Origin of the sequence: Methylobacterium sp. J-077 (genome assembly GCF_022829365.1) — a bacterium.
Classification (GTDB): Bacteria; Pseudomonadota; Alphaproteobacteria; order Rhizobiales; family Beijerinckiaceae; genus Methylobacterium.
Map to the genome: position 1 here is coordinate 1 of NZ_JAKSYJ010000210.1, position 51832 is coordinate 51832.

General features: G+C 70.2%; 55 protein-coding genes. 27 read left to right on the top strand and 28 right to left on the bottom strand.

The window, feature by feature from the left end; genetic code table 11:
- From MKL11_RS25085 to MKL11_RS25135, 11 genes are all read right to left on the bottom strand, one after another.
- Positions 1–195 (bottom strand): 1-deoxy-D-xylulose-5-phosphate synthase N-terminal domain-containing protein (locus tag MKL11_RS25085; RefSeq protein ID WP_243948259.1); only part of this gene is annotated, 195 nt, incomplete at its 3' end.
- A 43-nt stretch (positions 196–238) separates the two neighbouring features.
- Positions 239–499 carry an exodeoxyribonuclease VII small subunit gene (locus MKL11_RS25090; RefSeq protein WP_058193261.1) on the bottom strand — a complete coding sequence of 87 codons (261 nt, stop codon included), beginning with the start codon at positions 497–499 and terminating at the stop codon, positions 239–241.
- Positions 500–701: 202 nt separating this feature from the next.
- A complete protein-coding gene (locus tag MKL11_RS25095) occupies positions 702–1214 on the bottom strand; it encodes a tyrosine phosphatase family protein (protein ID WP_243948347.1) in 513 nt (170 codons plus the stop codon).
- A gap of 53 nt (positions 1215–1267) precedes the next feature.
- Positions 1268–1867: an HD family hydrolase gene (locus MKL11_RS25100; protein WP_243948261.1), complete on the bottom strand. Its 600-nt coding sequence runs from the start codon at positions 1865–1867 to the stop codon at positions 1268–1270.
- Entirely contained in the window at positions 1864–2478 is a 615-nt protein-coding gene (locus tag MKL11_RS25105) for a DNA-3-methyladenine glycosylase I (protein ID WP_243948263.1), read from the bottom strand. Before MKL11_RS25105 ends, MKL11_RS25100 begins: the two co-directional genes overlap by 4 nt.
- Before the next feature lie 60 nt (positions 2479–2538).
- Entirely contained in the window at positions 2539–3393 is an 855-nt protein-coding gene (locus MKL11_RS25110) for a YgfZ/GcvT domain-containing protein (RefSeq protein WP_243948265.1), read from the bottom strand.
- Between the two features lie 104 nt (positions 3394–3497).
- Entirely contained in the window at positions 3498–3758 is a 261-nt protein-coding gene (locus tag MKL11_RS25115; protein WP_147856766.1) for a hypothetical protein, read from the bottom strand.
- Positions 3759–3917: 159 nt separating this feature from the next.
- The gene (locus tag MKL11_RS25120; RefSeq protein WP_243948267.1) at positions 3918–4355 is read right to left on the bottom strand and encodes a TIGR02301 family protein; all 438 of its coding nucleotides are present in this window, start codon (positions 4353–4355) and stop codon (positions 3918–3920) included.
- Positions 4352–4822: an NUDIX hydrolase gene (locus MKL11_RS25125; protein ID WP_243948269.1), complete on the bottom strand. Its 471-nt coding sequence runs from the start codon at positions 4820–4822 to the stop codon at positions 4352–4354. Before MKL11_RS25125 ends, MKL11_RS25120 begins: the two co-directional genes overlap by 4 nt.
- Complete coding sequence (locus MKL11_RS25130; RefSeq protein WP_243948271.1) at positions 4819–5922, bottom strand: hypothetical protein; 1104 nt, start codon at positions 5920–5922, stop codon at positions 4819–4821. The genes MKL11_RS25125 and MKL11_RS25130 overlap by 4 nt, the downstream gene beginning before the upstream one ends.
- Positions 5923–6323: 401 nt before the next feature.
- A complete protein-coding gene (locus tag MKL11_RS25135) occupies positions 6324–7046 on the bottom strand; it encodes an SDR family NAD(P)-dependent oxidoreductase (RefSeq protein ID WP_243948273.1) in 723 nt (240 codons plus the stop codon).
- 175 nt (positions 7047–7221) lie between these two features.
- Between MKL11_RS25135 and MKL11_RS25140 the strand changes: the two genes are divergently transcribed.
- From MKL11_RS25140 to thiL, 4 genes are all read left to right on the top strand, one after another.
- The gene (locus tag MKL11_RS25140; RefSeq protein ID WP_243948275.1) at positions 7222–7791 is read left to right on the top strand and encodes a carboxymuconolactone decarboxylase family protein; all 570 of its coding nucleotides are present in this window, start codon (positions 7222–7224) and stop codon (positions 7789–7791) included.
- Positions 7792–7900: 109 nt separating this feature from the next.
- Positions 7901–8389, top strand: coding sequence for a 6,7-dimethyl-8-ribityllumazine synthase (gene ribH / locus MKL11_RS25145; protein ID WP_243948277.1), 489 nt, complete (start codon positions 7901–7903; stop codon positions 8387–8389).
- Positions 8390–8400: 11 nt separating this feature from the next.
- Positions 8401–8985 (top strand): transcription antitermination factor NusB, encoded by a 585-nt coding sequence (nusB, locus tag MKL11_RS25150; protein ID WP_279600706.1) that lies wholly within the window; start codon positions 8401–8403, stop codon positions 8983–8985.
- A 3-nt stretch (positions 8986–8988) separates the two neighbouring features.
- Positions 8989–9984, top strand: coding sequence for a thiamine-phosphate kinase (gene thiL / locus MKL11_RS25155; protein WP_243948280.1), 996 nt, complete (start codon positions 8989–8991; stop codon positions 9982–9984).
- Here thiL and MKL11_RS25160 read toward each other — a convergent pair.
- Positions 9904–10305, bottom strand: coding sequence for a hypothetical protein (locus MKL11_RS25160; protein ID WP_243948282.1), 402 nt, complete (start codon positions 10303–10305; stop codon positions 9904–9906). The two genes, thiL and MKL11_RS25160, sit on opposite strands and share 81 nt — an antisense overlap.
- A gap of 488 nt (positions 10306–10793) precedes the next feature.
- On the opposite strand from MKL11_RS25160, the gene MKL11_RS25165 reads away from it, so the two are divergent.
- Positions 10794–12938 (top strand): sodium-translocating pyrophosphatase, encoded by a 2145-nt coding sequence (locus tag MKL11_RS25165; RefSeq protein ID WP_243948284.1) that lies wholly within the window; start codon positions 10794–10796, stop codon positions 12936–12938.
- Positions 12939–14207: 1269 nt separating this feature from the next.
- On the opposite strand, the gene MKL11_RS25170 is transcribed toward MKL11_RS25165, so the two are convergent.
- Positions 14208–15320 carry an FAD-binding domain-containing protein gene (locus MKL11_RS25170; RefSeq protein ID WP_243948286.1) on the bottom strand — a complete coding sequence of 371 codons (1113 nt, stop codon included), beginning with the start codon at positions 15318–15320 and terminating at the stop codon, positions 14208–14210.
- A 304-nt stretch (positions 15321–15624) separates the two neighbouring features.
- Here MKL11_RS25170 and MKL11_RS25175 point away from each other — a divergent pair, with 304 nt between their 5' ends.
- The 3 genes from MKL11_RS25175 (at position 15625) to MKL11_RS25185 (ending at position 19505) form a co-directional block, all read left to right on the top strand.
- Positions 15625–16716, top strand: coding sequence for an alkene reductase (locus MKL11_RS25175; RefSeq protein ID WP_243948287.1), 1092 nt, complete (start codon positions 15625–15627; stop codon positions 16714–16716).
- 210 nt (positions 16717–16926) lie between these two features.
- Entirely contained in the window at positions 16927–18840 is a 1914-nt protein-coding gene (locus MKL11_RS25180) for a PAS domain S-box protein (RefSeq protein ID WP_243948288.1), read from the top strand.
- A 2-nt stretch (positions 18841–18842) separates the two neighbouring features.
- On the top strand, positions 18843–19505 hold the full coding sequence (locus tag MKL11_RS25185) for an HAD hydrolase-like protein (protein WP_243948289.1): 663 nt from the start codon (positions 18843–18845) through the stop codon (positions 19503–19505).
- Positions 19506–19629: 124 nt separating this feature from the next.
- Here the strand turns inward: MKL11_RS25185 and MKL11_RS25190 are convergent, their stop codons facing one another.
- On the bottom strand, positions 19630–20127 hold the full coding sequence (locus MKL11_RS25190; protein WP_243948290.1) for an outer membrane protein assembly factor BamE: 498 nt from the start codon (positions 20125–20127) through the stop codon (positions 19630–19632).
- 383 nt (positions 20128–20510) lie between these two features.
- Between MKL11_RS25190 and MKL11_RS25195 the strand changes: the two genes are divergently transcribed.
- The 12 genes from MKL11_RS25195 to MKL11_RS25250 all read left to right on the top strand — a co-directional run bounded on the left by MKL11_RS25195 (position 20511) and on the right by MKL11_RS25250 (position 32691).
- On the top strand, positions 20511–21068 hold the full coding sequence (locus MKL11_RS25195) for a ubiquinol-cytochrome C chaperone family protein (RefSeq protein ID WP_243948291.1): 558 nt from the start codon (positions 20511–20513) through the stop codon (positions 21066–21068).
- Positions 21065–21580, top strand: coding sequence for a YceD family protein (locus MKL11_RS25200; RefSeq protein WP_243948292.1), 516 nt, complete (start codon positions 21065–21067; stop codon positions 21578–21580). Before MKL11_RS25195 ends, MKL11_RS25200 begins: the two co-directional genes overlap by 4 nt.
- Before the next feature lie 399 nt (positions 21581–21979).
- A complete protein-coding gene (plsX, locus tag MKL11_RS25205; protein WP_243948294.1) occupies positions 21980–23014 on the top strand; it encodes a phosphate acyltransferase PlsX in 1035 nt (344 codons plus the stop codon).
- A gap of 317 nt (positions 23015–23331) precedes the next feature.
- Complete coding sequence (locus MKL11_RS25210) at positions 23332–24324, top strand: beta-ketoacyl-ACP synthase III (protein WP_243948296.1); 993 nt, start codon at positions 23332–23334, stop codon at positions 24322–24324.
- 155 nt (positions 24325–24479) lie between these two features.
- Positions 24480–24809 carry an integration host factor subunit alpha gene (locus MKL11_RS25215; protein ID WP_058193245.1) on the top strand — a complete coding sequence of 110 codons (330 nt, stop codon included), beginning with the start codon at positions 24480–24482 and terminating at the stop codon, positions 24807–24809.
- 131 nt (positions 24810–24940) lie between these two features.
- The gene (locus MKL11_RS25220; protein ID WP_243948298.1) at positions 24941–25420 is read left to right on the top strand and encodes a MerR family transcriptional regulator; all 480 of its coding nucleotides are present in this window, start codon (positions 24941–24943) and stop codon (positions 25418–25420) included.
- A gap of 95 nt (positions 25421–25515) precedes the next feature.
- Positions 25516–25935: a hypothetical protein gene (locus MKL11_RS25225; protein WP_243948300.1), complete on the top strand. Its 420-nt coding sequence runs from the start codon at positions 25516–25518 to the stop codon at positions 25933–25935.
- A 160-nt stretch (positions 25936–26095) separates the two neighbouring features.
- Complete coding sequence (locus MKL11_RS25230; RefSeq protein WP_243948302.1) at positions 26096–26551, top strand: Ig-like domain-containing protein; 456 nt, start codon at positions 26096–26098, stop codon at positions 26549–26551.
- 228 nt (positions 26552–26779) lie between these two features.
- Entirely contained in the window at positions 26780–28732 is a 1953-nt protein-coding gene (locus MKL11_RS25235) for a PrkA family serine protein kinase (RefSeq protein ID WP_243948305.1), read from the top strand.
- 255 nt (positions 28733–28987) lie between these two features.
- Positions 28988–30289 carry a YeaH/YhbH family protein gene (locus MKL11_RS25240; protein WP_243948307.1) on the top strand — a complete coding sequence of 434 codons (1302 nt, stop codon included), beginning with the start codon at positions 28988–28990 and terminating at the stop codon, positions 30287–30289.
- A gap of 267 nt (positions 30290–30556) precedes the next feature.
- On the top strand, positions 30557–32128 hold the full coding sequence (locus tag MKL11_RS25245; RefSeq protein WP_243948309.1) for a SpoVR family protein: 1572 nt from the start codon (positions 30557–30559) through the stop codon (positions 32126–32128).
- Positions 32129–32253: 125 nt separating this feature from the next.
- Positions 32254–32691 carry a PaaI family thioesterase gene (locus MKL11_RS25250; RefSeq protein WP_243948311.1) on the top strand — a complete coding sequence of 146 codons (438 nt, stop codon included), beginning with the start codon at positions 32254–32256 and terminating at the stop codon, positions 32689–32691.
- Here the strand turns inward: MKL11_RS25250 and MKL11_RS25255 are convergent.
- The 5 genes from MKL11_RS25255 to glyA form a co-directional block, all read right to left on the bottom strand.
- Positions 32688–33314, bottom strand: a complete 627-nt coding sequence (locus MKL11_RS25255) for a riboflavin synthase (protein WP_243948313.1) — start codon at positions 33312–33314, stop codon at positions 32688–32690. The two genes, MKL11_RS25250 and MKL11_RS25255, sit on opposite strands and share 4 nt — an antisense overlap.
- 4 nt (positions 33315–33318) lie before the next feature.
- Entirely contained in the window at positions 33319–34425 is a 1107-nt protein-coding gene (gene ribD, locus MKL11_RS25260; RefSeq protein ID WP_243948315.1) for a bifunctional diaminohydroxyphosphoribosylaminopyrimidine deaminase/5-amino-6-(5-phosphoribosylamino)uracil reductase RibD, read from the bottom strand.
- Entirely contained in the window at positions 34422–34958 is a 537-nt protein-coding gene (gene nrdR, locus MKL11_RS25265) for a transcriptional regulator NrdR (RefSeq protein WP_243948317.1), read from the bottom strand. Before nrdR ends, ribD begins: the two co-directional genes overlap by 4 nt.
- A 100-nt stretch (positions 34959–35058) precedes the next feature.
- The gene (locus tag MKL11_RS25270; RefSeq protein ID WP_243948319.1) at positions 35059–35754 is read right to left on the bottom strand and encodes an aspartate/glutamate racemase family protein; all 696 of its coding nucleotides are present in this window, start codon (positions 35752–35754) and stop codon (positions 35059–35061) included.
- A gap of 117 nt (positions 35755–35871) precedes the next feature.
- Positions 35872–37176, bottom strand: coding sequence for a serine hydroxymethyltransferase (gene glyA / locus MKL11_RS25275; RefSeq protein ID WP_243948321.1), 1305 nt, complete (start codon positions 37174–37176; stop codon positions 35872–35874).
- A gap of 285 nt (positions 37177–37461) precedes the next feature.
- On the opposite strand from glyA, the gene MKL11_RS25280 reads away from it, so the two are divergent.
- Both MKL11_RS25280 and MKL11_RS25285 read left to right on the top strand, forming a co-directional pair.
- Positions 37462–38070: a hypothetical protein gene (locus MKL11_RS25280; protein ID WP_243948324.1), complete on the top strand. Its 609-nt coding sequence runs from the start codon at positions 37462–37464 to the stop codon at positions 38068–38070.
- Positions 38067–38516 (top strand): hypothetical protein, encoded by a 450-nt coding sequence (locus tag MKL11_RS25285; protein WP_243948326.1) that lies wholly within the window; start codon positions 38067–38069, stop codon positions 38514–38516. The genes MKL11_RS25280 and MKL11_RS25285 overlap by 4 nt, the downstream gene beginning before the upstream one ends.
- A 28-nt stretch (positions 38517–38544) precedes the next feature.
- On the opposite strand, the gene MKL11_RS25290 is transcribed toward MKL11_RS25285, so the two are convergent.
- The 4 genes from MKL11_RS25290 to MKL11_RS25305 form a co-directional block, all read right to left on the bottom strand.
- Positions 38545–38856 (bottom strand): cupin domain-containing protein, encoded by a 312-nt coding sequence (locus MKL11_RS25290; protein WP_243948328.1) that lies wholly within the window; start codon positions 38854–38856, stop codon positions 38545–38547.
- 75 nt (positions 38857–38931) lie between these two features.
- The gene (locus tag MKL11_RS25295; RefSeq protein WP_243948330.1) at positions 38932–39675 is read right to left on the bottom strand and encodes a DUF937 domain-containing protein; all 744 of its coding nucleotides are present in this window, start codon (positions 39673–39675) and stop codon (positions 38932–38934) included.
- A gap of 145 nt (positions 39676–39820) precedes the next feature.
- The gene (locus MKL11_RS25300; protein WP_243948332.1) at positions 39821–41257 is read right to left on the bottom strand and encodes an MATE family efflux transporter; all 1437 of its coding nucleotides are present in this window, start codon (positions 41255–41257) and stop codon (positions 39821–39823) included.
- An 8-nt stretch (positions 41258–41265) separates the two neighbouring features.
- Positions 41266–43242: a monovalent cation:proton antiporter-2 (CPA2) family protein gene (locus tag MKL11_RS25305; RefSeq protein ID WP_243948335.1), complete on the bottom strand. Its 1977-nt coding sequence runs from the start codon at positions 43240–43242 to the stop codon at positions 41266–41268.
- A gap of 243 nt (positions 43243–43485) precedes the next feature.
- Here MKL11_RS25305 and MKL11_RS25310 point away from each other — a divergent pair, with 243 nt between their 5' ends.
- The 3 genes from MKL11_RS25310 to MKL11_RS25320 all read left to right on the top strand — a co-directional run bounded on the left by MKL11_RS25310 (position 43486) and on the right by MKL11_RS25320 (position 44773).
- Positions 43486–43731 carry a type II toxin-antitoxin system ParD family antitoxin gene (locus tag MKL11_RS25310; RefSeq protein ID WP_243948337.1) on the top strand — a complete coding sequence of 82 codons (246 nt, stop codon included), beginning with the start codon at positions 43486–43488 and terminating at the stop codon, positions 43729–43731.
- 440 nt (positions 43732–44171) lie between these two features.
- The gene (locus MKL11_RS25315) at positions 44172–44387 is read left to right on the top strand and encodes a DUF6516 family protein (protein ID WP_313900785.1); all 216 of its coding nucleotides are present in this window, start codon (positions 44172–44174) and stop codon (positions 44385–44387) included.
- Positions 44384–44773, top strand: a complete 390-nt coding sequence (locus MKL11_RS25320) for a hypothetical protein (RefSeq protein WP_243948339.1) — start codon at positions 44384–44386, stop codon at positions 44771–44773. The genes MKL11_RS25315 and MKL11_RS25320 overlap by 4 nt, the downstream gene beginning before the upstream one ends.
- A gap of 51 nt (positions 44774–44824) precedes the next feature.
- On the opposite strand, the gene MKL11_RS25325 is transcribed toward MKL11_RS25320, so the two are convergent.
- Positions 44825–46432 carry a formyl transferase gene (locus MKL11_RS25325; protein WP_243948349.1) on the bottom strand — a complete coding sequence of 536 codons (1608 nt, stop codon included), beginning with the start codon at positions 46430–46432 and terminating at the stop codon, positions 44825–44827.
- A 361-nt stretch (positions 46433–46793) separates the two neighbouring features.
- Here MKL11_RS25325 and MKL11_RS25330 point away from each other — a divergent pair, with 361 nt between their 5' ends.
- Positions 46794–47090: a hypothetical protein gene (locus tag MKL11_RS25330; RefSeq protein ID WP_243948341.1), complete on the top strand. Its 297-nt coding sequence runs from the start codon at positions 46794–46796 to the stop codon at positions 47088–47090.
- 48 nt (positions 47091–47138) lie between these two features.
- On the opposite strand, the gene MKL11_RS25335 is transcribed toward MKL11_RS25330, so the two are convergent.
- Positions 47139–47627 (bottom strand): RT0821/Lpp0805 family surface protein, encoded by a 489-nt coding sequence (locus MKL11_RS25335; protein WP_409565912.1) that lies wholly within the window; start codon positions 47625–47627, stop codon positions 47139–47141.
- A gap of 93 nt (positions 47628–47720) precedes the next feature.
- Between MKL11_RS25335 and pdxH the strand changes: the two genes are divergently transcribed.
- Positions 47721–48350, top strand: coding sequence for a pyridoxamine 5'-phosphate oxidase (pdxH, locus tag MKL11_RS25340; RefSeq protein WP_243948343.1), 630 nt, complete (start codon positions 47721–47723; stop codon positions 48348–48350).
- 195 nt (positions 48351–48545) lie between these two features.
- On the opposite strand, the gene MKL11_RS25345 is transcribed toward pdxH, so the two are convergent.
- The 3 genes from MKL11_RS25345 to MKL11_RS25355 form a co-directional block, all read right to left on the bottom strand.
- The gene (locus MKL11_RS25345; RefSeq protein ID WP_243948344.1) at positions 48546–49235 is read right to left on the bottom strand and encodes a 50S ribosomal protein L25/general stress protein Ctc; all 690 of its coding nucleotides are present in this window, start codon (positions 49233–49235) and stop codon (positions 48546–48548) included.
- 461 nt (positions 49236–49696) lie between these two features.
- Positions 49697–50590, bottom strand: a complete 894-nt coding sequence (locus MKL11_RS25350) for an ABC transporter permease (protein WP_243948345.1) — start codon at positions 50588–50590, stop codon at positions 49697–49699.
- A gap of 1 nt (position 50591) precedes the next feature.
- On the bottom strand, positions 50592–51524 hold the full coding sequence (locus MKL11_RS25355) for an ABC transporter permease (RefSeq protein WP_243948346.1): 933 nt from the start codon (positions 51522–51524) through the stop codon (positions 50592–50594).
- Positions 51525–51832 lie beyond the last annotated feature (308 nt).

A 51832-nucleotide genomic window follows, 5' to 3' on the forward strand; every position in this document is an offset into this window, starting at 1 on the left:
GTGGTGCAGGGCGACGGTGAGCTCGACCACGCCGAGCCCCGAGCCGAGATGGCCGCCGGTGATCGACACGGCGTCGATCATCTCGGCCCGCACCGCGTCCGCCACCGCCTGCAGCTCGGATTCGGGAAGCTGCCGAAGCGCGGCCGGCTCCGGGACACGGTCGAGAAGCGCGCTCAGCTCGGGGGAAATCGCCACGGCATCAACCTCTATCGGACGGGATCGGTCGGACCGCCGAGCCTCAGGATATATCGAGCGGCGCCACGCCCTCGGGCCGCCCGTCGGCACCGAGGGTGATCCGCTGGATCCGCGCCTCGGCCCGCTTCAGCAGCGCCTCGCAGTGCTTCTTCAGCACCTCGCCGCGCTCGTAGATCGCCACGGACTCGTCCAGCGGGACATCGCCCCGCTCGAGCCTGCGCACGATCTCCTCGAGTTGCTCCAGCGCCTTCTCGAAGGGCAGGTCGCCGGCGGCCGGGGCCACCTCGGGTCTGCTCGCGTTCATCCCACACACATCCTTTGGGTCGGTTCTAAGGCGGCAGCCGGTGCGGCCACAACCCAGGCGAGGGTGGGCCCGGGCCGATCCGCAGCGTTTTGGTGCGGCGCGGCGGCGTTTGCGCCACACTCGCTACCCTCTGCGGAATGACCCTCGAACGGTCGCGCGCAGAGGTACAGGCGTTGGCAACTGAAAGTTTTGTGGCGGGCCGTCACGTCAGCGTGAGGCAGAACGGCGTCCCCTCGAACGCCTCGGCGCCGCGGCCGATCCGCGCGATCGCCGCGACCATGCGGCCGTCCCGGCCGAGCATCCGGTCGGCGATCGCCACGAACAGGGGGTTGGGGGTCGCGGACGGGGAGGCGGCCCGCAGGGCGTCGGCGATGGCACCCTCGTCGCGCTCGGGCGCCAGGGCGCAGGCCGCGATATAGGCCGCCGCGGTGGAGCGGCTGATCCCGGCATAGCAGTGGATCACCAGCGGCTTGTCCCGGGGCCAGGCCCGCGTGAAGGTCAGGATCCCGGCCACGTGTTCGTCAGCCGGCAAAACGTGTCCGTCCCGGGGCTCGGCGATGTCGCTGACCCCGATGACCGTATGGTTCTCGGGCGTGATTAGCGCCGGCCGCTCCAGGGGCGTGCCGACATTGACCAGCGTGAGCACGTGGCTCGCGCCGGTGGCGGCGACGGTCTCGGGCAGGCGCGAGAGCGGACAGACGTGAAGGGTCGGCATGCGGCGGCCCATGGCGCGGGATCGTGACGGATCGAGGGCGGCGGTATCGGAACTCAAGCCCGGTACAGGGCCTGGAAGCGGTCGAGGAACCGCGCCTCGGCCTGGGCGGTCGGCCACGGCTCGGCCAAAGCCAGGACGGTCTCGGGCAGATCGGGGGCCGCGCCGAAATAGAGGCCCGCTTCGTCGGACGCGAAGCCCGCGAGCTCCACCGCCTCGATATGGGCGGCGATCCGGTCGGCGCGCTTGACCAAGCGGCCGAGGGCGGGGTCGGGATCGCCCAGGCCGAAGCGGCGGCGCACGGCGGCGAGCAGGCGCAGCTCGACCCCGCGATAGGCGTCGCCGATCGCAGCCTTGAGCGGCGAGATGATGTCGCCGACGACGTATTCCGGGGCGTCGTGCAGCAGCAGCTCCAGCCCGTCCGGATCGGTGCACGGGGTGATCTGGCGCCCGACCGCCTCCACCAGCAGGCTGTGCTGGGCCACCGAGAAGACGTGCGGCCCCCGGGTCTGGCCGTTCCAGCGGGCGACCCGGGCGAGGCCGTGGGCGATGTCGGCGATCTCGATGTCCCGGGGCGCGGGGTCGAGGAGATCGAGGCGGCGGCCGGACAGCATCCGCTGCCAAGCCCGGGGCGCCGGGTCGCGCGCCTCGCTCATGCCGGCCGCCCGAGTGCGGCGCAGGGCCCGTGCCGGTGGCAGCCGACGAGGTGGTCGTTGACCATCCCGACCGCCTGCATGAAGGCGTGCACGATGGTCGGGCCGCAGAAGGAGAATCCTTGCGCCTTCAGGGCCTTGCCGATCGCCTGGGAGACCGGCGTCTCGGTCTGGATCTCGGCCCGGCTCCGGGCGCCCCCCTGGATCGGCCGCCCGTCCACGAAATTCCACAGGAACGGCGCGAAGCCGGGGCCGCTCTCCTCGATCCGCAGCCAGGCCCGGGCGCCGGCGATCGTGCCCAGGATCTTGGCGCGGTTGCGGATGATGCGGGCGTCCGCCATCAGCCGCGCGACGTCGGCCTCGTCGTAGCGGGCGATGGCTTCCGGATCGAAGCCGGAGAACGCGTCCCGAAAGCCGTCGCGGCGGCGCAGGATCGTGATCCAAGACAGGCCGGCCTGGAAGCCGTCGAGGATCAGCTTCTCGTAGAGCGCCCGGCCGCCGCGCTCGGGCACGCCCCATTCGGTGTCGTGATAGGCGACGTAGAGCGGGTCGTGGCCGGCCCACCAGCAGCGGGGGCAGCCATCGGGATGGTCGATCAGGCCGGTCTCGGACATCCCGCCGGTTTAGCGAGAACAGGAGCGGAACGCCATCGCGGCCCGCGCCCCGATCCGTGCTCAGGCCACCGACGATCCGGCCGCTTCCGGCATCGCGAACGTCGCGTAGGCCGGCTTCTCGAAGGTCACCGGAGTGTCGCCGGCCAGAGGCGTCACACCGGCCCCGAGGGCATCGGCTAGGCGGTCGAGCCGGACCAGCGCCAGGCCATGCTCGCCGGCGGCGCTGCCGGTGGTGCCCAATCCCTTGCCGCCGGCGGTGATCTCGGTGCCGGGGGGAGGGGCCTCGCCCGAATAATGTGCCGCCAGGATCCGGGTGCGGGCGGTGCCGCGGTGCTGCATGCGCGAGACCACCTCTTGGCCCACGTAGCAGCCCTTCTTGAAGTCGACGCCGCCGAGCTGATCCATCATCGCCTCATGGGGGAACGCGTCCCCGTAGGCGTAGTCGCGCCCGCCCTCGGGCACGGCGAGCTCGATGCGGTGCCTGTGGTAATCCGCTTCCGCGGCAACGGCGGAAAAGGCGCCCTCGGCGGCGTAGAGCCGGGCGCCGAGATCGACGTGGCGGGTATCGGCGACCGTGCCGGTCTCCACCGCCGGGGAGGCGCCGGCCCAGGAGGCCGCCACCGCCACGGTCGGGTCGACCGCGATCGCGACCTGCGCGCGCAGCCGGTAGAGCGTCAGCCGCTTGGCGAGGTCCGCGGCCCGGTCGATCGCCGTGTCGAGGCGGAACCCGTCCGGGATCCGCGAGATCAGGAAGTCGAACAGGATCTTGCCCTGCGGCGCCAGGAGCGCGCCGAGGCGGGCCTCGGCCTCCTGCAGGGTCTCGACGTTGCAGGTCAACACGCCCTGGAGCAGCGCGGCGGCATCCGGCCCGGTAACGGTGACGAGGGCGCGGTCCGGCAGCAGGGCGACGGGCATGGCGAGCAGATCCTCACGCGACGGTGGCGATCCGGCATTCCGGATCGCATGGCCGGGAGGTAGGTGCTGCGCGTGCCTGCCTCAACCGCCCGCCGCCAGACTCCTCAATGCTGGAGGGTCGTCGTGAAGGCGCCGCCGCGGATGCGCTCCGGAAAGCCCTCGGCGTAGCGGGCCGTGGCCTCCTCGCCGTAGGTCATCACCAGTTCCTGGAACGCCGCGAACAGGGCGGCCTGGGCCATGCAGTCGCCGTCGAGCCCGTCGAGACAGCCTTCCGCGAACGCTTCCGAGACGTAGCTCAGCGCGACGCGCTTCTCCTCGACGTCGACCTCAACCTCGATGGGGGCGGTCTGAGAGATGTGCTGCATGGGCCCGATACTTCCGTTGCGCCGGGCACGAGACCCGGCGGACCAACGGATGATAGGTGGCTCCCCGCGGCTCGGCCAGCCGAGAATTTCAGATCGGTTAACGCGGCCGCTCGAAGTTGATGCTTTCGGGGGATGCGTGGCGGGTGTGTTGCCTCTGCATCACCCGCCGAAGCGACCCGCCAGAGCATGCGACAGCCTGTCGCCCTCGGAGACGTAGCGGGCGGCCGCCTCGTGCGCCGCCGGGGTGCAGACCCGGTAGGTCAGCGCGTAGCCGCGATAGCCGCGATTGTAAGCGCCGGCCAGCCGGTCGCGACGGGCCGGGGTCACGCCCTCGGATTCGATCAGCGCTTTCATGCGGGCCGGCCACTCCGCGGCGTCGGGCGCCGCGCACAGGCCGCGCAGGAAGGCCAGCGCGCCGATGATCTCGGACATCCGCAGCAGGTCGCGGTCGTAGGGGGCGGGCACGTCCGCGGGCGGCGTCACCTCTTTGGGCGCCTCCTTGGCCGGGGCGGGCACGGCGCGGGTGCCGCGCTGCTGCTGCGCCAGGGCCGGCCCGGTCAGCGCCGCGGCCAGGCACAGGATGACCGGAAGCCTCACGCGCTCGCCTCCTTGCCGCGCACCCGGGCAAACGCCTCGTGCAGGGTCTCGATCAGGCCCGGGGTCGTCGTGAGGCCGGCGACCTCGTCCAGCGTCGCCCAGCGGACCCCGAGGGCCTCCGGGCCGGCCGCGGGCTCGCCGCCGCACCACAGGGCGGCGTGCGGGTGGACGACGTAATGGTGGCGGGCGCGGCCGGCCTCGTCCCGGACGATGATCTCGGTGGGAGAGAGCACGCCGATCACCTCGGCCGCGAGGCCGACTTCCTCGGACAATTCGCGCAACGCCGCCGCGGCCAAGCTCTCGCCGGCCTCGACCAGGCCGCCCGGCAGGGTCCAGACGCCGCGCATCGGCTCGTTGGCCCGGGCCGCCAGCAGGACGCGCGCGCCGCGGATCACCGCGATGGATGCGCCCACATAGGGCCGGGTCGGGAACAAGCGGCTGCCGTCATCGGCTGTGCCCTCGGTCACGGCTTGCCTCCGTCCGGGGCGATGACGGCGACCCGCCCGTCGGCGAGGCCGACCAGCAGCCGCGCCGCCGCGCCCTCGCCCAGCACCACGGTGCCGGTGGCGGCCGGCGCGGGCAGCGGGACGCGCAGGCGCTCGTGCAGCGATCCCTTGGCCTGGACGAGGGCGATCTCGGCGCGGCCCGCCACAGGCAGCGCGAGTTCGGCGGGACCGGCGGCCGGGACCGTGACGGCGAGATCGGCATCGCCCTCGCCCGCCGCGTAGCCCGGCGCCTCGCCGGCCGGCTCGATGTTTTCCGGGGTCAACGTCCAGAGCTGGAGCAGGCCCCGGGCGCTGATCGTTGCGGCCTGCATGCCGCCGGAGCCGGAAAAGTCCGCGATGCCGGCGATCTTCAGGGGCGGGCCGGGCTGCGGCGGCGTGCGGGCCGTGACGCTCCAGGCCGCCTGACCGTCCGGGCGCCCGATCAGAACGAGCCCGCCCGAATCCGCTCCCGCGAGGGTCGTGGCCAGGAGCGCCGGACGGCCGGCGAGGCGCAGCAGGCGCGGCCGCAGCGGCGCGAACAACGCGTCGCCCCCCGCCGGCACCGTGACGGTGGCGACCGGGACCGGCTTCGGATCGGTGCTGACCGCCATCGGCTGGCGTTCGCGGATGGTCAGGACGGCGGCGGCCTCGCTGCCGTCGGGAGCCCGGGTGCGGCCGGTGAGGTAGGCGCTCAGGGCCCCGGCCAGGACCCGGCGCGAGCCCGGCAGGGCGCCCCGCGGCGTCTCGGCAGCGGTCAGCCCCACGACCGCGTCCCGGCCGATCGGCCGGACCGTGACGGTACCGTCCGTCAAGCCGAGCACGGCGCCGCCCTCGTCGCCCCAGACCACGGCGATCGGGGCGCTCTCTTCGTCGCCGGCCGACGGGCCGGATCTCGCACCGGCGATCGGCAGCAGGCCGGAGGTCGCCACCGAGACGGCTACCTCGCTGCGCGGCCCGCGCAGCGCCCGCACCTTGAAGGGCAGGTCGAGGATCCGGACGGCCAGCGCCTCGGCGCGGGCGCCGGCGAGCGGCGTGCACAGACTCAGGCCGAGGAGGATCGCGAAGCTTCGGCGGTTTGGCACGGGGCGACAGTTGATCCGGTTTTCGAATCGTCCGCGTCTCGACAGGAAGTCCGTTCCCGCATTGGAACGCGCGCTCCCTCCCCCCTCTGCGGGCTGCGGACGAAACAGGTTTGAGGCGCAGGCGCTTTTGTCGGCCGCGACACGCCCCCTCTCCCGTTCGGGAGAGGGTTGGGGTGAGGGACCAGGTTTGTCTGGATAGGTCGCACCCCGCACCCTGTCCCTCTCCCGCACGGGAGAGGGGACCCGCGCCTCGGCCGGACCCGTGGAAATCCGATCGCCCACAGAGAGGGGAGGGCGAGGCGCATGTCTCCGACCGTTGCCTTCATCGGCCGCCGATATGCGAACGTCGTAACCCGGCCGAGAGAGGCCGCGCATCGCGACCGGCAGTCCCCATCGCCGGGTCAAACGTGCTGGCCGCCGTTGATGTGCAGCTCGGCCCCGTTCACGTAGGACGAGGCGTCGGTGCACAGGAAGTAGATCGCCTTGGCGACCTCGTCCGGGGTGCCGAGCCGGCGCTGCGGGATCTGCTCGACGAGCTTTTCCGTGCCGGGGGACAGGATCGAGGTGTCGATCTCGCCCGGCGAGATCGCGTTCACCCGCACCCCGAGGGGCCCGAAATCGGCGGCCATCTCGCGGGTCAGGCCGGCGAGCGCCGCCTTGGAGGTGCCGTAGGCCGCGCCCGCGAACGGGTGGACCCGGGATCCCGCGATCGAGGTGACGTTGACGATCGAGCCCCGGGCGTGGGCGAGCTCGTCGCGCAGGCCGCGGGCCAGCAGGATCGTGGCGAAGACGTTGACCTGGAACACCCGCTGCCAGCCGTCGAACTCCGTGGCCAGCGCGCCCAAGCGCTCGCCCGCGGGACCTTTCGGCGAGATGCCGGCATTGTTGACCAGCGCGTGCAGCACGCCGCCCTCGGCGTCGAGCCGGCCCCGGACCTCCTCGATGGCGCGCATCGTGTCCTGCGCGTCCGCGAGATCGACCTGGAGGTGGTCCTCGGGACCCATCTCCCAGGGGCAATTCTCGGGAAACGCGTGGCGTGAGCAGGTGATGACCCGCCAGCCGGCCGCCGAGAAGCGCTTGACCGTGGCGTGGCCGATGCCCCGGCTCGCGCCCGTGAGCAGCATGATGCGCCGGCGTTCGTTGACGGGGAGGGCCAAAGCCGTAAGCCTCGCTGGCGGGGTTTCGGAGCGCGTCCGGATCGGGCGCGGGGCGTCCCGGTGAGCCTGAACGGTCTAGGCGCACGAGGGCCGGAAATCCAGAGTGCGTCGCACGCGTACGGTACGGGAGCACGGGCAAGCCATGATGGGTACGGACCGCCTGCCGGAAATCCCGGCGGAAACCCTCACCGACGCGCAGGCCAAGGCCGCTGAGGCGTTCATGGCCGAGCGCGGGGTCCCGGTCTTCGGGCCGTTCGTGCCGCTGCTGCGCAGCCCCGAGCTGATGCTATGCGCCAGCCGCATGGGGCTGTACCTGCGCTACGGCAGCGCCCTGCCGCTGCGCGTCAGCGAGTTCGTGATCCTGTTCGTCGCCCGGCTGTGGAATCAGCAGGTCGAGTGGCAGATCCACCACCCGATCGCCCTCAAGGCCGGCGTCGCCGCCGAGACCGCACAGGCCTTGGCCGAGGGGCGGCGGCCCGACACGATGAGCGACGAGGAGGCACTGGCCTACGCGTTCTCGACCGAGCTGCAGCACAACCGCGTGGTGAGCGATGCCACCTACGCCGCTCTGGTGGCGCGCTTCGGCGAGCAGGGGGCGATCGATCTCACCGGCATCAACGGCTATTACGCGCTGCTCGCCATGACCATGAATGTCGGCCGCACGGCGTTGCCCGAAGACGGGCCGCCGCCGCTGCCGCCGCTGGTGCGCTAGGTCCTGCGCCGCTTGTAGCGCCGGCCGCTTCGGTCTAACCGTCCCACTCGCCTGTGGGCACCCGCTGCCGGCGCCCCGCCAACCCCCGAAAAACCAACCGGACCAAGCCATGGTCGCCCAGACCCGCGCCGCCACGGCGCCGAAGCCCGCCGATCCGGCGCTCGCCGGCGCCCGCATCCTCGTCGTCGAGGCGCGCTACTACGACGCCCTCGCGGACGAATTGCTGGCCGGCGCGCTGGCGGCGATCGAGGCGGCGGGCGCGCAGGCCATCGTGGTGACGGTGCCCGGCGCGCTGGAGATCCCCGCCGCGGTGGCGATCCTGGCGGACGGCTACGACGCCGTGGTGGCGCTCGGCTGCGTGATCCGCGGCGAGACCGGGCATTACGACATCGTGGCCGGCGAGAGCGCCCGCGCCCTGATGGACCTCTCGGTCCAGCGCCGGCTGCCGCTCGGCAACGGCATCCTCACCGTCGAGACCGAGGCGCAGGCTCTGGAACGCGCCCGGGTCGCCGAGATGAACAAGGGCGGCGGCGCGGCCGAGGCGGCGCTCGGGGTGCTCGCCCTCAAGCGTGCGGCCGAGGCGGCGCGCCCGCGATAACGAGAACCGACATGACCGGGATCACCGAAACCAGGCCGGACGGCACCGTCCAGGATGCCCCCGAGGAGGCCGCCCGGGCGATCAGCCCGCGCAGCGGCGCCCGCCTCGCCGTGGTGCAGGCGCTCTACGAGATGGACATCTCCGGCAAGGGCGTGCTCGACGCGCTCGCCGAGTTCGAGGCGTTCTGGATCGGCCAGGAGGTCGACGGGATCCTGCATCCCAAGGCCGAGACCGCCTTCTTCCGCGACCTGCTGCGCGGCACGGTCGAGGAGCAGCGGGCGATCGACCAGAAGCTCGACCAGGCGCTGGCCCAGGGCTGGCCGCTCCGGCGCATCGAGATCGTGCTGCGGGCGATCCTGCGGGCGGGCGCCTACGAGCTGCTGTTCCGGCCCGACGTGCCGGCGCCCGCGGCGATCTCCGAATATGTCGACGTGGCCCACAGCTTCTACACCGCCGACGAGCCGGGCCTCGTCAACGCCGTGCTCGACCGGGTTGCCCGGGAGGTCCGGCCGGGCGAGATGAGCGCGCCCAAGAGTGCCGGCAACAAGGGTGGCGGCAAGCCGGGCTCCGGGAAGCCGCCTGCCAAGAAGGCTTGAGCCGTGGCCGGGTCGGGTCGCGCCTCCGAGGAGGGGCTGATCGCCCGCTACTTCGCCCCGCTGGCGGGGCCGGGGGCGGACGGGCTCCGGGACGATGCCGCGACCCTGACCCCGACCCCCGGGCACGATCTCGTCGTCACCGCCGACGCTCTGGTGGCCGGGATCCATTACTTCCCCGACGATCCCCCGGCCTCGATCGCCCGCAAGGCGCTGGGGGTGAACCTGTCCGACATCGCCGCCAAGGGCGCGGTGCCCCGCGGCTTCCTGCTGACCCTGGCGCTCCCCGACGACTGGACGGAGGCATGGCTCGCCGGCTTCTCCGAGGGGCTCGGCGCGGCGGCGGCGGAGGCGGGCTGCCCGCTGCTCGGCGGCGACACGGTGCGCTCCGGTGGCCCGGCCCTGATCGGGATCACGGCGTTCGGCGAGGTGCCGGGCGGCGGCATCGTCCGGCGCGGCACCGCGCGGGTCGGCGACCGGATCTGCGTCAGCGGCACGATCGGCGACGCGGCGCTCGGCCTCCGGCTGCGCTTGGAACCGGAGGTAGCCTGGGCGGCGTCCCTCGATCCGGCGCAGCGGGCGGTGCTGGCCGACCGCTACCTGCATCCGCGCCCGCGCCTCGCCCTGGCGGCTGCGATCCGCCGCCACGCCTCGGCGGCGATGGACGTGTCGGACGGGCTCGCCGGCGATCTCGCCAAGATGCTGGGCGGGGGCCGCAGCGCCCGGATCGCGGTCGAAGCCGTGCCGCTTTCGGAGGCCGCCGCCCGGGCGCGCGAGGCGGAACCCGGCCTGATCGAGCCGATCCTAACCGGCGGCGACGATTACGAAATTCTCTGCACGGTGGCCCCGGAGCAGCTCGACGCGCTCCGCGCCGAGGCGGTGCAAGCCGGCATCCCGCTCACCGCCATCGGCACCGTCACCTCAGGCGACGGCCCGCCCGGCTTCGAAATGGGCGATGGCGCTGCGCGCGTGTTCGCGGCTGGGGCGTTCAGCCACTTCTGAGGCGGGGCCCGGGCTGGTCCGTCCGAGGACGATGTGGGTCACCCCCTCGGGCTGGCGGCCGATCTGGCGGCGGACCTCGTCCATCATGCCGGCGGCCACGATCGGCATCCACAGGGCCAGGTCGCTGTTGGTCAGCGCGGCGCGGCCGGTGAGCGATTCCTCCGGGCGGGGCGGGGTCGAGAACGCCCGCTGCAGGATGTGCAGGAGGTCGCCCTGCACCGCCTCCGGCTGGGCCGAGACCCGCTCGGCGAGCAGGAAATGCACCGCTCCGGTCAACACCTCGATCGTCGCCGCCAGCTTGGCGACCTGGTCGCTGCTCATGTCCAGCCCCATTCGGTTATACAACCGAAAGTAGAAGTCCGGATGGTTAACCGCGGGTTAAGGCCGACGGCGCCGCGAAGAGTTCGCTCCCGCCGGGCCTCCGCGTCGGCTCAGGACGCGAAGAATTGCCGCCGCCGAACCCACTTTGCTGCGAAGAGCCCGCGCAGCAAAACACGCGTCCTGCGATGACGCAGTGCAGCATTCACGGATCGCACCGCCAGCAACGCCGAACACGGCGTTTGCGCTCACCGGCGAAGTTTGGCAACTAAGGTCGGCCCGAACACGCCATGCTCGGGCCGACTCTAATCCTTTGCTGAGACGGCTCATCGTCGCCGGAAAAATCCTCCGTCGGCGGCGGTCGCGCCGAGACTGACCTTTGGGAAGGAATGCCCTGATTCGAGCGCACGTCCCGTGGCCGTCCTCCGGCGGCCAAGCTCGACGATAAGCACAAGCCCCGCCAGGCCCGATAAGAACAAGGACGGTAGAGCATGATCCCCTTGGCTTTGATCATCGTGGGCGGGCTCTGCGCCGTCGCCTACGGCATCGTCACGATCCTCGACGTGATGCGACGGGACGCCGGCACCCAGCGCATGCAGGAGATCGCCGCCGCCATCGCGGAGGGCGCGCAGGCCTATCTGAAGCGGCAATACCTCACCATCGGCCTCGTCGGCGTCGTGCTGTTCGTGCTGCTGGCGGTGTTTCTCGGGATCAAGGTCGCGGTCGGCTTCCTGATCGGCGCGGTCCTGTCGGGGGCGGCCGGGTTCATCGGCATGAACGTCTCGGTGCGGGCCAATGTCCGCACCGCGCAAGCCTCGTCGACCTCGCTGGGCGCCGGCCTCGACATGGCGTTCAAGTCCGGGGCGGTGACCGGCATGCTGGTCGCCGGCCTCGCGCTGCTGGGGGTCGCCCTCTACTACCTGTTCCTCACCCGCGGCGCCGGGCTCGACCCGTCGAGCCGCGAGGTGATCGACGCGCTGGTGGCGCTCGGCTTCGGCGCCTCGCTGATCTCGATCTTCGCCCGGCTCGGCGGCGGCATCTTCACCAAGGGCGCCGATGTCGGCGGCGACCTCGTCGGCAAGGTCGAGGCCGGGATCCCGGAGGACGACCCGCGCAACCCGGCCACCATCGCCGACAATGTCGGCGACAATGTCGGCGATTGCGCCGGCATGGCGGCCGACCTGTTCGAGACCTACGCGGTGACGATCGTGGCCACCATGGTGCTGGCGGCGATCTTCTTCTCCGGGCCCACCGGCAGCGGCCGGGCGGTGCTGGAGCCGATGATGCTCTATCCGCTCGCCATCGGGGCGGCCTGCATCGTCACCTCGATCGCCGGCACCTACGCGGTGCGGCTGTCCGCCAACCAGTCGATCATGGGCGCCCTGTACAAGGGGCTGATCACCGCGGGCGTGCTGTCCGTGGTGGCGATCGCCATCGTCAACCTGACCCTGCTGGGCGGCTTCTCGACCGCCTTCACCACCTCGACGGGCGTGACCTTCACGTCGGGCGGCCTGTTCGGCTGCGCGGTGATCGGGCTCGCCATCACAGCGCTGATCGTGGTGATCACCGAGTACTACACCGGCACCAATTTCCGCCCGGTGAAGTCGATCGCCGACGCCTCGGTCACCGGACACGGCACCAACGTGATCCAGGGCCTGGCGATCTCGCTGGAATCCACCGCGCTGCCGGCCCTCGTGATCGTGGCCGGCATCATCAGCACCCATGCGCTGGCCGGCCTGTTCGGCATCGCCATCGCGGTCACGGCCATGCTGGCGCTCGCCGGCTTCATCGTGGCGCTCGACGCCTTCGGGCCGGTCACCGACAATGCCGGCGGCATCGCCGAGATGGCCGGCCTGCCGCCGGACGTGCGCAAATCGACCGACGCGCTCGACGCGGTCGGCAACACCACCAAGGCCGTGACCAAGGGCTACGCGATCGGCTCGGCCGGCCTCGGCGCCCTGGTGCTGTTTGCCGCCTACACGTCCGACCTGAACTACTTCATCGCCAATGCCAGCCCGACGCAGTACCGGTTCTTCCAGGGCGTCAGCGTCGATTTCTCCCTGTCCAACCCCTACGTGGTGGTCGGGCTGCTGCTCGGGGGCCTGATCCCGTTCCTGTTCGCCGGCATCGCCATGACGGCGGTGGGCCGGGCGGCGGCCGCGGTGGTGGAGGAGGTCCGGCGCCAGTTCCGGGAGAAGCCCGGGATCATGCAGGGCACCGACCGGCCGGATTACGGCCGCGCGGTCGACATGCTGACCCGGGCGGCGATCAAGGAGATGATCGTTCCGTCGCTGCTGCCGGTGCTCTCGCCCGTCGTGATCTTCTTCGTGATCCAGCTGATCGCGGGCAAGAGCCAGGCCTTCGCCACGGTGGGCGCGAGCCTGCTCGGCGTGATCCTCACCGGCCTCTACGTCGCGATCTCGATGACCTCGGGCGGCGGCGCCTGGGACAACGCCAAGAAGTACATCGAGGACGGCCACCACGGCGGCAAGGGCTCCGACGCCCACAAGGCCGCGGTGACCGGCGACACGGTCGGCGACCCCTACAAGGACACGGCCGGCCCCGCGGTGAACCCGGCGATCAAGATCACCAACATCATCGCCCTGCTGCTGCTGGCGGTGCTGGCGCATTACTGAGGGGCGGGGGCGGCGATCCTGCAGGGGGGCCAGACGCTTCATGCAGGATCGAGCCGGCGCTCCGTCGTCGGACGCCTGACCGAGCGGCTGACCGCAATCCGCAGGGCCGAAGGGATGTCTGAGACGGGTGGATTTCCGCCGGTCCGGTTTCGGGCCGCGTGGCCACAAAAGCCGACGTTTGTTCGTAAAGCAGGAACCGAAGGTTGCGGCATTTTTGGACGTTGGCCGCTTGCTATAAGCAGCTTCCAATTAGCAGGCAGCCCACAGTGATACTGAAACCCATTAAAAGGATCGCCGATATGGGCGCGTAGGCGATTGCGACTAACAGCCTCGTAGAAAAGCGCTCAATTGGCAGCAACAGGTTTGCTACCATTCCAAAGACTACGGGCGTCCAGAGGCTAAGATGAGATTCATAAATCACACCATTGCGAATAAATAAATACGAAACAATAGTAAACCAAAACGGAGCTAGTAGCAGAGCACAGATATAAAAAATTTTGAAAAAAACTCTAGTGACTGCTCGTCTAAGACCGACGTCGATCCAGTCTGCAAGTCGATTAGCAATTTGCACAAACATCAAACGCTCCTACCGTCTTCATTTCCGGCGGCGTTATCACAAGGGCCACTTAGCTTCCGCAGTAAATATTTAATTTGGTAAGCGCGAGGCGTCATCGCTTGCCAGTAACTGAAAAGGGCGAGCGAACATGGCTTAAAGGCTTTGGATCGCGAAGCCGCACAACTAAGACGGCCGCGAGTGCGGCTGTCCCGACCAAGATCGCGAACATAGTTAATCTGCCGGGCGTCCTCCGGTTCATCGCCATACCACAGCAGCTACTCCAAGTTCGGGTTTCTGCCTCAAGCCGAAGCCGTCAAGCAACCGGCTATTGCTGCTATTCGGAAAGGTGAAGGCTGCATGAGGAAGGGGGCTGTCATGATCCGTGATGCTCTTCGAACGCTGGTAATCGCCATTCTCGCTGGTGCCGTGTTCGCGGCAGGCTTTCTATATCTGGTCGTGACTTCCGGCGTCGGTGAGAGAGGCTGGTGCTCGCCCGGTCCATTTCAGACCCAGTGCGAGTAGCGCCTGCTGGAAGGCAGACGCATGGCCGCTTCGGAGAAGCTGCCATGGGGATCCGGGCGGCTGGGTTGGGTCGTAAACAGCCACCCCAAGCGCAAGCGGGTGGGTTCAGACCCATGGGGCGGCGCAGAGCGGGGCTGTCGCGCGAGGCCGGCCGGCGGCCCTGGCCATGACGCTTGGCACCGCCCCGACGATCACGCCGGCCGCAGCTGCGGGATGGCTTTCTTCACCCGGGTATAGCCGCGGGTGGCCAGGGGCCAGGCGGCCTCGTCCCAGGGCCGCCGGACGCGCAGGCATTCGGCCGGGAGGGCATCCGCGGAGGGGCCGACCGGGGCCCAGGCCGTGACGATGGGACGGGCGTCGGACCAATCCGGGGCGACCGGTCCCGCCGGGCAGCCGAAATGCGCCTCTGCCCGCGCCAGGGCATCGGCCATCGCCGTAGAATCGGCCGCCCGAACCCTGTCCGACGCACCGGGGGCGTGGGCGACGAGGCCCCCGACCCGGACCACCCGGGCGTCCCCCAACGGCAGGCTCTCCGGATGCAGGTCGTCGAGATGCAGCAGCAGGGCGACCGCGCCGGCCGGTGCCGCGTCGGCCCGCGGCAGCGCGACCTCGCGCGGCGGGTTCGCTTCGTCGAGGGAATCCGGATATTCGTCGAGCCCGGCGGGATCGAACCGGCCCTCCGTGTAGCGCCGGATGTTCTCGGCGCGGGCGACGTAGGGCTTGCCCCGCGTGTGCAGGCCCGCCACCCAGCGCCAGGACAGGGTGTTGCTCGCCGGGTCGCCATCGACGAGGTGGCACAGGAAGAAGGCGGCGCCGAGGGCCCAGGGCAGGCGCAGGGTGAAGATCCAGATCGAGGCGAACCACATCCGCGCATGGTTGTGCAGCCAGCCGGTCTCGACCAGCTCGCGCACCCAATCGTCGAAGCCGTCGATGCCGGTCCGGCCCTCGATCGCCGTCGCGTAGGTCCGGCGCAGCCCGGGCTCGGCGGAAAGCCGCGCGCGGTCCGCCGCCGCCAGCGCCAGACAATCCGTCCAGGCGGCCGGGTGGGTCTCCAGATGGCCCTTGAAGTAGGTCCGCCAGAACACCTCGGACACGAATTTCTCAGCGCCGCCGTCGCCGAAGGCGCTGTCGGCGGCGGCCACCACCTCGGCCTCGGTGATCAGGCGCCGGCGCAGATAGGGCGACAGCGCCGAGGTGGTCGGCCGCGCCTGCGCGCCGCGGTCGGTGTTGCGGGTGGCGGCGTAAGCGGCACCGGCCTCCGCCAGGAAGGCGGAGAGACGGTCGAGCCCGGCATCCCGGGTCATGGGGAAGATGCGATCCATGCCGCCGAGCTAGCGCGGGACCGCGCGGGCGCGGCTGCGACCCATTCCCCGCCCGGCGGCGCCATGGCCCGTCGAGCCTCCGGCTCCCGGCGTTGCGCGGCCTGCTGACCAGCCCGGAATGCGCCCCGATTCCCGAAACCCCAGGAGGATCCCGCACCCCTGGGACGTGCGCTCGCGCACGGACCGGGCCCCGATGCTGCGGTGCACCTTGGCATCACCGCGCTGCGACGCCACCTCGGCGTCTGCCACCCGGACGCGGCGTTGCCGCACCAGCACGAGGTCTTCCATGCCGTCCCTGCTCGACCCGATCCGCATCGGCGCCATCGAGGCGAAGAACCGGATCTTCATGGCCCCGCTCACCCGCGGCCGCGGTACGCGGGAGCACCTGCCGACCCCGATCATGGCCGAGTATTACGCCCAGCGCGCCGGCGCCGGCCTGATCCTCACCGAGGCCACCGGCATCTCCCAGGAGGGCCTCGGCTGGCCCTACGCCCCGGGGATCTGGTCGGATGCCCAGGTCGACGCCTGGCGGCCGATCGTGAAGGCCGTGCACGACCACGGCGGCAAGATCGTCTGCCAGATCTGGCATATGGGCCGGATGGTCCATCCGGACTTCCTGGGCGGCGAGAAGCCGGTCTCGGCCTCGGCCACCACGGCCCCGGACCAGGCGCACACCTATTCCGGCAAGAAGCCCTACGGCGAGGCGCGCCCGCTGGAGGTCGCCGAGATCCCGCGGCTGCTCGCCGATTACGAGCGCGCCACCGCCAACGCCCTGGCGGCCGGCTTCGACGGGGTGCAGATCCACGCCGCGAACGGCTACCTGATCGACGAGTTCCTGCGCGACGGCACCAACCACCGCACCGACCCGTACGGCGGCTCGATCGCCAACCGCGTGCGGCTGCTGCGCGAGGTGACCGACGCGGTCGCCGGAATCGCCGGGCCGGAGCGCACCGGCGTGCGCCTGTCGCCGAACGGCGAGATCCAGGGCTGCAACGATTCGGATCCGGAGGCGCTGTTCGTGGCCGCCGCCCAGGCGCTGGCCGACAGCGGCATCGCCTTCCTGGAGATGCGCGAGCCCGGCCCGGACGGCACCTTCGGCAAGGCCGACCATCCGCCGATCGCCCCGGCGATGCGCAAGGTGTTCCGCAACCCGATGATCCTCAACGCCGATTACGACGGCGTGAGCGGCCAGAAGGCGCTGGATGCCGGGCAGGCCGACGCCATCGCGTTCGGCCGGACCTTCATCGCCAACCCGGACCTGGTCGAGCGCATCGCCAAGGGCGCGCCGCTGGCCAAGGACGAGGCCGCGACCTGGTACAGCCAGGGACCGAAGGGCTACACCGACTATCCGACGCTGGGCCAAGCCCAGGCGGCCTGATCGGCGTCGACGGTGCCGGGGCCCGCGCGACGGGCTCCGGAACCGGGGTGATCGCAGTAGAGGATTTCCGAGGGGGGCGTTCGGCTGCGCTCGCGATGACCGTAGAGGCGGCCCGTTCGCCAAAGCCACCCGTTCCCGCGGCCGTGAAAACCTTAATCGAAGGCGCTGCCTAGGCATCGGGCCCTCCCGGGCCTATGTGAGCGCGAGACCATGGATGTGCCGCCCCCCCATACACGCGCGGATGCCGGATCGACCGACGGGCCCTGGAGCACCGCCGATCGGCTGGCGGAGCTGCACGACCTCGCGATCCTCGATAGCGAGCCCGAGCCGCTCTACGACGACCTCGTCCGGATCGCGGCCCATGTCTGTCGCGCGCCGGTCGCCCTGGTCAGCCTGGTCGATGCCGAGCGGCAATGGTTCAAATCGGAATTCGGCCTCGGCCAGCGCGAATTGCCGATCAATTGCTCGGTCTGCGCCCACACGATCGAGGCCGGTGAAAGCCTCATCATCCCGGATCTCGCCGCCGATCCCCGGACCGTCGACAACCCGCTGGTGACCGGGGGGCCGGGCTTCCGCTTCTACGCGGGCGCGGTGATTCGCGGCGCGCAGGGTATCCCGCTGGGGGCGCTCTGCGTCCTCGACCGGGTGATCCGGCCGGACGGCCTCGATGCCGATCAGACAGCCACCCTGACCGCCCTGGCGCGCCAGATCTCGACCCTGCTCGAATACCGGCGGACCCATACCCAGGTGGCCGCCCGGGAGGCCGAGCTCGCCGCCAGCGAGCGCCGCTTCCGGGTCATGACCGAGGCCATGCCCCAGATGGTCTGGACCACCCTGCCGGACGGGTTCCACGATTATTACAACGACCGCTGGTACGAGTTCACCGGCATGCCGCACGGCTCCACCGACGGCGAGGGCTGGAACGGCGTGTTCCACCCGGACGACCAGGAGCGGGCCTGGACACGCTGGCGCCACTCGCTGGCCACCGGTGAGCCCTACGAGATCGAGTACCGCCTGCGCCATCGCGACGGCACCTACCGGTGGACGCTCGGCCGCGCCATGCCGATCCGCGACGCGGCGGGGCGGATCGAGCGCTGGTTCGGCACCTGCACCGATATCGACGACCTGAAGCGGGCCGAGGACGAGGCGCGCAAGCTCGCCGCCATCGTGGAGACCTCAAAGGACTTCATCGGCCTCTGCACCCTGGACGGGGCCGTCACCCATCTCAACGAGGCCGCCCTGGCGCTGGTCGGGCTGCCCGACCTCGCCACCGCCCGGCAGCACCGGATGGAGGCGTTCTTTTCCGAGGACAGCCGCCGGGTGCTGGCCGAGACCGTCATGCCGGCCGTGCAGCGGACCGGCTACTGGGAGGGCGAGCTGGCCTTCCGCCACTTCGGCACGGGCGAGCCGGTCGCGGTGCTGTACAACATCTTCCCGGTGCGCGACCCGACCGGCGCCGAGATCGGCTACGCCACCGTCACCCGGGACCTGCGCGAGGCCAAGCGCTCCGAGGAGGCCCGCGACCTGCTGATCCGCGAGCTGTCCCACCGGATCAAGAACATCTTCGCCGTGGTCGGCGGCTTGGCGGCGCTCACCGCCCGGAGCGACCCGGCGGCCAAGCCGTTCGCGGCCGCCTTCCGGGAGCGGCTCGGCGCCCTGGCCCGGGCCCACGAATACGTCCGCCCGCACTCCCCCGAGAGCGCCCCCGCGGTCGAGGGCCAGACGGTGCTCGGGCTGATGCGGCTGATCATGGCCGCCTACGAGGAGGACGGCCGGGCGCGGGTCGCGATCTCCGGCGACGACGCCGCGATCGGCGAGCGCACCGCCACCGCGCTGGCGCTGATCATGCACGAGCAGGCCACCAACGCGATGAAGTATGGCGGGCTCTCCACCAAGGAGGGCGGCGTCACCCTGAGCGGCCTGCGCGACGGCGCGCGCTACACCCTCACCTGGGCGGAGGCCGGCGGCCCGCCGGTGACGGAAAAGCCCTCCCGCAAGGGTTTCGGGACGGTGCTCGCCGAGCGCAGCGTCGCCGGCCAGCTCGACGGCGTGCTGGAGCACGATTGGGCGCCGGGCGGGCTGCTGATGCGGCTCAGCGTGCCCCTCGAGAATCTCCGCCACTGAAGATGGGCCGCAGACCCGGTGAGGCCGCGCCATCCCTGGTCGTGCTCGATTTCGACGGCACCCTCGCGGACAGCTTCGCCTGGTTCTGCTCGGTCTTGAACGGGGTCGCCGACCGCTACCGTTTCCGCCGGGTCGAGGCCCACGAGGTCGAGGGGCTGCGGCTGCAGGGCGCGCGGGCGATCGTGGCCCATCTCGGCATCCCGCGCTGGAAGCTGCCGCTCATCGCCCGCCACATGCACGCGCTCGCGGCGCGCGACGCGGACCGGATCGCGCTGTTTCCCGGCGTGCCCACGATGCTGTCCGATCTCGCGGCGGCGGGCGTGCCGCTGGCGATCCTGTCGTCGAACCGCGAGGAGACCGTCCGCCGGGTGCTCGGGCCGGAGCATGCGGCGCGCATTGAGGCCTATGCCTGCGGCGCCTCGCTGTTCGGCAAGGCAAGGCGGCTGCGGACGCTGCTGGCGCGCCGGGGCGTCGCCCCGGAGCGGGCCCTGTGCATCGGCGACGAGGTCCGCGACCTGGAGGCGGCCCGGGCGCTCGGCTGCCGGTTCGGGGCGGTGGCCTGGGGCTACACCGCTGCGCAGGCCTTCGCGGCGCTCGGCCCGGATCACCTGTTCGCAGAGCCGGCGGACATCGCCCGCCTGGTGCAACGGCGCGAATTGGTCTGACACAAGTCAGGGTTTCAAACGGTCTGCGACCTTTCGCGGTTGCAGGGCGGAGCCCTGCTATCTCGGGGGCTCCGCCCCCGAACCCCGCCAAAGGGCTCGCCCTTTGGAAACCCCTGATCTTGGCTCACATGCCGCGGTTGGCGCCCGGGACGACGCTGGTGCCCTTGCCGGTGCCGAACGGCTCGTAGCGGGTCAGGCCGCGGAACAGCTGGCTGAGGAAGGCCCGGTCGGCACCGCTGGTCGGCGTGGTGCGCTCGATGAAGTCGAACACCTTGCCGTCCTGGAGGCCGTAGAGCGCCACCCGCTCGACCTTGAAGCCGGGGGTGAAATAGACCGCCGTGACCTTCTGGTCGTCGACCTGCTCGCCCAGGAACATGATCGTCCGGCTGGTGTTCTGCGAGATGTAGTACCAGGACTTGTTGCCCACCGTGGAGACCGTCGACGGCGTGCCGAGGATCTGCAGCACCTGCTCCGGGCTCATGCCGGGCTTGATCGTCGCGAGCGCGGCCTGATCGACCTGATAGCCGTGGCGCAGCTCTTCACCGACGCAGCCGGCGAGGCCGGCGCCCGCGAGGCCGAGCAGGGCGAGGCGCGCAAAGGACTGGACGAAACGGCGCCGCATCGGGCCCCCAGAGAGCGTGTTGACGGACGAGCGACGCAGGCCGCCGCCGGTCCGTGTCTCCGACGGCGCTTGCGCCTTGGGCGTGGGTTGCCGTACCGCGGGGTTATGGCTTTGACAAGGCAAGCTTGGCCACAGGCCGGCCCCCAACTCACCCGCTCTCCCTCCCCCCTCTGCGGGGGAGGGTGGGCCGGCCGTCAGGCCGGGTCGGGAGAGGGGGACCCGGATTCCGGGAGTGGCAGTGCGGGCGTGCGAGCCGGAGCTTCGCTCTGCACCGTCGCTCCCCTCTCCCGACGTCCTTCGGGGGGCTCCCTCCCCCGCAGAGGGGGGAGGGAGGAGGGCGTGCCTGCCTTGGGCCGGACGTACCTCAAGTTCGCGGGGCGCCGATGATCGCCGGGCTGTTCCGGCGCGACGGCGCGCGCCGTCGCGCGGTCGAGGGGCTGCACGCGGCGATCAGCCTGGCGGCGCGGCGGCCGGGCCTCTACACGCGGCTCGGCGTGCCCGACACCGTCGAGGGCCGGTTCGAGGCCCTGTGCCTGCACGTCATCCTGGTCCTGCGCCGGCTCAACCGGCTGCCGGCCCCGGCGGCCGACGTGGCCCAGGATCTGGTCAACGCGGTCTTCATCCAGCTCGACGCGGCTTTGCGCGAGCTCGGCGTCGGCGATATGGGCGTCGGCAAGCGGATGAAGAAGCTGGGCGCCGCCTTCTACGGCCGGGCCGCGGGCTACGATGCCGCCCTCGATGCCGGCGACGGCGCGGCCCTGGCCGTGGTGCTCGCCCGCAACGTGCTGGGCGGCGTCGGCGACGCGGCGGGCCTCGCCGCCTACGTGCTGGCGGCCGACGCGGCGCTGGCGACGGCCAATCTCGACGGGCTGCTCGGCGCCGGGCCGCCCTTCCCGGAGCCGGAGGCGTTCGCGCCGGCCCCGACCGGAGACAGGATATGAGACACCGTACGGGTCCGGAGAACGGGCCGCTCGCACGCTGGGTCAATGTCGAGCGCCTGCCGCAGGGCCGGGGCGCCGTCACCGTCGAGGCGAGCCCGGCCGAGTGCGCCGCGCTCGCCGCCGACTTCAAGATCCCCGCGATCCGCGACCTCGTGGGGCGCTTCGAGATCTCGGGCTCCACCAACCGGATGACCGTCACCGGCACGGTCGAGGCCGTGGTGACGCAGATCTGCACCGTCAGCCTCGAGCCGTTCGAGGGGCCGGTCCGCGAGCCGGTGGAGGTGGTGTTCACCGACACCGACCAATTCGCCGGCACCGACGCCGAGGATGTCGAGGTCCCCGATCCGCTGATCGGCGGCCGGATCGATTTCGGTTCGCTCACGGCCGAGTTCCTGGCGCTCGGCCTCGACCCTTATCCGCGCAAGCCCGGCATCGCCTTCGAGCCCGTGGTGGCCGGCGAGGATGCGGGGCCTTTCGACGCGCTGCGCCAGATCCGCGACAAGCAGGCGTGAGGCGGATCGCTTCGCCGGACTCGTGACGATGGATGCGGGCGGCGGTCTTCGGCCTGCGCGCCTCCAACCCAATCCCCCTCATCCTGAGGTGCCGGAGCGCAGCGTAGGCCTCGAAGGAGCCCTCCAGGGATCGCGCGACCGCTGGCGGCCTCCTTCGAGGCCTGCGCGATGCGCAAGCACCTCAGCGATGAGGGAGGTTGTTGGGATCACGCCGGGCCGGACCGCGTAGAGGATCCGTGCGCGACGCGCCAATCTCGGCCCCGCCGAAACAATTGCCCGGCCCCGCCGGCCCGAATTCATTTGCCCGGCGGGCCGGTATCGCTATGGTCCGCCGCGCTTGGCGGGCGGCCCTCGCCCGTCCCGCCGCTCTTCCCTGCCGAGACCGCGACCCGCAAAGACATGTCCCAACGCGTGTGCATCTCGCTCGACGCCATGGGCGGCGACCACGGGCCCACCACCGTCGTGCCCGGCGCCGCGCTGGCCCGTGAGCGCCATCCCGACATGACCTTCCTGCTGTTCGGCGACGAGGCGGTGATCGCCCCGCTGGTCGCCAAGGAGCCGCGGCTCAAGGACTGCGTCGAGATCCGCCACACCACCGTGGCGGTGGCCATGGACGACAAGCCCAGCCAGGCGGTGCGCCAGGGCCGGGGCAAGTCCTCGATGTGGCAGGCGATCCAGGCGGTGCGGGACGGGCAGGCCCAGGCCTGCGTGTCCGCCGGCAACACCGGCGCCCTGATGGCAATGTCGAAGATCTGCCTGAAGACCATGTCGGGCATCGAGCGCCCGGCCATCGCCTGCCTGTGGCCGACCGTGCGCGGCGAGAGCGTGGTGCTCGATGTCGGCGCCACCATCGGGACGGATGCCGAGCACCTCGTCGAGATGGCCGTGATGGGCTCGGCCATGGCCCGGATCGTGTTCGACCTCGACAAGCCGACGGTCGGCCTGCTGAACGTCGGCACCGAGGAGATGAAGGGCAACGAGGCGGTCAAGGAGGCCGCCCGGCTGCTGCGCGAGCTGGAGAGCCCGCGCCTGACCTATCACGGCTTCGTCGAGGGCACGGATCTCGGCCGCGGCACCGTCGACGTGGTGGTGACGGAAGGTTTCACGGGAAACATCGCCCTCAAGACCGCCGAGGGCACGGCCAAGCAGATCGGCAGCTATCTCCGCTCGGCCATGACCCGGACGCTGTCGGCCAAGATCGGCGCGCTGTTCGCCCGCCAGGCGTTCAAGGCCCTGCGGGACAAGATGAATCCGAGCCGCGCCAACGGAGGCGTGTTCCTCGGCCTGGAGGGCATCGTCATCAAGAGCCACGGCTCGGAGCACGCGCAAGGGTTCGCCGCCGCGATCGACCTGGCCCATGACATGGCCCGCCACGACATGATCCGCACGATCCGCGAGATGCTCGACCAGACGGCGGTCCTGGCGCCGGCTTGAGCGTCCGTTCGGAGGGCACGCACCGCCTCCACCGTCATTGCGAGCGCAGCGAAGCAACCCAGTGCAGCGGGCGATCTCCGAATGTGGCGTCTCCCTGGGTTGCTTCGCTGCGCTCGCAATGACGGATCGTCGGTCGGGCGATCCGACCGGAAACCGACTGACACAGGGGCGGACCCGCCATCCGGTCTGGGGCGTTCACACAAAACACGACCGCGTATGCCTCCCAGATCCATGAGGGGACGGTGATTCGTGTAACATGGTCAAGGCGTTGACGGCCGGCGGGAATGTCCGAGACCCCGCGTCCGGGAAGGAAAGCGATGTCAGCCCTCCGCACAGATTCCTCGCAGGCGCTGCGCTCGGTGGTGGTCGGGACCGGGTCGAGCCTGCCCGCGCAGGTGGTGACCAACGCGGCGCTCGCCGAGCGGGTCGACACCTCGGACGACTGGATCGTCCAGCGCACCGGCATCCGCCAGCGCCACATCGCCGATGCGAGCGAGACCACCTCGGTGCTGGGCACCCGGGCGGCCCAGGCCGCCCTCGCCGATGCCGGCCTGACCGGCGCCGACATCGACCTCGTGATCTGCGCGACCTCGACCCCGGACCACACCTTCCCGGCCACCGCCACCCAGATCCAGGCGGCGCTGGGCATCCACCAGGGCGCGGCCTTCGACCTGCAGGCGGTCTGCGCCGGCTTCGTGTTCGCGGTCTCCACCGCCGACAAGTTCCTGACCACCGGCTCGGCCCGCCGGGCCCTGGTGATCGGCGCCGAGACCTTCTCGCGGATCGTCGACTGGGAGGACCGCACCACCTGCGTGCTGTTCGGCGACGGCGCCGGGGCGGTGGTGCTGGAGGCGCGCGCCGATGCGGGCGACCGGGGCGTCCTCTGCGCCAGCCTGCGCTCGGACGGGCGGCACCGGGACAAGCTCTACGTCGATGGCGGGCCGGGCTCCACCGGCACCACCGGGCATCTGCGCATGGAGGGCCGGGAGGTGTTCCGGTTCGCGGTCGGGCAGGTCACCGACGTGATCGCCGACGCCTTCGCGCAGGCCGGGCTCACCCCGGACGATCTCGACTGGTTCGTGCCGCACCAGGCCAACCGCCGGATCATCGAGGCCTCGGCCGACAAGCTCGGCATCGCCCGCGAGAAGATCGTGCTGACGGTGGACCGCCACGGCAACACCTCGGCGGCCTCGATTCCCCTGGCGCTGGACGTGGCCCGGCGGGACGGCCGCATCCAGCCCGGCAACCTCGTGATGATCGAGGCGATCGGCGGCGGCTTCAGCTGGGGCGCGGCGCTGATCCGCTGGTGAGCGGCTTGACCGATTCGACGGCCCCACGTGGTTGACCGGGCGGCGGGCGCCGATTAGCGTGCCGGATCATAGGGATACACCTTCGGCTCAGGGTGCGGCGCGGTTCGGCGCGCCCGTGGGCTGTCGGATGAGAAGAGCGGGCGAGGGGACACGGCATGGCAGGCAAGACGGTGACGCGCGCCGACTTGAGCGAGGCCGTCTACCACCAGGTGGGCCTGTCCCGGACCGAGTCGTCCGCCCTGGTCGAGACCGTGCTGTCCGAGATCTGCGCCTGCCTGGCGGGGGGCGAGACCGTCAAGCTGTCCTCGTTCGGCTCCTTCGTGGTGCGCAGCAAGGGCAAGCGCGTCGGCCGCAACCCCAAGACCGGCGTCGAGGTGGCGATCGAGCCCCGCCAGGTGATGGTGTTCAAGCCCTCCAACGTGCTCAAGGCCAAGATCAACGGCCAGGCGATCAACGGCCTGGACAAGCACGACGACGAGGATTGAGCGGGAGCGCCCGGCCGGCCAGCGGACTGACCGCGGCGACGACAAACACGATCGCCTCACCCCCGGCGAGGCTTGAGCCCGGCCGCGCGGGCCGGCAAGATCGGGTTTTCCACGCCGCGCATCAGAGAGCCATGCCCCCAGCCCTCGCCGCCGACATGCCGCTCGAACCGATGGCTGAGAAGAGCGCCGGTGCGTTCCGGACGATCAGCGAGGTCGCCGACGAGCTCGACGTGCCCCAGCACGTGCTGCGGTTCTGGGAGACGCGATTCGGCCAGATCCGCCCGGTGAAGCGGGCGGGCGGCCGGCGCTATTACCGGCCCCAGGACGTCGAGCTGGTCGCCGGCATCCGGCAGCTCCTGTACGTGCAGCGCTACACCATCGCGGGGGCGCAGCGGGTGCTCAAGGAGAACGGCATCCGCTTCGTCCAGGCGGTGGGTCGCGGCGAGGCCAAGGCCGCCGAGCCCCTGATCCAGGAGGTCGAAGGCGGCCCCGACACCGCGCTGCGGGCCGACACGCCCGATCGGGCGGCGCTGATGGGCGTGCTGGACGATCTGCGCGCCTGCCGGGCCCTGCTCGACGCCCTGCGCCGGCCCTACGACCGCGAGGCGTAACGGCCCCGCGGCATCACGCCCCGGGGTCGAGGGCGGCGGGCGCACAACTTGCGGGTGGGGCGGACCTTCCGGCTCGAATCCGCGTTGAAGCCCGCATGGCCGCGCCCAAACCCAAGCTGTCTCCCAGCCAGGAACTGATGGCCCGCCTCATGCGGATCGTCCGCACCTGCCCGGAGGCTGCCTCGGAAGTCCTCGAACTGATGTTCCTTGTCAGCCAGATCGAGGCTGCCACCACGATCGACCGGGAGTACCGGGACGCCAAGCGGGTGATCAGCCGCCTGCGCAATCCCCTGTGGGAGATGGGTCCGCCCGACCGGGAGAAGCTGCTCGCCGCCGCCGAGACGATCCGCCGGGTGTGCCGCCTGCCCGAGGACCAGATCCCCCCGGTGCCGATCGCCGATGCCGGCGAGCGCGCCCGGGTCGAGGCCCGGCTCGCCGACGCGCTCGCCGGCGAGTTCGACGCCGCCCAGATCGCCCGGGTCACCGGGGTCGTGGCGGCGGTGCTGCAGGACTAGGACCCGGTCCGGACCGGATTCGAAAAAAACGCCTCCGTCAGGGACGGGACATCGATCCGGAAAACCCTCGACGGGCGTGCCCGGCCTCCCCACATGCCCTCTCGACCGATGACAGGGGAACCGGACATCCGGCCCCGGATCGGAACCGGAGAGACGCCGCATGACCGCCCTTCGTCCGCTCGCCGCGCTGCTCGCAGGCGGCCTGCTCCTCGCCGGGCCGGCCCAGGTCCCGGCCTTTGCCCAGACCACGGTGACGCGCTCCAAGACGGTCGCCCCCGGCAAGACCGTGCGGCTGGAGATCGCCCCGAACCTCAAGAAGGATTGCAGCCCCGGCCCGATGCCGGAGTTCAAGGTCTCGGGCGCGCCCAAGAACGGCGCGGTGATCACCAAGGTCGGCAAGCTGAAGACGCCGGCGAGCTATCGCTGCCCCAACAGGGAGGCCGCCGTCCAGGCGCTGTTCTACCAGCCCAATACGGGCTTCACCGGCGCCGACGAGGTGACCTTCGAGGTCAGGAGCGCCGACGGCCAAGTCCAGACCCAGACCATCAAGATCACGGTCGGCGCCGCCGGATCGAAATCCGGGGACGATGCCAAGAAAGAGGGCACGGATCTCTGAGTAGAGGCAGGAAACCCCGGCGCGTGCATAGTTTTTCATCCTCGATTGCACGCGCTAAGGAGATCGAAATCAACGTTGAACCTGCTTGAGGCCCCGTTTTCGCCAGACGAGTGTTGCAAGCAATCGACAGGCCGGCGGCACGTTCGCCGCGCTGCGACAAAAGCGGGCCTGTCGGTTGCATCCGAGCCGAGACAGGATGAAGCTACCCGGGTCTGAGAGGGTTATCGAATGCCCATGCATGCGACGAACGACCTTTTCCAGAGCTTCGCTCGAGGATACGAGGCCCGCCGCGATACGGAGATGACGCTCTCCGAGTATCTCGAGGCCTGCCGCGACGAGCCGCTGATGTACGCCTCGGCCGCCGAGCGAATCCTGGCGGCCATCGGCGAGCCGGAATTCGTGGACACCTCGAAGGATTCCCGCCTCGGCCGGATGTTCATGAACCGGACGATCCGGACATACCCGGCCTTCCGGGAGTTCTACGGCATGGAGGAGACGATCGAGCGGATCGTCTCGTTCTTCCGCCACGCCGCGCAGGGGTTGGAGGAGCGCAAGCAGATCCTCTACCTGCTGGGCCCGGTCGGCGGCGGCAAGTCGTCCCTCGCCGAGCGCCTGAAGGCGCTGATGGAGGTCCACCCGATCTACGTCCTCAAGGCCGGGGACGAGGTCTCGCCGGTGTTCGAGAGCCCGCTCGGGCTGTTCGATCCGGACACGTTGGGCGAGGAGATCCAGAAGCGCTACGGCGTCCCGCGCCGCCGGCTCGCCGGGCTGATGAGCCCCTGGGCCCTCAAGCGCCTCGACGAGTTCAACGGCGACATCTCGCGCTTCAAGGTGATCAAGGTCCGGCCGTCGCGGCTGCGTCAGATCGCCATCGCCAAGACCGAGCCGGGCGACGAGAACAACCAGGACATCTCCTCGCTGGTCGGCAAGGTCGATATCCGCCGGCTGGAGACCCTGTCCCAGGCGGATCCCGACGCCTATTCCTACTCGGGCGGCCTCAACCGGGCGAACCAGGGCGTTCTGGAATTCGTCGAGATGTTCAAGGCGCCGATCAAGATGCTGCACCCGCTGCTCACCGCGACGCAGGAGGGCAATTACGTCGGCACCGAGAATATCGGCGCGATCCCGTTCACCGGCGTGATCCTGGCCCACTCGAACGAGTCCGAGTGGCAGACCTTCAAGACCAACAAGAACAACGAGGCCTTCATCGATCGCATCTACGTGATCAAGGTCCCGTACTGCCTCCGGGTCACGGAGGAGCAGCACATCTACGAGAAGCTGATCTCCAGCTCGGAGCTCTCGGATGCCGCCTGCGCGCCCGGCACCCTCGAGATGCTGGCCCGGTTCTCGGTGCTGTCCCGCCTGCGCGAGCATGCCAATTCCAACGCGTTCTCGAAGATGCGGGTCTATGACGGCGAATCGCTCCGCGAGGTCGATCCGCGCGCCCGCTCGATGCAGGAATACAAGGACGCCGCAGGCGTCGACGAGGGCATGGACGGAATCTCCACCCGCTTCGCCTTCAAGGTGCTGGCCGCGACCTTCAACCACGACACCACCGAGGTCTCGGCCGACCCGGTGCACCTGATGTACGTGCTGGAGCAGTCGCTCCGCCGCGAGCAGCTGCCCGCCGAGACCGAGAAGAAGTACCTGGAATTCATCAAGACCGAGCTGGCCCCGCGCTACGCGGAGTTCATCGGCCACGAGATCCAGAAGGCCTATCTCGAATCGTACCACGATTACGGCCAGAACCTGTTCGACCGCTACATCGACTACGCCGATGCGTGGATCGAGGACCAGGACTTCAAGGACGCCGAGACCGGCCAGTTGCTGAACCGGGAACTCCTGAACCAGGAACTCACGAAGATCGAGAAGCCCGCCGGGATCGCCAACCCGAAGGATTTCCGCAACGAGGTGGTCAAGTTCGCCCTGCGCTCGCGGGCCCAGCACGGCGGCCGCAACCCGAGCTGGACCAGCTACGAGAAGCTGCGCGAGGTGATCGAGCGGCGGATGTTCAGCCAGGTCGAGGAATTGCTGCCGGTGATCTCCTTCGGCTCGAAGAAGGACGGCGACACCGAGAAGAAGCACGGCGAGTTCGTCGAGCGCATGGTCGCCCGGGGCTACACCGAGCGGCAGGTCCGCCGCCTGGTGGAATGGTACATGCGGGTGAAGCAGGCCGGCTGAGGGACGAAGAGCCCGCCCGGGTCGAATCCGGGCGGCCAAGTTTCGACCCTCCGCCGCCATAGTTTCGGACGACCGGCCGGCGAGGCTCGCAAGCATGACGTGGGAAAAGGGGATTCCGCTTTTCCAAACACATCATGCGAGAGCGGCGCGTTAGACCAGACTGTGCGAAAGAGGGAAGCCTCTTTCGGAAGGCAGCATGGTATAACGAGAGGCTAGAACCGGCCGGAGCACGCGGGACGAGGGTTTTCGCAGCGGATGCACATCGTCGACCGACGCCTGAATCCGGGGGGCAAGAGCCTCCCCAACCGGCAGCGCTTCCTGCGGCGCGTGAAGGATGTCGCCCAGCACGCCGTGCGCGAATCCGCCCGCGAGAAAGACATCAAGGATCTCGGCAAGGACGGCCGGGTGACCGTGCCCGCCGACGGCGTGCGCGAGCCCCGGTTCTCCCGCCAGCCCGGCACCGGCCTGCAGGACCACATCCTGCCGGGCAACAAGACCTACGTGGAGGGCGACACGATCGAGCGGCCGCCGGGTGGCGGCGGCGGGCGCGGTTCCGGCGAGGGCGGGGAGGGGGGCGAGAACAGCGAGGACGCGTTCCGGTTCGTGCTCACCCGCGAGGAATTCTTGGAGCTGTTTCTGGAGGATCTGGAGCTTCCGGATCTGGCCAAGCGGCGCCTGGCGGTGGTCGAGACGGAAGGGATGCGCCGGGCCGGCTACACGGTGACCGGCTCTCCGGCTAACCTCGCGCTCACCCGGACCCTGCGCAACTCGATGTCCCGGCGGATCGCCCTCAAGCGTCCGAAGCCCGAGGAGGTCGCGGCTTTGGAGGCTCAGCTCGCCGAGATGCGCGAATCGGATCCCGGCCGGCCGGACCTGGAACTCTCGCTGCTGAAACTGCGCGAGCGCGCCAAGCGCATCCCCTATGTCGACCCGATCGACCTGCGCTTCCGCCGGTTCGAGCCCTATCCGCGGCCGATCGCCCAGGCCGTGATGTTCTGCCTGATGGACGTGTCCGGCTCGATGACCGAGCACATGAAGGACCTCGCCAAGCGGTTCTACATCCTGCTGCACATCTTCCTGACCCGCCGCTACCGGCACGTCGAGATCGTGTTCATCCGCCACACCGACCGGGCCACCGAGGTGGACGAGGAGACCTTCTTCGGCTCCCGGGAGACCGGCGGCACGCTGGTCTCCTCGGCGCTCGTGGAGATGAAGCGGGTCATCGCCGAGCGCTACGACCCCAACGACTGGAACATCTACGCCGCCCAGGCGTCCGACGGCGACAACGTCTCCTCCGACGGGCCGACCTCGACGGAGCTGCTGCGGTCGCACATCCTGCCGGCCTGCCAGCACTTCGCCTATCTGGAGGTCGGCGACGAGAACGGCCCCCGGGCCGGGTTCGTGGAGCACCGCACCACCCTGTGGCGGACCTACGAGGCCATCGCCAAGGCCGGCGGCCCGATCGCCATGCGCAAGGTCAACCACCGGCGGGAGATCTACCCGGTGTTCCGCGAGCTGTTCGGCCGCAAGGATGCGCGGGCCGAGGCGGAGGCGTGAGGTGGGACGGGCGGGCATGACCCTGGTCGGTTCGTCCGAACCGCGACGCACCCCCTCTCCCGTGCAGGAGAGGGTTGGGGTGAGGGACCAGGACGTTCCGGACTGGTCGAATCCCTCACCCGGCTCTCTGCGAGAGCAGACCTCTCCCGCACGGGAGAGGGGACCTGTGCCTCACCTCGATGCGAGTGGAGCCGATCGCCTCCGCGGGGGGAGGGACCACCCGTCCCGCGCCGGTGCGGGGCAGGGTCCGAAGACACGGGAGGCGGCATGACGCGCGTCAAGGCACGGACGCCCCAGACCATTTCCGGCGGCCCAAAGCCCCTGTTCACCGGCAACGACTGGGATTTCGACACGATCCGGCGCATCCACGACGCCTGCGAGGCCATTGCCGGGCCGGAACTCGGGCTGTCCTGGTATCCGAACCAGATCGAGATCATCACGGCCGAGCAGATGCTCGACGCCTACGCGTCGATCGGCATGCCGCTGTTCTACAAGCACTGGTCGTTCGGCAAGCACTTCGCCCAGCACGAGGCCGGCTACCGGCGCGGCCTGATGGGGCTCGCCTACGAGATCGTCATCAACTCGGACCCGTGCATCTCCTACGTGATGGAGGAGAACACGGCGACGATGCAGACCCTGGTGATCGCGCACGCCGCCTTCGGCCACAACCACTTCTTCAAGAACAACTATCTGTTCCGGCAATGGACCGATGCCGAGGGCATCCTCGACTATCTGGATTTCGCCAAGGGCTTCATCACCCGCTGCGAGGAGCGCTACGGCCATCAGGCGGTGGAGCAGGTGCTCGACGCCGCCCACGCGCTGATGAGCCAGGGCGTCCACCGCTACCCGCGCAAGAAGCGGCCGGACCTCGCCTCCGAGCAGCGGCGCGAGCGCGAGCGGGTCGAGCACGGCGAGCAGATCTATAACGACCTGTGGCGGACCCTGCCGCAGAAGGTCGGCGCGGTGCGACCGGACCTGGCCGCCGAGCGGCGCAAGGCCCTGCTCGAACTGCCGCAGGAGAACATCCTCTACTTCCTGGAGAAGGTCGCGCCGCGGCTGCGCCCCTGGCAGCGGGAGATCCTGCGGATCGTCCGGCTGGTGGCGCAGTATTTCTACCCGCAGCGCCAGACCAAGGTGATGAACGAGGGCTGTGCGACGTACAGCCACTACCGGATCATGAATGCGCTCTCCGAGAAGGGGCAGATCACCGAGGCCGCCTATCTCGAATTCCTGCAATCCCACACCAACGTCATCCGGCAGCCGAACTACGACGACCGCTCCTATGGCGGCCACAACCCCTACGCGATCGGCTTCGCGATGATGCAGGACATCGCCCGGATCGTGGAGCAGCCCACGCCTGAGGACCGCGAATGGTTCCCCGACATCGCCGGCACCGGCGACGCTATGGCGGTGCTGCGCGATTGCTGGGCGAATTACCGGGACGAGAGCTTCATCCAGCAGTTCCTGTCGCCCAAGCTGATGCGCGACCTGCGCCTGTTCCACGTGGTCGACGATCCCGAGGAGCCGGAATTGCGCGTCGAGGCGATCCACGACGAGCGCGGCTACCGCAAGATGCGTCGCTCCTTCGCCCGCCAGTACGACGTCGCCTGGCTCGACCCGGATATCGAGGTGGTGGATGTCGACCTCGAAGGCGACCGCCGCCTGATCCTGCACCACAAGGCGATCAACAAGATCACCCTGCAGAAGGAGGATGCCAAGCGGGTGCTCCAGCACCTCGCCGACCTCTGGGGCTACGACGTGGTGCTCAAGGAGGTCGAGCCGGCCACCGGCACGGTGCTGGGCGAGATCGGCGCCAGCGCGCGGCCGATCTTTTTCTGAGGGATCTTTCGAGACTGACGCGAGGATCTCGGGAGGCTGTTGTCCCACCCTCCACCTCAGGATGAGGTGGGGGATTGGATCAGCCGCGGATTGCCCCATCCCCCCAACCCATGCTGCAACCAGGCATGCGCGCCCCGATCCTCACCCTCGCCGAAACCAGAGACTTCCTCGACCGGGAATTCCCGCAGATGCAGGCCGGGGGCCGGGCCTTCCATCTGGAGGCGGTGGGGCCGCTCTCGGCGCGGATGCGGATGGAGGGGCAGGAACGCTTCCTGCGGCCCGGGGGCACGGTGTCGGGGCCGGCCATGATGGCGCTGGCGGATTACGTGCTCTACGCCGCGATCCTGGCCCAGATCGGCCCGGTCGCCCTGGCGGTGACCACGAGCCTGACCTTCAACTTCCTGCGCAAGCCCGCCCCGGGCGACCTGCTGGCGGAATGCCGCCTGCTCAAGCTCGGGCGGCGCCTGGCGGTGGGCGAGGTCGGGATCACCGCCCCGGGCCGCGACGACCTCGTCTGCCACGCCACCGGCACCTACGCGATCCCGCCCGAGCGCGGCGGTTAGGCCCCCGGCCGCGCCTCGGTGAGCCGGGCGGCGTAGCGGGCGATCAGGTCGACCTCCAGGTTCAGCCCGTCGCCGGCGCGCCGCTCGCCCCAGGTGGTGACCTGGAGGGTGTGGGGGATCAGCAGCACCGAGAAGACGTCGCCGTCGACGCTGTTGACCGTCAGCGAGGTGCCGTCGAGGCAGACCGAGCCCTTCTCGGCGATGAACCGCGCCAGGCCGGCGGGGGCGCGCAGCGTGAAGCGGTCGCTCGGCCCCCAGGCGCCGGCTGTGACGCTCTCCCGCTCCACGATCTCGGCGACGCCGTCGACATGGCCGGTGACGAGATGGCCGCCGAGCTCGTCGCCGATCTTCAGGGACCGTTCCAGGTTGATGCGCGCGCCCGCCGCCCAGCGGCCCACCGTGGTGCGGGCCAGGGTCTCGGCGGCGGCGTCCACGGCGAAGACGCAGCCGCCCTCGGCCGGCTCCACCGCGACCGCCGTCAGGCACGGGCCCGAGCACGCGATCGAGGCGCCGAGCGCGATCGTGGCCGGGTCGTAGGAGGCGCGGATCGCGATCCGGCGCAGGTCGCCCGCGCCCGCGATCGAGACGATGGTGCCGACATCGCTGACCAGACCGGTGAACATTTTTCTACGGTATCCTCTCGTAGGTGGCGGCCTCGTCGGAGCCGAGCTGCAGCCGCTCGGCCAGCCTGAAGCTTTCGCTCGCCAGAGCGCCGGTCAAATCCGGGCCCAGCGCCTTCAGGCCGCCCGCCGGGCCGAGCTCCATCGGTCCGGTGACCAGCGTGCAGGCCTCGATCAGATCGGCCCGCGCCAGGGCATCGGCAAGGCGCGGGCCGCCCTCGGTGCACAGCCGCGTCAAACCGCGCTCCCCGAGATGCGCCAGCGCGTTCGGCAGCTCGACGCGCCCGGCGACGTCCGCCGGCAGGATGGCGATCTCGACGCCGAGCGCCTCCAGGGCCCGGCGGGCATGGGCCGGGGCGGAGCGGGTGGTGAGCACCAGCGTGGCGGTGTCCCGGGCGGTGCGGGCCAGCACGCTGGCGGGCGAGAGCATCAGGTGCGAATCGAGCACGATCCGCAGGGGCGAGCGGGCGCCCAGGCCCGGCAGCCGCACGGTCAGGGACGGGTCGTCGGCCCGGGCGGTGCCGATGCCGATCAGGATCGCGTCGGCATGCGCCCGCCAGAGATGCACCGCCCCGTCGGCCACCGGGCCGGTGATCCGCAGGCGCTCCGGCCCGGCGCCCGCGCAGAAGCCGTCGCGCGTGCGGGCGAGCTTGAGATGCACGGCCGGCCGGCCGCGGGTCACCCGGGTGATGTGGCCGACATGGTCGCGGGAAGCCGCCTCGCGCATCAGGCCGGTCTCGACCGCGACGCCGCCGGCCCGCAGCAGCGCGTGGCCGCGCCCGGCCACCCGCGAATCCGGATCCTCCACGGCGCTGACCACCCGGGCGATCCCGGCGGCCAGGATCGCGTCGGTGCAGGGCGGCGTGCGGCCGTGATGCGAGCACGGCTCCAGGGTGACGTAGAGGGTCGCGCCTCGTGCCGCCGCCCCGGCCTCGGCGAGCGCCAGGGGCTCGCCGTGCGGCCGGCCCCCGGGCGCCGTCGCCCCGGTCCCGAGGATCCGGCCGGTGCCGGGCTCGACCACGACCGCGCCCACGGACGGGTTCGGCCAGGTGGTGCCGAGCCCGCGCCGGCCGAGCGCCAGGGCGAGGCGCATGAAGCTGGCATCGTCGCTCATGGGCGGGCGGCCCGGCGGCGGGGCGGGGCGTCGGGCTCGGGCTCCTCGGGCGGGGAGTCCGGTTCGGCCCCCACGGCGAGCAGGCCGTCGCCCAGGGTGCCGAGCAGGTCCTCGAAATCCTTGGCTTCCCGAAAGTTCTTGTAGACCGAGGCGAAGCGCACGTAGGCGACGTCGTCGAGACCTTTCAGCCCGGCCATCACCAGCTCGCCGATCGCCTCGGAGGTCACCTCCGGCTCGCCGGCGCTCTCCAGTTGCCGCGTGATGCCGCTGACCAGGCGCTCGATCCGCTCCGGGTCGACGGCGCGCTTGCGCAGGGCGACGTCGATCGAGCGCTGGAGCTTGTCCCGGTCGAACGGCACGCGCTTGCCCGAGCGCTTGAGCACCACGACCTCGCGCAGCTGCACCCGCTCGAAGGTGGTGAAGCGGCCGGCGCAATCCGGGCAGACCCGGCGGCGCCGGATCGCGGCGCCGTCCTCGGAGGGCCGCGAATCCTTCACCTGCGTCTCGGAGCCGCCGCAATAGGGACACCGCATGGGATCTGAGCCGCCTCGCCTCAGGGTCTCGCGGACCCGCAATCGGCTATCTGCCCCAGCCGCCTGCGGATTGCCAGGATACGGGCACGCGCTCCGACTGTCAGGACGCAACCGCCCGGGCGAGGGCCGCGCGGGCGAGCAGCCGTGTCGAGTCCAGGGTCGGCAGCGACGCGTTGCCGTCATGGATGATCAGGGGGATTTCGGTGCAGCCGAGCACGACGGCGTCGCAGCTTTCCTCGTCCTTCAGGCGTGAAATGACCGTCTGGAACCGTGCGACGCTCGCCGGCTCGAAGATCCCGTTGACCAGCTCGGAGATGATGATCGTGCCGAGCTGTTCCCGCTCGTGCGGTTGCGGGATCACGCAGGCGATGCCGTATCGGCGCACAGCCGTCGGGTATACGTCGCTCTCCACGAGCCAGCGGGTTCCGGTCAGGCCGACCCGGCGGAAGCCGCGGGCCGAGGCTTCCTCCGCGACCACCTCGGCGATGTGCAGCCAGGGCAGGGGCGAGCGCGGACGGACGCGATCCATCGCCTGGTGGATGGTGTTGTCCGGACAGATCAGGAAATCGGCCCCCGCCGCCTGAAGCTTGGCCGCCGAGGACAGCATCAGCTCGCCGACCCCCGCCAGATCGCCGCGATCGAGGCAATCGACATAGGCGGCCAGGGGATGCGTATGCATCGACACCTCCGGGTGTCCATGCGGGCCCAGATGCGCCGCGCCTTCGACGCAGATCGTCCGGTAGCAGAGCGCCGCACCTTCGGCGGAGCAGCCCACGATCCCGATATGCTTTGGCACGGCGTCGCGTCCCGGAGAGAGCCTCGGCGCCGACAGAACGACGCCCGCGGATCCGAAGACCCGCGGGCGTTTATTCCTCTCCCAGGACCCGGGCGCAATACGCCGGGCCGGCAGGCCTCAGCCGTAGATCGGGAACCGGCCGGTCAGCGCGTGGACGCGGCTCTTCACCGAAGCCTCGACCTCCGGATCGCCGGCCTCGCCCTTGGCCACCATCCCGTCCAGCACCTCGACGATGAAGCCGCCGATCTGCTTGAACTCGGCGACGCCGAAGCCGCGCGAGGTGCCGGCCGGGGTGCCGAGCCGGATGCCCGAGGTGATCGTCGGCTTCTGGGTGTCGAACGGCACGCCGTTCTTGTTGCAGGTGATGTCGGCCCGGGACAGGGCGGCCTCGGCGGCCTTGCCGGTGAGGCCCTTCCGCTGCAGGTCGACCAGCATCAGGTGGTTGTCGGTGCCGCCCGAGGTGATGTCGTAGCCCCCCGACATCAGGGTGTCGGCGAGCGCCTTGGCGTTCTCCACCACCTGGCGGGCGTAGATCTTGAACTCGGGCTTGAGCGCCTCGCCGAAGGCCACGGCCTTGCCGGCGATCACATGCATCAGCGGGCCGCCCTGGAGGCCGGGGAAGATCGCCGAGTTGAACTTCTTGGCCAGCGCCTCGTCGTTGGTGAGGATCATGCCGCCGCGCGGGCCGCGGAGCGTCTTGTGGGTCGTGGTGGTGACCACGTGGGCGTGCGGGAACGGCGACGGATGCACGCCGGCGGCGATCAGCCCGGCGAAGTGGGCGGCGTCGACCATGAAGTAGGCGCCGACGGAATCGGCGATCTCGCGGAACTTGGCGAAGTCCCAATGGCGCGGGTAGCCGGAGCCGCCGGCAATGATCACCTTGGGCTTGTGCTCCTCCGCGAGCGCGGCGACCTGCTCCATGTCGATGCGCTGGTCATCGCGGCGCACCGTGTAGGAGACCGGCTTGAACCACTTGCCCGAGACGTTGGGCGGGGCGCCGTGGGTCAGGTGGCCGCCGGCCGCGAGGTCGAGGCCCAGGAAGGTGTCGCCGGGCTGCATCAGGGCCAGGAACACGCCCTGGTTGGCCTGCGAGCCCGAGTTCGGCTGCACGTTGGCGAAGCCGCAATCGAACAGGCGCTTGGCGCGCTCGATGGCGAGGTTCTCGGCGATGTCCACGAACTGGCAGCCGCCGTAGTAGCGCCGGCCCGGATAGCCTTCGGCGTACTTGTTGGTCAGCACCGAGCCCTGCGCCTCCAGCACGGCGCGGGAGACGATGTTCTCCGAGGCGATCAGCTCGATCTCGTGCTGCTGGCGGCCGAGTTCCTTCGACACCGCCTCGGCGATCTCGGGATCGGCCTCGGTCAGCGGGGCGGCGAAGAAGCTGTTCGAGAAGTGCTTGTCGGCGGCGGTACCGGCGCTCATGGTCTGCCTCTGTTCTGATAGGGGCGGGGCCCGGCCTTTCGTCGGCGTGCACGGGCGGGCATTCGAGCGGGATTCCTACACGGGCCGGCCCGTGCCGCCAAGCACAGGCAATTTGGACGGGCGCAAAGAATTATTTGCCGCAGGGGCGCACCGATCCGATGGTGTGCGGTCGCCTTTCCGTAAGGCGACCAAATCGCTCGACTCAAGGAAATAAATCATAGAATAAAACATGAACAAAGTTCAGCGAGTCGCGTCGCCATGTCGAGTGATGATCGAGATTGGGGCTTGGATTATCGCATCGCTGGCCTTCGGCTCAGCCTTGCGTTCGTTGCGCTGGGTATTCTCGAAATAAAAGCTGGCTTCAGGCAGGATCAACCGAGAGGCGATAAAGGCCGATGGTCCGGCGGCGGCGGATCGATCATTGTCACGCAAAAAGACAAGACTGGCGATCCACGGATCGATGCAAAAACAGACCAGATTCTCGATGTTTTGAAAGAAGTTATCGAAAGTAACGATCCCGGGCAGGGACCTCTTTATGACATCGAGATCCACACCAAGGCTGCTGCACGCATGCGAGAGCTCGATCTTCCTGGCATCGGGAAGCATGGCGTAGAACAGAGCTTCAGTGCCGGTGATACGGTGCGTTACGGATTTGATGGGAGCGTCCGGACAGATTTCATATACCGCAATGGCAGAACCAGCGCCGCTCCCATCCGAGCGATCTGGGATCTCAAGACTGGCCGAGCGAGACTGACGCCAAAACGGGTTCGCGAATTGAGAGATGCCGTTGGTGTGGACGACAGCGTTCCCGTCATCGAACTTCATATCGATCGCGGCATCACAGTAAAAAATCACATTTTTTATAACTTTCTCATTGGGGTTGCGCGCGCATGACCATGGAAGCCTACGCCTTATGCCAGCGACCCATTTCCAGCATCCTGGAATGGCAGGCAGCCATCGATGCAATAGGATTCGATCTGACGCTGAAATCCGATCAGGTCCCGCCAGCCGTGTCCGGTCACTTCCCTGCCAGATGGCAGGGGCGTGAGGCTGGCTTCGAGTGCTCGGTCATTCCGTTCTCCGACGTGGCGGAGACCTACCCCGAAACAGATTTCGGAGGACCATGGGCGTGCGTGTACGCCTTCTATTTCGCGACGTTCCCGGCCTGCGCGGGGACCTGGATCGCGATTGCCGCCGCCCTAAGGCTGTCGACGGGCGTCGCCTTCGACCCGCAAGAGGACAAGCTGCTGACCGCCGAGGCCGCAATCCGCTACGCTCATGAGGCAGTGGCCAGCATCGCGAGGCTCGAGGCGCAGTTCGGCAGAAACACGTCCCTCTGAGTCCGGATCGGGCACATGTCGCCCGCGTTCAGGAGACGAAATTCGTCTCGACCAGCACCGTCTCGGTCTCAAACGCGGCGGCATGCCATGTCCCGGGCGGGAAGTGGAACACGCTGCCGGCGGAGAACGGCTTGCGGCCCTGCTCGGTCTCGAGGAACCCCGAGCCGGAGATCACCTGCACGAACTGCTCGTGCGCGTGGCTGTGGCGCCCGGCTGAGGCACCCGCCGGGACCACGACCCGCACGAGGCTCGCCCCGGTGCCCGGGATCGTGCGCTTGGCGACGCCGTTGCCGGCCACACTCTCTTCGCGGCTGTCCCAGGCGGTCAGGTGATCGGTCATCGCGCTGTCTCCTTCGCCGCAGGAGATGCGTCCCGGCTGCGCCGGGTCAACGGCCGTGGCCCCCTGGACCGTGCGTCAACCGGTCCCGCCCTCGGGCCCCCGGCCGCGCCGGGGTTTCGCCGGGCTCGGCTCGGGCTTCGGCGGGGTTTCCGCCTCGGGTTTTCCCGAGGACGGCCAGAAGGTCTCGAACAGCTCCTGCATCGCCCGGATGTTGTTGCCCTGGACCTCGGCGCCGGTGCGCAGCATCTGCTCGATCATGGCGGAGCCGGCCTCGCCGGCTGTCTCGCCCGCGGATTTCGGGATGGGCTTCGGCGGCGGGGCCGGGGCCGCGGTGGCGCCGGGCATGAACGCCTTGGCCATCTCGCCCCAGGCCGGGCCGAACGGGAACGCCACGGGGGCCGCCGCCGCCGGCCGCGCCTGCGCGGGCTCGGCCTGCGGCTGGTTGAGCATGACGTGGACGATGCTCGCCACCACGGCGCCCGCCATCATCGGCAGCATCTGGCGCAGCACCTGCGCGCCGACGCCGCTGCTGGCCGAGGCCTGGCGCAGCACCGCCTGCATCAACTGGGCCGAGCCGAACATCTGGGTCAGGGCTTCCAGGCCCTGGGGCGCGGCGGTGCGGGCGGCCTCCGGCATGCCGAACATCCGGGCGAAGGCACTCGGGTCGAGGCCGGTGCCGCGCTGGAGCCCGAGGGTCAGGGCCGGCATCAAGGCCTCGAAGGCGCGGGCGGTCTGCTCGGGGGTGAGGCCGAATTGCTGGGCCATCGCCTGGATCCCGGCCTCGCCCTGGGCCTGGAACATCTCGAGCGGGTTGAACATGACGCCTCGTCCCTGTCCCGGTCGGACCGGCCGGGACGGGCCATCGTGACCGGTTGCGCGGCGAAATACCAGTTCCCGCGAGAGGAACTTGTGCTCAGCCGGGTCCGGCCCGGCGATCGGACGGGTATTGCGGACCGCGCCCGGTTCAGCTCACCGGCCCGGGATGGGGCTGCCCGGCGGGCAGGGGCGCGCCGCGCTGGGATGGCGCGCGGGCGCCCTCCGGCTCGCGCAGGCGCCGGCCCCGTGCTTCCAGCCGGTCGACGGTGCGGCGGGCGAGCAGGATGCCCATGAGGCCGAACACCAGGGAACCGAGGCCCATCCCGGCGATCACGCCGCGCGGCCCGTAGAGCGCAGCGCCGAGCATCGCGGGCGGCACGGTGCCCAGCGTCGCCCGGCCCCAGTTCAGCAGGGTCGAGCGGATCGGGAAGCCGAGGTTGTTGAAGGCGGCGTTGCCGAGGAACAGGAGCCCGTTGAAGAACCAGATCGCGCCGCCGGCCAGGCAGAAGAACCCGAACAGGTCGCGCGCCACGCCGTGCAGCCCGAACAGGGATGCCAGGGGCTCGCGGGCGAGCGCCAGGACGAGCCAGACCACGGCCACGTAGGCCAAGGTCACCCGGACCGCCTCGCGCAGCACCCCGCGCATCCGGTCGAACCGGCCCGCGCCCCAGTTCTGCGCCAGGATCGGGCCGATCGCCCCCGACAGGGCGAACAGGCCCCCGAAGGCCACCGGCGTCAGCCGGTCGATCACCGCGGCGGACGCCACCGCGTCGGCCCCGTAGTCGGCAAAGAGGCGGGCCAGGAAGGCGCTCGCGACCGAGGGCGCGAGGTTGGTCAGCACCGCCGGTCCCGCCACCGACGCCAGCAGGGGCGCATCCGCGACCATGTCGGCGACCCGCGGCAGGCCGAGCAGCCCGTGCCGGGCGACCCCGCGCAGGCCCACCGCCACGAAGGTCGCCCGCGCCACGCAGACCGTGATCGCCGCGCCCTCGACGCCGAGGCCGGCGCCGAAGATCAGCAGCGGGTCGAGGAACGCGGTGACGACGGCGCCGGCGAGCGTGACCATCATGGCCTGTCGCGCCTCGCCGACCGCCCGCAGCAGGCCGGTGAACAGCATGCCGGCCGCAAGCAGGAGGTTCGACGGCAGGGTGATGTGCAGGAACAGCTCGGCCACCCGCAGCGTCTCGCCGCTGGCGCCGATCAGGCTCAGCAACCGCTCCGACAGGGCGAAGATCAGCAGCGCGATGAGCGCGGCGGCGAGGCTCGCCAGCCCCAGCGCCGAGCTCGACAGCCGCCGCGCCCCCGCCCGGTCGCCCGCGCCGACCGCCTTGCCGACCAGCGCGCCGGCGGCGATCATCAGGCCGATATTCACCGCCGTGGCGAAGAACTGCACGATCGCCGCGAAGCCGATCGCCGCCGTGAGCTTCGGGTCGCCGAGCTTCGAGACGTAGAACAGCGACAGCAGGTCGACCACGAAGATCGCCATCAGCCCCACCGAGCCGGTGGCGGCCATCACGACCACGTGCCGGAGGATCGAGCCGCTGACGAACCGGCCCGCCTCGGCCGGGGGCAAGCCGTCAGGCATCGGGACCGTCACGCATCCCGGGCGCTGCCTTCCGATTCCAGCTCGGGCTCCGGCTCGATCTCGCCCTCGGCCGCGTCGGGCTCCTGCGGGGCGAGGGCGGGCTTGTCCAGGAGCCGCTCGGCCGCCTCGCGCCGGTCGCTGCCGATCAGGTCGCGGGTCTCGGTGCTGAGCGCCCGGGCCGGCCGGACCGGCTCGGTCAGCGGTTCGGGCTTCAGCCCCGCCGCGGCGCCGCGCATCCAGCCGGCGCCCTCCGGCAGGGCGCCGGCCTGCTGCAGCACCAGGCGGGCGATGTCGCGCTTGCGCACGTCCTCGGCCCGGGCCGCGGCCACCTCCGGCGACAGGCCGAGCCCCTCCAGGGCCGCCCGCCCGAAGGCCAGGGCCGATTCCGCGGTCTCGCGGATCTGGTAATCGACGTCCCGGTTCATCAGCTCGACGGCGTGCAGGCGATCATAGGCGCGCACGAAGGTGCGGACGCTGGAGAATTCCTCGTGCACGATGTCGACGATCTTGAGCGCCCCGGCGCGGTCGTCCACGCAGATGCAGACCAGCTCGACCCGGCCGATCCCGGCGGCGCGGAGCACGTCGAGCCGTGTGCCGTCGCCGTAATAGATCCGGAAGCCGAAGCGCGAGGCCGCGCGCAGCTGCTCCACGTCCTTGTCGATCACGGTGACCGGGATGCCCTCGGCCAGCAGCACCTGGGTCAGGACCTGCCCGAACCGGCCGAAGCCGATCACCAGCACCCTTGCCTCGCCGCTCTCGGCGAGCTCCGCGGAGGGCTCCGACACGTCGACCTGCTCGCGGGCGGTGCGGCGCTCGATCAGCTTGTCGAGGCCCTTGGCGGCGATCGGGCCGATCAGCATGGTGAGCGCGGCCAGCGCCACCGCGAAGCGCGTCGCCGTGGGACCGGTGAGCCCGAGATCCTCCGCCTGGGGCAGCAGCACGAAGGCGAACTCGCCCGCCGGCGCCAGCACGGCCGCGCCGCGGAGCGCCCCGAGGGTGTCGGAGCCGAACAGCCGGAACAGGCCGGCGACCAGCGCGACCTTGAGCAGGATCGCCCCCAGTGTCGCCCCGAACAGCGCCGGCCAGACCTCCCGGACCAGGCCGCCGTCGATCGACATGCCGACGCTCATGAAGAACAGGCCGAGCAGCATGCCGCGGAACGGCTCGATCTCGGCCTCGAGCTGGTGGCGGAAGTTCGACTCGGCGAGCAGGATGCCGGCCAGGAACGCGCCCATCGCCATCGACAGGCCGACCTGCTCCATCAGCAGGGCGGTGCCGAGCACCACCAGGAGCGCCGCCGCGGTCAGCACCTCGCGGGCGCCGCTGGCCGCCAGCAGCCGGAAGAACGGGTTGAGGCCGTAGCGGCCGACCAGCACCACGGCCAGGATCGCCGCCACCGCCTTGCCGGTGGAGATCGCCGCCGCCCCGAGCCAGGGGCCGCCGGTGCCGCCGCCCGCCGTGGCCAGCAGCGGCATCAGCGCCAGGATGCCGACCACCGACAGGTCCTGGAACAGCAGCACCGCGAAGGCCCGGCCCCCGTAGGCGCTGCCGAGGTCGCCCCGCTCCTCCAGGAGCTGCAGCGCCACCGCGGTGGCCGACAGGGCGAGCGCGATGCCGATCACCGCGGCCGCCCCGAGGCTGAGCCCGGCGGCCAGCCCGACGCCCCCCAGGACCAGCGCGCAGGCGACCAGCTGCGCCGCGCCGAGGCCGAAGATGTCCCGCCGCATCGAGACGAGCTGCGACAGGTGCAATTCCAGCCCGACGATGAACAGCAGCAGCACCACGCCGATCTCGGCGACGCTCGCGGCGGTCTCGGGTTCGGCGATCAGCGACAGGCCGGACGGGCCGATCAGCACGCCGGCCACGAGGTAGCCGAGCACGGCGCTCTGACCGATCAGCCGGAACACAGGCACGCCGATCACCGCGGCCGCCAGGAAGGTCAGGACCGGCGGCAGGAAGCTCGCATGTTCGACGGGGCTCGCCATGCAGATCTTCTCGGCGGATGGCTTCGGGGTCTTGGGCTCCGGCTTAGCGTGCGCGGCGCCGCGATGCGAGATGCGCGAGGGTGCCGTTCGGCACAAGCGGGTTTTCGGGCCGATGGCGATTCAAGCCCGGACGGGGGCGCAATAGCATCATGAAAGTCGCAGACGGATCGGTCCGTTCAGCCCTCCGGTGGATCTACGTGCCGTGTACCAAAATATGGTAGATCCTGGTATCGGGAGGCCGGCATGGCAAAGAACACATCCATCTCGCTCGGGGACCATTTCGCCGGGTTCATCGATCGCCAGGTCAACGACGGGCGCTACGGATCGGCCAGTGAGGTCGTCCGCGCAGGTCTGCGCCTGCTCGAAGAGCACGAGGTGAAGGCCGCCGCGCTTCGAGCCGCCCTGATCGCCGGGGAACAGTCCGGTCCCGCGGAGGAGCTGGACAGTCCCGCGTTCCTTCAGGAGATGCGGACCAAATATGGCCGCTAGCCCCCGCGCCCGGTTCACCCCCCTCGCGCGTGCCGACCTGGACGAGATCTGACGCTACACGTTCGGCCAGTGATCACCGGACCGGGCCGATCGCTACTGTCATGTTCTACCGGCAGACGGGTGCCGGGATCGATGTCATCCGCGTCCTTCATCGGCGCATGGACGTTTCGTCCCGCCTATCCTGAGCGGATTGATCGCGACCAGCTGGATTTTCGACCTTCGTCAGTCGAGGGCGCGCATGGCGTTCAGCGGCTGTACCCGGCCGGTCGCGCCGCATGCCTACCAGCAAGCACCGACTCGCTTGAGCCTGTGGCATTGATGCCATATGTCAAATGGGTCATATGACAGGCGAGCCATTGAGTCGTGGCGGGCGCGACCTCCTATTTCGACGAGAAGCTCGTCTATCCGGACGGTGCGATCCTCCAGATCGGATATGGCAGGTGCCGCGACCGGTACGGGGCTCAACGCACGGCTTCAAATATTCGCTGTTCTATGGACGACCCGGCCTCCGGATCGTCGCCTACGACAACGAGGCCGGAAAGGGCGATCACGTCCACCGCCTCGACGACGAGACGGCTTACACGTTCGTATCCGTCGAACGGCTCGTCGCCGATTTTCTGGCCGAAGTCTCTCTCCTACGCGGAGGCGCATCATGACGGATGAAGTCAAAATCGTTATCGGCGGCTCGGCCGAGGATATGGGCCGCCGCTTCATCGAGCGCTGGAAGCAGGCGGAAGCGGGTGATCTGACGCCGGCGGAGCCCGTCCTGATCTTCAAGGATCTGAAGACCTTCAAAAGCGTCATATCGGATCAGCGCGTGGCTCTGCTGGAAGCGTTGTTCAAATCCGGCAGTGCGCGGTCGATCCGTGCGCTGGCGAAAAGCTTGGATCGGGATTACCGCCGCGTCCACGACGATGTCCGGACCCTGATCGATGCGGGCCTGATCAGGCAGGAGGACATGACGCTCTGGCCGGCTGTGAAGGAAGTTCGGCTCTCGCTCAGCTTTGCGCCCAGCGACGGTGCCGATCGCAAGGTCTCGTGACACGGTGATGCCCTGAAGGCACCTCGTCACCGGGCCGCCGTTCGCGTCGGATCACCCCAGCAGCCGCGACCGGGCCCGGCGCGAGCCGTCGATGAACTCGAAGCCGCCGGCCGCGCTCAGCATGTGCAGGCGCGAGCCGGGCCAGGCCGCCCCGGGGCCGAGGCGGGTCTCGACCCGCTGCTCGTAGCCCTCCGCGTCGAGCCGCAGGATCCGGGCGAGGCCGAGCGCCGCGCCGTAGCCCCGGCGGCAATCCTGCACGGGGCGGATCAAGGCGCCGTCGCGGGCCACGATCGGGCCGGCCGCCCGGGCCGAGCCGACATCGATCAGGACCGGGTTGCGCGGGTGCGGCGTCCAGGGGCCGCGGAAATGCGGCGCGTGCCAGAGGTGGAGGGTGTCGGAATAGCTGCCCCCGCCGGCCCGGACCGTGGCGAACATCCACCAGCCCCCATCGTGGCGCAGCAGCGTGGCATCGCCCGCCACCACGTCATCGACCAGCACCGCCTCGTGCACCCACCCCCCCGGGAAGGCAGTCGCCCGATAGAGGTCGATCGTGCCCGAGGCGTGGGATTCCGGGATCATCCAGACCGCCCCGTCCGCCTCGAACACGAACGGGTAGGAGAGGTGGGTGGCCAGTTCCAGCACCGGCTCCGGGCGGCCGCGCGGGCCCGCGGCATCGAAGCCGAGGGCGGAGATCACGCCCTTGCCGCGGCGATAGTCGAACTCCTCGACGAACAGGGTGACAGACCCGCCATGCGCGATCGCGAACGGGTCGGCGTAGAAGCGCCGCCCGTCGTCGGGCAGGTCGGTCCAGCCGCCCGCGGGATGGCGGCGCAGGTCGATCAGGTCGGGGCCGACCACCCGTCGCCAGCCGACCCGCCATTGCGGGCTGTGGAAGCAGAGCGCGTAGAGCCGGCGGGCGATCTGCCGGGCCAGCCCGCTCACGGCGCGCCGGCTGACGCCGAGGCCGCCGAGGTCGAAGCGCGACCCCGGCTGCAGCGGCGCCTCGGACCCGTCCGGGAGGCGCGGTGAGGCGGCGCCGTCGAGGGCGGCGGCGATCAGCGTGATGATCCGGGCGAGGTAATCCTCGAAGGCGACCAGCATCACCGTGTGCGATTCCGCACCGAGGCGCCCGACCGCAACCGGGACGCCGTCCGGACCCCGCAGCGCCGCCAGGGGCGCGCGCCCGGCGAACAGGGCGGCGAGCAGCCCGGCCTCGCCCGGCATCCCGTCGAAATCGAGCCGCCAGATCGGCGGACCCGTGTCGGCCGGATCGGCCGGCGCGCCCGACAGGTCGAGGACGAGGTCGGCTTCGTCCGCCTGGGCGTCCGCGCCGTAGGCGGCCAGCGCCACCGGCTCGGCCGCCGTGGCCAGGCCCGGCCGGGGCAGGCCGTGGATCGCCGCCTCCAGGCGGAACAGCAACTCGGCGTTGGGCGGCAAGCCGTGCGCGCCCGCGACCCACGCGACTTGGAGGTGCCGCTCCGCCCGCTGTCCGAGCTGGTCGAGCAGGCGGATGTGCCAGCCGCGCAGGGTCCGGCGGTCGAGCCGCACGGTGATCCGCAGCGCGACCGGGCGCGGCGCGATCGCCCGGGGTTCCGGCCAGACAGGCCCGCGGCTGCCCCCGGCGGTAGGCCGGTCGACGCCTCCGATCGCCCGCTCCATCAGGCGCACGGGCCCGGATATCGGATTCCGGGCGCTCCGAGCGGCGTGTCGAATCCCGTAACGCCGCTCACCGAATCCGGACCCTGGAAGAAGCGCGAAGACAATCGTCGATACGGGTGTCGCACGATCGAATGCTATCGCTCTATGGCACGATCAAACAAGTCTGGCTGCAGCTCGACCGTTCCAAGTGATCGATCCGGAGCGGACTCTGTTGATAGACAAAACGATCCGCGTTTCACGCGGCCCGATAACCCGCCGTTACGCCGTCGTGATACCATGCCACGTGGCAATCCCGGCGCGGCATGGGAACTCGCGGATCGGCTTGGCGGTTCGCCTGTGGAATGTGATGCGGAGACACGACATGACACGCAAGACACTGGCGATGCCGCTGGCCGCAGCGCTGCTCATCGGCCTCCCGAGCGCGGCCTTCGCCTTCGGCGGCGGCGGTGGCGGCGGTGACAGCGGCAGCGGGCTCTCGCCCTACGCGGCGCTGAGCGGCAACGACCGCTCCGCCGGGGTCAACAACGGCAATTACCGCGATCCGGCCCTCGACCCGTATATCCGGGCCTACGATCCCGAGGCCGCCGCCCGCGCCGCGGCGCCGCCGGCCGCCCAGCCGCGCCTGCGCATGCGGCCTTATTACGGCTACCCGTACTGAGAGACCGCCCGTGCCGCGGGGCCCCGGATCGGGGCCCCGGCGAGCGGATCAGGACCGCTCCGGTCCGGCAGCCCGGACCCGCTTGAGCGTCCAGTGGCCGCCGGACGGCTTGCAGCCGGTGCCGCGCACGAAGCGGCTGCTGCCCGGGCCGATCACCGAGGCCAGGAAGTTGCGGCAGATCAGGTCGTCGGCGACGTAAGGCAGGCCAGTCGGGTTGACCGCGCCGTGCAGCCCGGTCTCGGGGTTGTCCCACTTCACCGGACGGCCGTTGCCCTGCGGATCGAGGGCGACCGACAAGGCCGCGCGGGCGCGCCGCCAATCCTCCTCGCCGAGGTCGTTGCCGAAGCTCGACGGCCGCTTCTCGATGCTGCCGGTGACGACGGGCTCCTCGGCCACCGGGGGCGCGGCCGCGGGCTCGCCGCGGAAGACGAGCAGCGGCTGGCTGCAGCCGCACAGGAGCACCGCCAGCGACGCGGCTGTCATCGCCACAGGGAGGCGCAACCGCCGGCTCGGCTCTTTACACGCGCATCGCCGCATTACACCTGACTCACGACGGGCTATCCGCTCGACCGAACATGCCGATGTCGGTGGCCCCCTCAGGCCCTGGACGCGGCAGGCAGGAGTCTTGCCGTGGATCAGTTAAGGACCGATGACCCGAGATCCCCGACCGGGGATTTCACCCTGAGCGACGATCCGGTCGCGCTGTTTTCCGCCTGGATGCGGGAGGCGGAGGCCGCCGAGCCCGAGGATCCGAACGCGATGGCGCTGGCCACCGCGGATGCGAACGGGCTGCCCGACGTGCGCATGGTCCTGCTGAAGGGCTTCGACGCGAACGGCTTCGTGTTCTACACCAACGTCCAGTCGGCCAAGGGCGAGGAACTGGCCCAGAACCCGCAGGCCGCCCTGGTGCTGCACTGGAAGAGCCTGCGCCGGCAGGTCCGCGCCCGGGGGCCGGTCTCGGCGGTGACGCCGGCGGAGGCCGACGCCTATTTCGAGAGTCGCCGCCGGGAGAGCCGGCTCGGCGCCATCGCCAGCCAGCAATCCCGCCCGCTCGCCGACCGCGCCACGCTGATGGCCACGGTGACGGAGCTCGCCGCCCGCTACGAGGACGGCCCGATCCCCCGGCCGGAGCATTGGACCGGCTTCCGCATCGCCCCGGTGGCGCTGGAATTCTGGCAGAACGGCGATTACCGCCTGCACGACCGGGTCCGCTTCACCCGCACCGGCGACGGCTGGAGCCGGTCGCGGCTGTATCCGTAGGTAAGTCCCGGTTTCAAAAGGTCGAGACCTTTTGCGGGTGCAGGGCAGAGCCCTGCGAACCTCGTGGGCTCCGCCCCCGAACCCCGCCAGAGGGCTGAGCCCTTTGGGAACCCATGAACTCGGTGGTGAGCCCCTGAAACGAAGAGAGCCCCGGCGGGACCGGGGCTCTCGACGATGCGCGGGTTGCGACGAGGCTCAGGCCTCCTCGCCGTCCTTCTTCTCGTCGTCCTCGGCGGCGGCCTCTTCGGCCTTCTCCTCGGCGGCCTCGGCGGACTGCGCCTCGGCGATCGCGGCCTCCTCGGCCTCGACCTCGGCGCCGAGCACGGTCGGCGGCACGATGTTGGCCACCGGATCGGTCGGCTCGCCGGTATGGGTGCCGGCCGGGATCTTGACGTCGGAGACGTGGATCACGTCGCCGATCTGGCGGCCGGTCAGGTCGACCTCGATCGCGTCCGGGATCTGGTCCGGGGCGACGTCGAGGGTCAGGGTGTGGGCGACGATGTTGAGGGTGCCGCCGAGCTTCTTGATGCCGGGGGCGTCGTCCTCGTTGATGAAGTGCACCGGCACCTCGACGGTCACGGTCTGGCCGGAGACGACGCGCAGGAAATCGACATGCAGCGGCACGCCGCTGACCGGGTCGAGCTGGAAGTCGCGCGGGATCGCCCGGACGGTCTTGCCGCCGGCCTTGATCTCGAACAGCGTGGTCTTGAACCCGCCGGCGTAGATCAGGGTGCGGGCGCGGACGAGGTCGATGGCGATGGATTGCGGCGGCTGGCCGCCTCCGTACACGACGGCGGGAACTTGACCCTGGCGACGAACGGCCCGGGCGGCCCCCTTGCCGACCCGGTCGCGTGCCACGGCCTCAAGCGTCTTGACTGCGCTCATGGCGTGATCCTTCAGATGATGGCTGGATACCGGAAAACGAAAAAGCCGCCCGACGCGGACGGCTGTGACCTTCCCGGTGCGCCCCTGCCTCCAAGGGTGTCGGAGGGCGCGCCGTGCGCATACACGGATGGGGGCGGATTGGCAATGTCCGGGTAGGGCCTCACAGTGCTGCGACGGCTCTCTGCTTCGGTATATCGGCGAATCGCTTGGCTACGCACTGCACACCGTCATTGCGAGCGCAGCGAAGCAACCCAGGGCAGCGCGCGATCGCAGAACGTGGCGCCAGACTAGGTTGCTTCGCTGCGCTCGCAATGACGATGAGGCTCGATGCCGACCAGCACCGTATCGAGGCGGCGTGAACGAGGCTCACGAGCAAGCCCGTTACCGTCACTCTCGATGATTCTTGCCGATTAGGTGTTCGCCGAGCTGTGCTCCTAGGCTTCTAGTTCAATTCAAAAACTCTACGGCCGCAGCCCCGCCAGCGCCCGCCGCGCCCGGCGCTTCTGCAGCCACACGGTCAGGCTGAGTGCGGTGCCGATCACCAGGGCGGAGAACGCCGTCGTGGTGGTGCCGAGCGCGTAGATCTCGGGCGTCGTCACCGTGGTGGTCAGGCCCTGGAGCTCCAGCGGCAGGGTGTTGCGGCCGCCGATCGCCTGGCTGGTGCGGGCGAGCTCGTCGAAGGACAGGGTGAAGCCGAACAGGGCGACGCCGACCAGGGCCGGGGCCAGGATCGGCACCACCACGTGCCGGAGCGTCTGCGCCCCTGTGGCGCCGAGGTCGCGGGCGGCCTCCTCGTAGGCGGGGCTGAACCGGTTGAACACCGCGAACATGATCAGCAGCCCGAACGGCAGCGTCCAGGTGAGATGCGCCCCCAGCGCCGACGTGAAGAGGCCCATGTAGGTGCCGTGATCCTGCAGGAATCCCCAGCCGGTGGCCTCCGCCAGCGCCTTGACCGCATCGTCGAGGAGCCGGAATTCCAGCCCGATCCCGAGCGAGACCACGATCGACGGGACGATCAGGCTCGACACCGCCAGGGCGAAGACCAGGCCGGCGCCAACGAACCCCTTGCGGAAGGCGAGGCCGGCATAGAACGCGAGGGCGACGGTGAGCGCCATCACCACCAGCCCGAGCATCAGCGAGCGCCGCAGCGCCGCCCAGATGTCGACGACGCCGACCCCCTCCCACAGCTTGGCGAACCAGTGGGTCGAGACCCCGTTCATCGGGAAGGTCAGGCCGCCGGACGGGCCCTGGAAGCTGAGCGCCAGGATCGTCAGCGTCGGCCCGTAGAGGAACAGGACGTAGAGGGAGAAAATCCCGGCGAGCCCGTAGAAGGCGAAGCCGCGGGAGCGATCCATCCTACAGCTCCCTGCGCAGGTCGATCATCCGGGTGAGCCCCAGGATCATCAGCAGCACCGCGGCGAGCAGCACCACCGCGTTGGCGGCCGCCGCCGGGAATTGCAGGTAGGACATCTGCACCTGGATCACCTTGCCGACGCTGGCGATCTGCTGCCCGCCCATCACGCCGACCGTGACGAAGTCGCCCATCACCAGGGTGACCACGAAGATCGACCCGATGGCGATGCCGGGCTTGGCCAGCGGCAGCACCACGTTCCGGAGGGTCTGGAACCCCGAGGCGCCGCAATCGCGCGCCGCCTCGATCAGCGACCGGTCGATGCGGGCCAGGCTGTTGAAGATCGGCACGATCATGAACACCGTGTCGAGGTGCACGAAGGCCAGCACCACCGCGAAGTCGGAATAGAGCAGGCCCTCGATCGGCGCATTGATCAGCCCGAGGCTGCGGAGCGTGTCGTTGACCAGGCCGTTGCGGCCGAGCAGCGGGATCCACGAGATCATGCGGATCACGTTCGAGGTCCAGAACGGGATCGTGCACAGCAGGAACAGCCCCATCCGCACCGTGTCCGAGCGGATATGGAAGGCCAGGAAGTAGGCGATGGCAAAGCCCAGCGGCAGGGTGATCGCCAGGGTGAGGGCCACGAATTTCAGCGTCGAGAGATAGGTGCGTACGGTCGTGCACAGGTCGGCGGACAGGCAGCCGTCGAACACGTCGGCGTAGTTCTGCAGGGTCAGCGCCGGGGTGATCGCGTACTCGTTATACTCCCAGAACGACACGATGCCGGTGAGCAGCAGCGGCACCACCAGGAAGACCAGGAACACCAGGGCCAGCGGGGCGGCCTGGAGATAGGCGAGGCTCGGACGCCGGCGCCGGGGGGCGGCGGCGAGCGGCGCGGCAACGGTTTCGGCGGTGTGGGGGAGGGCGAGGTCGTTCACCGGATCGCCCTCGACGGCGCAGCGGCATCCCTCCCCCCTCTGCGGGGGAGGGTGGCCCGCGAAGCGGGTCGGGAGAGGGGAGCTCCGCTTCCGGAGAGGCTGCGCCGGGCGACACATCCGCCGACGTCGCGCTGCCCCTCTCCCGACCCCTGCTGACGCAGGGGCCACCCTCCCCCGCAGAGGGGGGAGGGTGCCGGCTCTCGGGCTTGCCCGAGAGCCGGGGCGGAAAAGCGTGACGGCACGGCGCTCACGCGGCGATGAACTCGTTCCACTTGCGCACCATGTAGGTGTTCTCGTCCATCACGGCG

Bases quoted from the DNA above. Each gene is read 5' to 3' on its own strand.
- MKL11_RS25090 (WP_058193261.1), bottom strand. From the start codon at position 499: ATGAACGCGAGCAGACCCGAGGTGGCCCCGGCCGCCGGCGACCTGCCC.
- MKL11_RS25095 (WP_243948347.1), bottom strand. From the start codon at position 1,214: ATGCCGACCCTTCACGTCTGTCCGCTCTCGCGCCTGCCCGAGACCGTC.
- MKL11_RS25100 (WP_243948261.1), bottom strand. From the start codon at position 1,867: ATGAGCGAGGCGCGCGACCCGGCGCCCCGGGCTTGGCAGCGGATGCTG.
- MKL11_RS25105 (WP_243948263.1), bottom strand. From the start codon at position 2,478: ATGTCCGAGACCGGCCTGATCGACCATCCCGATGGCTGCCCCCGCTGC.
- MKL11_RS25110 (WP_243948265.1), bottom strand. From the start codon at position 3,393: ATGCCCGTCGCCCTGCTGCCGGACCGCGCCCTCGTCACCGTTACCGGG.
- MKL11_RS25115 (WP_147856766.1), bottom strand. From the start codon at position 3,758: ATGCAGCACATCTCTCAGACCGCCCCCATCGAGGTTGAGGTCGACGTC.
- MKL11_RS25135 (WP_243948273.1), bottom strand. From the start codon at position 7,046: ATGCTGCTCACGGGCGCGAGCCGGGGCATCGGCCACGCCACGGTCAAG.
- MKL11_RS25140 (WP_243948275.1), top strand. From the start codon at position 7,222: ATGATGGGTACGGACCGCCTGCCGGAAATCCCGGCGGAAACCCTCACC.
- ribH (WP_243948277.1), top strand. From the start codon at position 7,901: ATGGTCGCCCAGACCCGCGCCGCCACGGCGCCGAAGCCCGCCGATCCG.
- nusB (WP_279600706.1), top strand. From the start codon at position 8,401: ATGACCGGGATCACCGAAACCAGGCCGGACGGCACCGTCCAGGATGCC.
- MKL11_RS25160 (WP_243948282.1), bottom strand. From the start codon at position 10,305: ATGAGCAGCGACCAGGTCGCCAAGCTGGCGGCGACGATCGAGGTGTTG.
- MKL11_RS25165 (WP_243948284.1), top strand. From the start codon at position 10,794: ATGATCCCCTTGGCTTTGATCATCGTGGGCGGGCTCTGCGCCGTCGCC.
- MKL11_RS25170 (WP_243948286.1), bottom strand. From the start codon at position 15,320: ATGACCCGGGATGCCGGGCTCGACCGTCTCTCCGCCTTCCTGGCGGAG.
- MKL11_RS25175 (WP_243948287.1), top strand. From the start codon at position 15,625: ATGCCGTCCCTGCTCGACCCGATCCGCATCGGCGCCATCGAGGCGAAG.
- MKL11_RS25180 (WP_243948288.1), top strand. From the start codon at position 16,927: ATGGATGTGCCGCCCCCCCATACACGCGCGGATGCCGGATCGACCGAC.
- MKL11_RS25185 (WP_243948289.1), top strand. From the start codon at position 18,843: ATGGGCCGCAGACCCGGTGAGGCCGCGCCATCCCTGGTCGTGCTCGAT.
- MKL11_RS25190 (WP_243948290.1), bottom strand. From the start codon at position 20,127: ATGCGGCGCCGTTTCGTCCAGTCCTTTGCGCGCCTCGCCCTGCTCGGC.
- MKL11_RS25195 (WP_243948291.1), top strand. From the start codon at position 20,511: ATGATCGCCGGGCTGTTCCGGCGCGACGGCGCGCGCCGTCGCGCGGTC.
- MKL11_RS25200 (WP_243948292.1), top strand. From the start codon at position 21,065: ATGAGACACCGTACGGGTCCGGAGAACGGGCCGCTCGCACGCTGGGTC.
- plsX (WP_243948294.1), top strand. From the start codon at position 21,980: ATGTCCCAACGCGTGTGCATCTCGCTCGACGCCATGGGCGGCGACCAC.
- MKL11_RS25210 (WP_243948296.1), top strand. From the start codon at position 23,332: ATGTCAGCCCTCCGCACAGATTCCTCGCAGGCGCTGCGCTCGGTGGTG.
- MKL11_RS25215 (WP_058193245.1), top strand. From the start codon at position 24,480: ATGGCAGGCAAGACGGTGACGCGCGCCGACTTGAGCGAGGCCGTCTAC.
- MKL11_RS25220 (WP_243948298.1), top strand. From the start codon at position 24,941: ATGCCCCCAGCCCTCGCCGCCGACATGCCGCTCGAACCGATGGCTGAG.
- MKL11_RS25225 (WP_243948300.1), top strand. From the start codon at position 25,516: ATGGCCGCGCCCAAACCCAAGCTGTCTCCCAGCCAGGAACTGATGGCC.
- MKL11_RS25230 (WP_243948302.1), top strand. From the start codon at position 26,096: ATGACCGCCCTTCGTCCGCTCGCCGCGCTGCTCGCAGGCGGCCTGCTC.
- MKL11_RS25235 (WP_243948305.1), top strand. From the start codon at position 26,780: ATGCCCATGCATGCGACGAACGACCTTTTCCAGAGCTTCGCTCGAGGA.
- MKL11_RS25240 (WP_243948307.1), top strand. From the start codon at position 28,988: ATGCACATCGTCGACCGACGCCTGAATCCGGGGGGCAAGAGCCTCCCC.
- MKL11_RS25245 (WP_243948309.1), top strand. From the start codon at position 30,557: ATGACGCGCGTCAAGGCACGGACGCCCCAGACCATTTCCGGCGGCCCA.
- MKL11_RS25250 (WP_243948311.1), top strand. From the start codon at position 32,254: ATGCGCGCCCCGATCCTCACCCTCGCCGAAACCAGAGACTTCCTCGAC.
- MKL11_RS25255 (WP_243948313.1), bottom strand. From the start codon at position 33,314: ATGTTCACCGGTCTGGTCAGCGATGTCGGCACCATCGTCTCGATCGCG.
- ribD (WP_243948315.1), bottom strand. From the start codon at position 34,425: ATGAGCGACGATGCCAGCTTCATGCGCCTCGCCCTGGCGCTCGGCCGG.
- nrdR (WP_243948317.1), bottom strand. From the start codon at position 34,958: ATGCGGTGTCCCTATTGCGGCGGCTCCGAGACGCAGGTGAAGGATTCG.
- glyA (WP_243948321.1), bottom strand. From the start codon at position 37,176: ATGAGCGCCGGTACCGCCGCCGACAAGCACTTCTCGAACAGCTTCTTC.
- MKL11_RS25285 (WP_243948326.1), top strand. From the start codon at position 38,067: ATGACCATGGAAGCCTACGCCTTATGCCAGCGACCCATTTCCAGCATC.
- MKL11_RS25290 (WP_243948328.1), bottom strand. From the start codon at position 38,856: ATGACCGATCACCTGACCGCCTGGGACAGCCGCGAAGAGAGTGTGGCC.
- MKL11_RS25295 (WP_243948330.1), bottom strand. From the start codon at position 39,675: ATGTTCAACCCGCTCGAGATGTTCCAGGCCCAGGGCGAGGCCGGGATC.
- MKL11_RS25300 (WP_243948332.1), bottom strand. From the start codon at position 41,257: ATGCCTGACGGCTTGCCCCCGGCCGAGGCGGGCCGGTTCGTCAGCGGC.
- MKL11_RS25305 (WP_243948335.1), bottom strand. From the start codon at position 43,242: ATGGCGAGCCCCGTCGAACATGCGAGCTTCCTGCCGCCGGTCCTGACC.
- MKL11_RS25310 (WP_243948337.1), top strand. From the start codon at position 43,486: ATGGCAAAGAACACATCCATCTCGCTCGGGGACCATTTCGCCGGGTTC.
- MKL11_RS25320 (WP_243948339.1), top strand. From the start codon at position 44,384: ATGACGGATGAAGTCAAAATCGTTATCGGCGGCTCGGCCGAGGATATG.
- MKL11_RS25325 (WP_243948349.1), bottom strand. From the start codon at position 46,432: ATGGAGCGGGCGATCGGAGGCGTCGACCGGCCTACCGCCGGGGGCAGC.
- MKL11_RS25330 (WP_243948341.1), top strand. From the start codon at position 46,794: ATGACACGCAAGACACTGGCGATGCCGCTGGCCGCAGCGCTGCTCATC.
- MKL11_RS25335 (WP_409565912.1), bottom strand. From the start codon at position 47,627: ATGCGGCGATGCGCGTGTAAAGAGCCGAGCCGGCGGTTGCGCCTCCCT.
- MKL11_RS25345 (WP_243948344.1), bottom strand. From the start codon at position 49,235: ATGAGCGCAGTCAAGACGCTTGAGGCCGTGGCACGCGACCGGGTCGGC.
- MKL11_RS25350 (WP_243948345.1), bottom strand. From the start codon at position 50,590: ATGGATCGCTCCCGCGGCTTCGCCTTCTACGGGCTCGCCGGGATTTTC.